Source organism: Mesorhizobium sp. M0571 (genome assembly GCF_040320985.1).
In the GTDB taxonomy this organism is placed as follows: Bacteria; Pseudomonadota; Alphaproteobacteria; order Rhizobiales; family Rhizobiaceae; genus Mesorhizobium.
Genome location: NZ_JAMYQT010000045.1, coordinates 1 through 40,829, shown reverse-complemented (window position 1 = coordinate 40,829; position 40,829 = coordinate 1). Strand labels below are relative to the sequence as shown.

General features: G+C 64.0%; 41 protein-coding genes and 1 pseudogene. 10 read left to right on the top strand and 32 right to left on the bottom strand.

What is annotated here, in order from left to right:
* Nucleotides 1-122 precede the first annotated feature (122 nt).
* From NKI85_RS30700 to NKI85_RS30680, 5 genes are all read right to left on the bottom strand, one after another.
* The gene (locus NKI85_RS30700; protein ID WP_352530016.1) at nucleotides 123-1,061 is read right to left on the bottom strand and encodes an ABC transporter substrate-binding protein; all 939 of its coding nucleotides are present in this window, start codon (nucleotides 1,059-1,061) and stop codon (nucleotides 123-125) included.
* An 81-nt stretch (nucleotides 1,062-1,142) separates the two neighbouring features.
* Nucleotides 1,143-2,144, bottom strand: coding sequence for an ABC transporter permease subunit (locus NKI85_RS30695; RefSeq protein ID WP_352779856.1), 1,002 nt, complete (start codon nucleotides 2,142-2,144; stop codon nucleotides 1,143-1,145).
* On the bottom strand, nucleotides 2,141-3,685 hold the full coding sequence (locus NKI85_RS30690) for a sugar ABC transporter ATP-binding protein (RefSeq protein ID WP_352779854.1): 1,545 nt from the start codon (nucleotides 3,683-3,685) through the stop codon (nucleotides 2,141-2,143). The genes NKI85_RS30695 and NKI85_RS30690 overlap by 4 nt, the downstream gene beginning before the upstream one ends.
* The gene (locus NKI85_RS30685; protein WP_352779853.1) at nucleotides 3,682-5,061 is read right to left on the bottom strand and encodes an FGGY-family carbohydrate kinase; all 1,380 of its coding nucleotides are present in this window, start codon (nucleotides 5,059-5,061) and stop codon (nucleotides 3,682-3,684) included. Before NKI85_RS30685 ends, NKI85_RS30690 begins: the two co-directional genes overlap by 4 nt.
* On the bottom strand, nucleotides 5,058-5,840 hold the full coding sequence (locus tag NKI85_RS30680) for a DeoR/GlpR family DNA-binding transcription regulator (RefSeq protein ID WP_352779852.1): 783 nt from the start codon (nucleotides 5,838-5,840) through the stop codon (nucleotides 5,058-5,060). The genes NKI85_RS30685 and NKI85_RS30680 overlap by 4 nt, the downstream gene beginning before the upstream one ends.
* Nucleotides 5,841-6,069: 229 nt before the next feature.
* Between NKI85_RS30680 and NKI85_RS30675 the strand changes: the two genes are divergently transcribed.
* Genes NKI85_RS30675 through NKI85_RS30665 form a run of 3 tightly spaced genes read left to right on the top strand, consistent with a single transcriptional unit; the run spans nucleotide 6,070 to nucleotide 9,252 of the window.
* Complete coding sequence (locus NKI85_RS30675; protein WP_352779850.1) at nucleotides 6,070-7,113, top strand: class II aldolase/adducin family protein; 1,044 nt, start codon at nucleotides 6,070-6,072, stop codon at nucleotides 7,111-7,113.
* Between the two features lies 1 nt (nucleotide 7,114).
* Nucleotides 7,115-8,410 (top strand): FGGY-family carbohydrate kinase, encoded by a 1,296-nt coding sequence (locus NKI85_RS30670; RefSeq protein WP_352779849.1) that lies wholly within the window; start codon nucleotides 7,115-7,117, stop codon nucleotides 8,408-8,410.
* The gene (locus NKI85_RS30665) at nucleotides 8,407-9,252 is read left to right on the top strand and encodes a TIGR01459 family HAD-type hydrolase (protein ID WP_352779848.1); all 846 of its coding nucleotides are present in this window, start codon (nucleotides 8,407-8,409) and stop codon (nucleotides 9,250-9,252) included. The genes NKI85_RS30670 and NKI85_RS30665 overlap by 4 nt, the downstream gene beginning before the upstream one ends.
* Before the next feature lie 20 nt (nucleotides 9,253-9,272).
* On the opposite strand, the gene NKI85_RS30660 is transcribed toward NKI85_RS30665, so the two are convergent.
* From NKI85_RS30660 to tesB, 7 genes are all read right to left on the bottom strand, one after another.
* Complete coding sequence (locus NKI85_RS30660; RefSeq protein ID WP_352779847.1) at nucleotides 9,273-10,079, bottom strand: exodeoxyribonuclease III; 807 nt, start codon at nucleotides 10,077-10,079, stop codon at nucleotides 9,273-9,275.
* Nucleotides 10,080-10,451: 372 nt separating this feature from the next.
* Nucleotides 10,452-11,135, bottom strand: a complete 684-nt coding sequence (locus NKI85_RS30655; RefSeq protein ID WP_352779846.1) for an outer membrane lipoprotein carrier protein LolA — start codon at nucleotides 11,133-11,135, stop codon at nucleotides 10,452-10,454.
* Nucleotides 11,136-11,338: 203 nt separating this feature from the next.
* Nucleotides 11,339-13,999 (bottom strand): FtsK/SpoIIIE family DNA translocase, encoded by a 2,661-nt coding sequence (locus NKI85_RS30650; protein ID WP_352779845.1) that lies wholly within the window; start codon nucleotides 13,997-13,999, stop codon nucleotides 11,339-11,341.
* A 273-nt stretch (nucleotides 14,000-14,272) separates the two neighbouring features.
* Nucleotides 14,273-14,548 carry a hypothetical protein gene (locus tag NKI85_RS30645; protein ID WP_352779843.1) on the bottom strand — a complete coding sequence of 92 codons (276 nt, stop codon included), beginning with the start codon at nucleotides 14,546-14,548 and terminating at the stop codon, nucleotides 14,273-14,275.
* 252 nt (nucleotides 14,549-14,800) lie between these two features.
* Nucleotides 14,801-16,123 (bottom strand): ammonium transporter, encoded by a 1,323-nt coding sequence (locus NKI85_RS30640; protein WP_352530094.1) that lies wholly within the window; start codon nucleotides 16,121-16,123, stop codon nucleotides 14,801-14,803.
* A 49-nt stretch (nucleotides 16,124-16,172) separates the two neighbouring features.
* Nucleotides 16,173-16,511 carry a P-II family nitrogen regulator gene (locus NKI85_RS30635; protein ID WP_023679755.1) on the bottom strand — a complete coding sequence of 113 codons (339 nt, stop codon included), beginning with the start codon at nucleotides 16,509-16,511 and terminating at the stop codon, nucleotides 16,173-16,175.
* Between the two features lie 219 nt (nucleotides 16,512-16,730).
* On the bottom strand, nucleotides 16,731-17,606 hold the full coding sequence (gene tesB / locus NKI85_RS30630) for an acyl-CoA thioesterase II (protein ID WP_352530042.1): 876 nt from the start codon (nucleotides 17,604-17,606) through the stop codon (nucleotides 16,731-16,733).
* A gap of 108 nt (nucleotides 17,607-17,714) precedes the next feature.
* Between tesB and NKI85_RS30625 the strand changes: the two genes are divergently transcribed.
* On the top strand, nucleotides 17,715-18,965 hold the full coding sequence (locus NKI85_RS30625) for a ubiquinone biosynthesis hydroxylase (protein WP_502896174.1): 1,251 nt from the start codon (nucleotides 17,715-17,717) through the stop codon (nucleotides 18,963-18,965).
* A 7-nt stretch (nucleotides 18,966-18,972) separates the two neighbouring features.
* Here NKI85_RS30625 and NKI85_RS30620 read toward each other — a convergent pair whose 3' ends face one another.
* The 3 genes from NKI85_RS30620 to NKI85_RS30610 all read right to left on the bottom strand — a co-directional run bounded on the left by NKI85_RS30620 (nucleotide 18,973) and on the right by NKI85_RS30610 (nucleotide 20,239).
* A complete protein-coding gene (locus tag NKI85_RS30620) occupies nucleotides 18,973-19,500 on the bottom strand; it encodes a hypothetical protein (protein ID WP_352779841.1) in 528 nt (175 codons plus the stop codon).
* A 140-nt stretch (nucleotides 19,501-19,640) separates the two neighbouring features.
* Nucleotides 19,641-19,997: a YciI family protein gene (locus NKI85_RS30615; RefSeq protein WP_352530048.1), complete on the bottom strand. Its 357-nt coding sequence runs from the start codon at nucleotides 19,995-19,997 to the stop codon at nucleotides 19,641-19,643.
* Between the two features lie 2 nt (nucleotides 19,998-19,999).
* On the bottom strand, nucleotides 20,000-20,239 hold the full coding sequence (locus tag NKI85_RS30610; RefSeq protein WP_352779840.1) for a hypothetical protein: 240 nt from the start codon (nucleotides 20,237-20,239) through the stop codon (nucleotides 20,000-20,002).
* A 222-nt stretch (nucleotides 20,240-20,461) separates the two neighbouring features.
* On the opposite strand from NKI85_RS30610, the gene NKI85_RS30605 reads away from it, so the two are divergent.
* Nucleotides 20,462-20,887, top strand: a complete 426-nt coding sequence (locus NKI85_RS30605) for an OsmC family protein (RefSeq protein WP_352779839.1) — start codon at nucleotides 20,462-20,464, stop codon at nucleotides 20,885-20,887.
* Between the two features lie 312 nt (nucleotides 20,888-21,199).
* On the opposite strand, the gene NKI85_RS30600 is transcribed toward NKI85_RS30605, so the two are convergent.
* From NKI85_RS30600 to NKI85_RS30570, 7 genes are all read right to left on the bottom strand, one after another.
* A complete protein-coding gene (locus tag NKI85_RS30600) occupies nucleotides 21,200-21,835 on the bottom strand; it encodes a YceH family protein (protein WP_352779838.1) in 636 nt (211 codons plus the stop codon).
* A gap of 233 nt (nucleotides 21,836-22,068) precedes the next feature.
* Entirely contained in the window at nucleotides 22,069-22,848 is a 780-nt protein-coding gene (locus tag NKI85_RS30595) for a succinate dehydrogenase iron-sulfur subunit (RefSeq protein ID WP_023722699.1), read from the bottom strand.
* Entirely contained in the window at nucleotides 22,848-23,285 is a 438-nt protein-coding gene (locus tag NKI85_RS30590; protein ID WP_352530056.1) for a DUF3052 family protein, read from the bottom strand. Before NKI85_RS30590 ends, NKI85_RS30595 begins: the two co-directional genes overlap by 1 nt.
* Nucleotides 23,286-23,287: 2 nt before the next feature.
* Nucleotides 23,288-25,126 carry a succinate dehydrogenase flavoprotein subunit gene (gene sdhA, locus NKI85_RS30585; RefSeq protein ID WP_352779837.1) on the bottom strand — a complete coding sequence of 613 codons (1,839 nt, stop codon included), beginning with the start codon at nucleotides 25,124-25,126 and terminating at the stop codon, nucleotides 23,288-23,290.
* 3 nt (nucleotides 25,127-25,129) lie between these two features.
* The gene (sdhD, locus tag NKI85_RS30580) at nucleotides 25,130-25,525 is read right to left on the bottom strand and encodes a succinate dehydrogenase, hydrophobic membrane anchor protein (protein ID WP_352530060.1); all 396 of its coding nucleotides are present in this window, start codon (nucleotides 25,523-25,525) and stop codon (nucleotides 25,130-25,132) included.
* Between the two features lies 1 nt (nucleotide 25,526).
* The gene (gene sdhC, locus NKI85_RS30575) at nucleotides 25,527-25,946 is read right to left on the bottom strand and encodes a succinate dehydrogenase, cytochrome b556 subunit (RefSeq protein WP_352530062.1); all 420 of its coding nucleotides are present in this window, start codon (nucleotides 25,944-25,946) and stop codon (nucleotides 25,527-25,529) included.
* A gap of 241 nt (nucleotides 25,947-26,187) precedes the next feature.
* Nucleotides 26,188-26,406 carry a hypothetical protein gene (locus tag NKI85_RS30570; protein WP_352530064.1) on the bottom strand — a complete coding sequence of 73 codons (219 nt, stop codon included), beginning with the start codon at nucleotides 26,404-26,406 and terminating at the stop codon, nucleotides 26,188-26,190.
* A gap of 408 nt (nucleotides 26,407-26,814) precedes the next feature.
* Between NKI85_RS30570 and NKI85_RS30565 the strand changes: the two genes are divergently transcribed.
* A complete protein-coding gene (locus NKI85_RS30565; RefSeq protein ID WP_352530066.1) occupies nucleotides 26,815-27,174 on the top strand; it encodes a hypothetical protein in 360 nt (119 codons plus the stop codon).
* Here NKI85_RS30565 and NKI85_RS30560 read toward each other — a convergent pair.
* Complete coding sequence (locus NKI85_RS30560) at nucleotides 27,158-28,378, bottom strand: GGDEF domain-containing protein (protein WP_352530068.1); 1,221 nt, start codon at nucleotides 28,376-28,378, stop codon at nucleotides 27,158-27,160. The two genes, NKI85_RS30565 and NKI85_RS30560, sit on opposite strands and share 17 nt — an antisense overlap.
* A 78-nt stretch (nucleotides 28,379-28,456) precedes the next feature.
* A complete protein-coding gene (locus tag NKI85_RS30555; protein WP_352779836.1) occupies nucleotides 28,457-29,653 on the bottom strand; it encodes a GGDEF domain-containing protein in 1,197 nt (398 codons plus the stop codon).
* Nucleotides 29,654-29,814: 161 nt separating this feature from the next.
* Between NKI85_RS30555 and NKI85_RS30550 the strand changes: the two genes are divergently transcribed.
* Nucleotides 29,815-30,126 carry a hypothetical protein gene (locus NKI85_RS30550; RefSeq protein ID WP_352779835.1) on the top strand — a complete coding sequence of 104 codons (312 nt, stop codon included), beginning with the start codon at nucleotides 29,815-29,817 and terminating at the stop codon, nucleotides 30,124-30,126.
* Between the two features lie 226 nt (nucleotides 30,127-30,352).
* Here NKI85_RS30550 and leuC read toward each other — a convergent pair whose 3' ends face one another.
* From leuC to rplS, 5 genes are all read right to left on the bottom strand, one after another.
* Nucleotides 30,353-31,762, bottom strand: a complete 1,410-nt coding sequence (leuC, locus tag NKI85_RS30545; protein WP_352530074.1) for a 3-isopropylmalate dehydratase large subunit — start codon at nucleotides 31,760-31,762, stop codon at nucleotides 30,353-30,355.
* A gap of 303 nt (nucleotides 31,763-32,065) precedes the next feature.
* The gene (locus tag NKI85_RS30540; protein WP_352779834.1) at nucleotides 32,066-32,701 is read right to left on the bottom strand and encodes a class I SAM-dependent DNA methyltransferase; all 636 of its coding nucleotides are present in this window, start codon (nucleotides 32,699-32,701) and stop codon (nucleotides 32,066-32,068) included.
* 56 nt (nucleotides 32,702-32,757) lie between these two features.
* The gene (locus NKI85_RS30535) at nucleotides 32,758-33,576 is read right to left on the bottom strand and encodes an amino acid ABC transporter permease (RefSeq protein ID WP_352779833.1); all 819 of its coding nucleotides are present in this window, start codon (nucleotides 33,574-33,576) and stop codon (nucleotides 32,758-32,760) included.
* A 155-nt stretch (nucleotides 33,577-33,731) separates the two neighbouring features.
* Nucleotides 33,732-34,529, bottom strand: coding sequence for a transporter substrate-binding domain-containing protein (locus NKI85_RS30530; RefSeq protein ID WP_352530080.1), 798 nt, complete (start codon nucleotides 34,527-34,529; stop codon nucleotides 33,732-33,734).
* Nucleotides 34,530-34,791: 262 nt separating this feature from the next.
* Nucleotides 34,792-35,331 (bottom strand): 50S ribosomal protein L19, encoded by a 540-nt coding sequence (gene rplS, locus NKI85_RS30525; RefSeq protein WP_352468080.1) that lies wholly within the window; start codon nucleotides 35,329-35,331, stop codon nucleotides 34,792-34,794.
* A gap of 358 nt (nucleotides 35,332-35,689) precedes the next feature.
* On the opposite strand from rplS, the gene NKI85_RS30520 reads away from it, so the two are divergent.
* A complete protein-coding gene (locus NKI85_RS30520) occupies nucleotides 35,690-36,442 on the top strand; it encodes a sulfite exporter TauE/SafE family protein (protein WP_352530082.1) in 753 nt (250 codons plus the stop codon).
* Here NKI85_RS30520 and trmD read toward each other — a convergent pair.
* Both trmD and rimM read right to left on the bottom strand, forming a co-directional pair.
* Nucleotides 36,424-37,122: a tRNA (guanosine(37)-N1)-methyltransferase TrmD gene (trmD, locus tag NKI85_RS30515; RefSeq protein ID WP_352779831.1), complete on the bottom strand. Its 699-nt coding sequence runs from the start codon at nucleotides 37,120-37,122 to the stop codon at nucleotides 36,424-36,426. The genes NKI85_RS30520 and trmD overlap by 19 nt on opposite strands.
* Nucleotides 37,119-37,718 carry a ribosome maturation factor RimM gene (rimM, locus tag NKI85_RS30510; RefSeq protein ID WP_352530086.1) on the bottom strand — a complete coding sequence of 200 codons (600 nt, stop codon included), beginning with the start codon at nucleotides 37,716-37,718 and terminating at the stop codon, nucleotides 37,119-37,121. Before rimM ends, trmD begins: the two co-directional genes overlap by 4 nt.
* 132 nt (nucleotides 37,719-37,850) lie before the next feature.
* Between rimM and NKI85_RS30505 the strand changes: the two genes are divergently transcribed.
* Nucleotides 37,851-38,789, top strand: coding sequence for a tyrosine recombinase XerC (locus NKI85_RS30505; RefSeq protein WP_352779829.1), 939 nt, complete (start codon nucleotides 37,851-37,853; stop codon nucleotides 38,787-38,789).
* A gap of 85 nt (nucleotides 38,790-38,874) precedes the next feature.
* Entirely contained in the window at nucleotides 38,875-39,942 is a 1,068-nt protein-coding gene (locus tag NKI85_RS30500; protein WP_352779827.1) for a TraB/GumN family protein, read from the top strand.
* Between the two features lie 785 nt (nucleotides 39,943-40,727).
* Here the strand turns inward: NKI85_RS30500 and NKI85_RS30495 are convergent.
* Nucleotides 40,728-40,829, bottom strand: a pseudogene (locus tag NKI85_RS30495) (IS481 family transposase); the annotation flags it as partial.

Genomic DNA, 40,829 nt, shown 5'->3' with positions numbered 1-40,829 from the left:
TTTTTTTTTCCACCCCAACCCCCCAAACCCCCTTTTCGCCCGGTCTGGGGGGCGGGCAGATGTGTATACGCCACCGGCCGGGGGGCGGCCGGCCACCCCGGCCGCACCCAGGCTTGGGAGGCTTAGCGAGCCGCGGTCCAGCCCTTGTAGTCCTTCAGGTTCCCGGCCGTGATCAGCTTCGGGTCGAGCAGCACGGTGGGCTCGGCCGGCTTCTTGCCGGCAAGCAAGTCAGCCGCCATCGTCAGCGACTGGCCGGCCATCACATAGGGATCCTGCGAGGCCGAGGCCTTGATCATCGACGTGCCGGAAGCGAGTTCCTTCTCGATATCGGGCGCGCCGTCGACCGCGGTGAAGATGAACTCCGAGCGGTTGAGCTGCTTGGCCGCAAGCTGGGCGCCGATCGCCGTCGGATCGTTGATGGCGAATACCGCGTCGATCTTGTCGAAACGGGTCAGCAGCGACTGGAACACTTTCAGGCCGCCGTCACGTGAGCCTTCGGCGTTCTGGTCGTCGGAAAGGATCTTGATGTCGGGGTGTTTTGCCAGGACGTCCTTGCAGCCCTTGACCCGCTCCAGGATCGACGATGACGACGGGCCGTTGAGGATGACGTAGTCGCCCTTGCCGCCGGTATGGTCGACCAGATACTGGCACGCCTCTTCGCCGGCCTTGACGTTGTTGGTCATCACAGTGACGTCGGCGCCCGGCGCCGAAACGTCGAAAGCGGCAACGACGATGCCGGCCGCCTGCGCCTTCTTCACCGCCGGCGCGATCGCCTTGGCGTCGACGGCGTTGAGCATGATGACGTCGACGCCGGCGGCGATAAAGGAATCGACCTGCGAAACCTGCTTGTTGAGGTCGTAGTCGGCCGATACCGACGTCACCTGCACGTTCGGGTTGATCTTCTTGGCCGCGTCCTCGATGCCCTTGATGGTGGCGACGAAGAACGGGTTGCCGAGCAGGCCGACCGAGATGCCGACCTTGTTCAAATCCTTGGCCGATGCCGGCGCGATGACGGCGGCCGCAAGGGCGACGCCGCAGAGCAGTTTAGCGATGGTCTTCATTACTTTCCTCCGATTGCCCCGCGCCTCTCACGGTGCGTTACACATGAAACCGGCTCGTTGGATGCCGGCGACTAAGGGCCATCACGTTCTTGCTCCTGCCTGGAGCCTGTAACGGTCGAGGGCGACCGCCACGATGATGACCAATCCCTTGATGATGTACTGCCAGATGTCCGAAACACCGGCGAGGATGAGCCCATTGGAGAGCACCGCGATGATCAGGCCACCGATCAGCGTGCCCCAGATCGAGCCGACGCCGCCGACGAAGCTGGTGCCGCCGAGAATGACCGCGGCGATCGCATCCAACTCGTAGGATTGCCCGAGCTGCAGCCCGTTGGCGGCATAGAGCCGGGCCGCCGACATGGCGCCGCCAAGGCCGGCCAGAAGGCCGGAAACGCCGTAGACAAAGAGCAGCACCAGCGGCACCTTGATGCCGGTCAGCCTAGCGGCCTCGGCGTTGCCGCCGACGGCGTAGATCCAGGTGCCGAGCACGGTGCGCTTGAGCACCAGCCAGGACAGCACCACGACCGCCAGCGCGATGATCACCAGCCAGGGAATACCGAACAGCGAACCGTTGCCGATGAAGTCGAACGGCAGGTCCGAGTTGAATACCGTGGTGTCCTGGCCGAGCAGGCGGGCGACGCCGCGCACGGCGGTCAGCGACCCCAGCGTGACGATGAAGGGCGGCAGCTTGATATAGGCGATCAGCAGCCCGTTGATGATGCCGAAGCCGAGGCCGACGAGAATGGCCGCCGGCACGCCCAGCAGTCCCCAATCGGGCACCAGCGACACCATCACCGCCACCATCGCCGAGGCGGCAAGGATCGAGCCGACGGACAGGTCGATGCCGCCGGTCAGGATGACGAAGGTCATGCCGGCCGCCAACACGATGTTGATCGACGATTGCTGCATGACGATCAGCAGATTGGTCTGGGTGAAAAAGCGCGGGTTGATGAACTGGAAGCCGACGGCCAGCAGGATCAGGATCGGCAGCATGCCGAGCGCGGCGATGGCAGTGCGCCATCTTGTGCTCCTGCCGATCGCCCGGTCGTCCGCTTTAATCGTATCGGCCACCTTGTCGGTCATTGCTGAGCCGCTCCCGTTGCAAGTTCCATGATCGCTTCCTGCCGCAGTGGTTCGCCTCCCGACGCCGTCACCTCGCCGGCAATGGTGCCGTCGCGCATCACCAGCACGCGGTCGGCGATGCCGATCACCTCCGGCAATTCGCTGGAGATCATCAGGATGGCGATGCCTTTCTTGGCCAGATTGTCGATCAGCCGGTAGATCTCCGACTTCGCCCCGACATCGACGCCGCGGGTCGGCTCGTCGAGGATGACGACCTGCGGCTCTGTTTCCAGCAGGCGGGCGAGCAGCACCTTCTGCTGGTTGCCGCCCGACAGCGAGCCGGTATTGGCCTGCACAGAGCTGGTCCGGATGGAGAGGTCTGAAACCGCCTTGGCGGCGCGCTTTTCGGCAGCCGTGAAGTCGCGCAAACCGCCGGCCTTCGCGTCCTTTGCCAGCACGCCCATGCTGATGTTGTCGGAGATCGACATGTCGAGGAACAGGCCAAGTTGCTTGCGGTCCTCGGTCAGGTAGGCGATGCCGGCATCGAGCGCTTCGCGCGGCGAATTGATGAATATCGGTTTGCCGCCGAGCTCAAGCGTGCCGGCGGTGCGCCGGTCAGCCCCGAAGATTAGCCTTGCCAGCTCGGTGCGGCCCGAACCGACCAGGCCGGCCAGCGCCAGCACCTCGCCTTTGTGGAGGTCGAACGAACAATTCGTGAGGAGATTGCCGTCCGACATGCCGCGCACCGATAGCGCGACGGCGCGCTTGCTGTCCGGCGGGCGGTGATCCTTCTTGTAGAACGTCGACAGATCGCGCCCGACCATCATCGACACCAGCCGCGAGGCGTTCAGATCGGCGCGGTCGAGCGTGCCGACATAGCCGCTGTCGCGCAGCACGCTGACGCGGTCGGCGAGCTGGTAGACCTCTTCCATGCGGTGGCTGATGTAGATGATGGCGATACCTTGCGACTTCAGCGTCGCGATCACCTCGAACAGAAGGTCGGTCTCACGCGAGGTCAGAGACGTGGTCGGCTCGTCCATGACGATGATGCGCGCATTGGTCGACAGCGCGCGGGCGATTTCGACCAGTTGGCGCTCGCCAAGCGACAGGCTGGCGACGGGAGTGTGCGCCGAGAAAGTCACGCCGAGCCGCTCGATGATCTCGCTGGCGCGCCGGTTGCACTGTTCGCGGTCGACGATGCCGAACCGCCTCGGCTCGTTGCCGAGGAAGATGTTCTGCGCCACCGTCAGATTGGGCGCCAGCGACAGTTCCTGATAGATGACGGCAATGCCGGCGGCGCGTGCCTTGATCGGGTCGCCGGTGGCGGCCGGCACGCCGTCGATCAGGATCTCGCCGCCGGGATCCGGCCGGTAGGCGCCGGACAGCACTTTCATCAGCGTCGACTTGCCGGCACCGTTCTCGCCCATCAGCGCGTGCAGCTCGCCGGCATGGACGGTCAGCGACACATCGTGCAAGGCGCGGATCGGGCCGAATGTCTTGGAGATATGGCGCATTTCCAGCACCGGCTGGCGGGCCGTCTCGATCCGGGCGGCGGCGCTCATCGTGCACCTCCCGCAGCTGCGCTGGCTACACCCCGGTCGGCGGCAAGGCCGCGCCAGTCGTTGCGGTAGCCGGCAAGGCCGCTGAAGCTTGCCGCATGCACCGCCTCCGGCGCCTCAGTGGCAAATTCGCGTCCGGCACTTTCGAAGGCAAGTGCCGCAGCACCGGTGGCGCTGCCCTCCAGCGTTGCGCCTTGCAGGAAGGCCTGCCCGGGGCGCAATTGCGCCAAGAGCGCGGCAAGCATGCCGCCATTGTTCAGGCCGCCATCGACGATCACCGTATTGTCGGAATGGATCAGCTCAAGGCACAAATCGACCATCAGCGCGACATAGAGCAGCGCCATGGCCGCCCGTTCCTCGGCATTGGGCGTACGCCCGACCAGTTCACCACGGCGGTGTGGCATCGGGCCGCCGGGCGCGAAGCTCGGCAGCGCCATGATGCCGGCGTCGATCACCCGCTGGATCGAGGACGGCGCGATCGCACCCTGCCAGCCGGCGCTGATCGTCGCGAATTCGCGCCCGCCCATGAAGCGGATGGTCGGCACCGGGCCGCTATCGACATCGACATTGACCAGCATGTCGCGCTCACCGTCGAGCGCGTCGAGCGGACAGTCCGGATTGAGCACGACGACCCAGGTGCCGGTCGAGACCACGGTCACCGGCCCGAGCTGCTGCCGGCGATAGGCATAGAGCGCGGCATTGCTGTCGTGGACGCCATTGTGAATGGCGACCGGCTTCGCGGCTTGGCCGAAGCGTTGCTCGCCGATCACCGCGCCGGCACGCTCGAAGGCGGGCATCTGGCCGCGCCAGCCCTCTGCGTCGACCAGCGAACTGAAATCTTGGCTGCGCGGCGCCCATAGGTGCGAATGGCAGCCGAGATAGGACACTTCCGATACCGGCCGGCCACCAAAACGCCAGCTCCAATATTGGGGATAGCCGAGGATCGATTTCGCTGCGGTGAAGGCATCGGGTTCCACCTCTTTCAGCCACAACATATGGCGGCCATAGTTGAAGCCAAGCGGCAGGCGCGGCGAAAAGGTCTCGGCAAAATCCGGAATGCGGCGGTCGATTTGCGCGGCGAGTTCGGCCGGCGGTTCCTGCTCGTAATCGAGTATCGGATACGTCAGCGCGGCGTCGTCGACCAACGCGAAGGTGCAGCCATGGCCTGATACCATCAGCCCGTCCGCGCCATGCGTGTCGACCGCGTCATCGATGGCACGTGCCGCCCAGTCGTGAAGTGCTGCCTCGTCGAGCACGCTGAAGCCGCCTTTGCGGATCCAGCTCGGCTGGGTGCGGCGTTCGTCAAGGATGCGCCCGTCCTGGCCGAAGACGAACAGCTTCGAATTGGTCTTGCCGAAATCGAGGACGGCTATGTTCATTGGCTGCCTCCCGAGGACGCGGCGATCCGCACCGTGACGCCGGCGTCTTCGAGCACGCGCGCATCGGCGTCGGACAGGCCGTCATCGGTGACCAGCGTACCGATCCGCGACAGCGGCAGCGCCACGTTACGCGCATGGATCGACAGTTTGCGGCTGTCGGCCAGCACGACGATCTGGTCGGCGCACAGGCTGAGTTCGACGATCGAGCGGACCAGCAGCGGGTGCGATTCCAGCAGGCCTTCCTGGCCGATGCCTTGCGCGCCGAGAAAAAACTTCGAGGCGTAGAACGGCACCGCCTGGGTCAGCGAATGGATGATGCTCGGCTCACGGTGCAGCTCGCCGCCGGCGACGGTCAGGCTGCAATGGCCGTGGTCGCTGAGATAGGCCGCGAGCGGCATCGAGTTGGTGTAGAGCCGGATGTTGCGGTCGGCGAGCTTGACGCCGAGATGGAAGCAGGTCGAACCGCCATGCACGATGACCGCGTCGCCGTCGCGCACCATGGTCGCCGCCAGAGCGGCGATCTGCCGCTTGGCCTCGACGGCGAGGTCGCGGTTCTCGTCATAGGGCCTGGCGTAGGCGACGCCGGCTTGCGAAGCGCCATCGAGCGCCGAGATGCCGCCATAGACCTTACGCGCTTCGCCGGCCTCGTCGATCTTGTCGATGTCGCGCCGCACCGTCGCCGCCGACACGCCAAGCCGCTCCTGCAGTTCCCGCACCGATGCGAAAGGCCGGTCCCGCAAAAGCTCGACAATCTGACGCTGGCGGCCGGAGTCGCTCAACCCTTACCTCCCAATGCCCTTTGCCTCCCAAGCCATTTTGCACGGCATTGCCATTTGCACGGCAATTGGTGCAACTTACTCAACGCACCTCGGATTGCAAGCGTGATTTGACGCGATAACATCACTGTTGACGTAACTTACTCGCATCTGCGATACCAGCGTCAGCCTCGTCCCGGCAACGGGACGTCCAAAGCCGTGGCCACGCGGCCGGTTTGTGGAGGAATTTCCGATGACGATCAGTGCGGATGCGCAGGAATTGGCAGCGCTGCGGTCGCTTTCGGCCGAGATCGGCAACGACCCGCATCTGACACAGGCCGCCGGCGGCAACACCTCGCTGAAAGCCGGCGACACGCTCTGGATCAAGGCCTCGGGTACCTGGCTAAAGCACGCGCTGGCCGAGGACATCATGGTGCCGGTCAGCATCCCGCCGCTGCTCGAAGCGATCGAACGGCGCGACCCGGCCGCCGAACAGCCGCAGGCCTTCGCCATCGAAGCGCTGAACGCGCGTGGGCTGCGCCCGTCGATCGAAACCACCGTGCATGCGCTGATGCCGCAGCGCATCGTTCTGCATGTCCATTGCGTCGAGACCATTTCACTGGCCGTGCAGGCCGACTGCGAGGCCGAGGTCGCCAGGCGCCTCGATGGCCATGAATGGGCGTATGTGCCTTATCGCCGGCCGGGCCTGCCGCTTGCCCAGGGTATCGCCGAGCGTTTACGGCCGGGGGTGGACATCCTGATCCTCGGCAATCACGGTCTCGTCGTTGCAGCCGAGACCGTCGCCGAGGCCGACATGCTGCTGCGGCGCGTGACAAGGCTGCTGGCGCGGCAGCCGCGCAAGGTGGCGGAGCCCGACACCGCGGCATTGACGGCGCTCGCCGGCGACAGCGGCTACAGACTGCCGGCGGATATCGAGGCGCATGCAGTCGCGGTCGACCCCGAAAGCTGCCGTATGGCGTCAGTGGGCAGCCTCTATCCCGACCACGTCATCTTTCTCGGCGAGGGTTCGGTCGTGGCGAGGCCGGGGGAGAACGTGAAGCGCATCGTCGAGCGGTGCGGCACGGCACCGGCGGCGATCCTGTTTCCGGGGCTCGGCGTGCTGATGCGCGGCGACGCCAGCGCCGGTGCCGATGCCTTGCAACGCTGCCTCGCCGACGTGACGGCGCGGGTCGATGTTGCGGCGAAGCTGAATTATCTCACAGCGGCGGAGAATGACGAACTGATCAACTGGGACGCCGAGCAGTATCGCCAGAAACTCAATGCTGCCGGCAGCTGATATGTCGCTTTCAATCGGCCCACTTGCCATCGGCATCGACATCGGCACATCCGGCGCGCGCGCCGTCGCCATGCGCCCGGATTTTTCCGTCGCCGCGCATTCCGCCGTCCCACTCGACAGGTTTGGCCAGAACGCCCGCGACCCTGCTGCGTGGTGGGCGGCTGTCGTCGCGGCGCTGACCGAGCTGCTTTCCCAGATCGATCGCGCTGCGGTCCGCTCGATCGCTGTCGACGGCACTTCGGGCACGCTGCTGCCGGTCGAGGCTGCCGGACGGCCGCTGGCCGAGCCGCTAATGTACAACGACAAGGTCGCCGACGAACCTATCCTGGCCGCAATCGCGCGCCGGGCGCCGCCTGCGAGCGCCGCGCACGGGCCGACCTCGGGTCTTGCCAAGGCGCTCTGGTTCCAGCGCCTGCCCGGTGTTCCTGAGGTGGCCATGATACTGCATCAGGCCGACTGGATCGCGGGACAGTTTTCCGGCCGCTTCGACGTCAGCGACGAGAACAATGCCCTGAAAACCGGCTACGATGTCGAGGCCCGGCGCTGGCCCGACTGGATCGCGGCGACCGGCATGCGCATGGAACTCCTGCCTGGCATTGTACGGCCGGGCGACATCACAGGCACGCTCTCGCCGAGCACCGTGGATCTGTTTGGCCTGCCGCATGACGTGGTCGTGGTCGCCGGCACCACCGATGGCTGCGCCTCGTTCCTGGCGACCGGTGCAACGGCTGCGGGCGACGGCGTCACTGCGCTCGGCTCATCGCTGACCATCAAGATCCTCTCCGACCGGCCGATCTCGGCGCCGCAATTCGGCATCTACAGCCACAGGCTGGGAGACACCTATCTGGCGGGCGGCGCCTCGAATTCCGGCGGCAAGGTGCTGGCCCAGCATTTTCCCGTCGGCCGCATCATCGAACTCAGCAAAAAAATCGACCCCGCGACGCAGACCGGCCTCGACTATTACCCGCTGCCGGTGCCCGGCGAGCGCTTCCCCATAGCCGATCCGGCGCTGCCGCCGCGTCTCGAGCCGCGGCCTGCCGACGACGCCGATTATCTGAAAGCCATGTTCGAGGGTATTGCGGCGATCGAAGCGCTCGGCTATCGCCGGCTTGCTGAACTCGGCGCACCCCGGCTGACATCGGTCAGGAGCGTCGGTGGCGGCGCGGCAAATCCGGCCTGGACGGCGATCCGGCGGCGCAAGCTTGGCGTCGCCCTCTTGCCGGCTCTGTCGGATGAGGCCGCCGCCGGCACGGCGCGGCTGGCGCTGATGGGCGCAAGCGCAGCGGGGCTTTTATGACGGCAGTTCAACATCTCGACGGCATCGGCGCGCTGGCCGAGCGCTACCAGGTGTTCCTGGTCGACCAGTTCGGCGTGCTGCACGACGGCACCAACCCGTATTCCGGCGCTGTCGAAGCATTGTCGGCGCTCAAGCGCGCCGGCAAGACCACCGTGCTGATCTCGAATTCCGGCAAGCGGGCCGAACCCAATGAGCGCCGCCTGCTGAAGCTCGGCTTCGAACCGGGAAGCTGGGATCACTTTGTCTCCTCTGGCGAGGTGGCGTGGCGCTCGTTCCACGAAATGGCGGCATCCGGAGCCCTGCGCCCGGAGACAAAATGCCTGCTGATCAGCCGCGACAATGACCGGTCGGCGGTCGACGGCCTGCCCTTCGTCCTGGCAAAGGACGGTAGCGATGCCGAACTGGTGCTGATTTCCGCCAGCGAGGGCGACCGTTACGACCTCGACCACTATCGCCGGCTTCTTGGTCCGGCGGCAGCGCGGCAGGTGCCATGCTTCTGCACCAATCCCGACAAGATCATGCTGACTGCCGTCGGCCCTCGCTTCGGCGCCGGCCGGCTCGCCGATCTCTATGAGAGCCTCGGCGGCAGCGTCACGCGCATCGGCAAGCCCTATCCGCAGATATTCGAGGCAGCCCTGGCACTGGCGGACAATCCGGATCGCGACAGCGTGGTCTGCGTCGGCGACAGCGTCGAACACGACATCGCCGGCGGTATCGGCGTCAGCGTCGCGACCACGCTGGTCCTGTCAGGCATATTGGCGGACACGCCTAATCTGGAGGATGTTTTCGCCTCGCTGAACGCCCGCCCGGACTACATCGCCGAGTCCTTCAGGTTTCCCTGAGCTGCGTAAGGCGGACAAAACTAATCCAGGTCGAAGCGTCCGATCACCGGCACATGGTCCGAGGGCCGTTCCCAGCCGCGTGCCAGCCGCTGGATTTCATAGCCGGCAAAATGCGGCACCAGGTTTGGCGACGACCAGATATGATCGAGGCGCCGGCCGCGATTTGAGGCTTGCCAATCCTGGGCGCGATAGCTCCACCAGGTGTAGAGCTTCTGCTCGTAAGGGACATTGAGCCGCATCAGGTCGACCCAGTTGCCGGCGAGCCGCATCGCCTCGAAATTTTCCGTCTCGACCGGCGTATGGCTGACGACGTTGAGGAGCTGCTTGTGCGACCAGACATCGTGCTCGAGCGGCGCGATGTTGAGATCGCCGACCAGGATCGAGCCGGAGTGATCGTCATGCTCGGCGCGGACGGCATTCATTTCGGCAACGAAATCGAGCTTGTGCTTGAACTTGCGGTTGACGGTCGGGTCTGGCTCGTCGCCACCGGCCGGAACGTAGAAATTGTGCAGCAGGATCGTCTTGCCGCCGGCCTTGACGGTGACCGACAGATGCCGGCTGTCCTCGATCTCGCAGAAGCGGCGCTTTTCGACGATCTCGATCGGCCGGCGCGCTATGGTCGCAACGCCGTGATAGCCCTTCTGGCCATGGAAGGCGATGTGCTCGTAGCCGAGCTTGCGGAAGGCCTTCTCCGGAAACAATTCGTCTGGAACCTTGGTTTCCTGCAGGCAGAGCACGTCCGGCGCCTGCTCGACCAGCAGGCGCTCGACGATCGGCATGCGCAGCCGGACGGAGTTGATGTTCCAGGTAGCGACGGAAAAGGACATGCACAAAGGATCCGGAGCCGCGCATAAAATGCCAAAGGTGAACGCCTTTGGCCAGGGGTCATGCGCCCATGAAAGAGTCGGCCCGGAATCTGCCAGCCGCAAGCCTCAAAGACAAGCCGCCGCACTGAGCTGGGGGGTGTTGATGTTCAAGAAGGTCGGCGCCGCCCCTCATTGCCCTGCCGCCATCTTCTCCCCGTATAGTGACGGGGAGAAAGACGCTGGCCGTGGCCTCGGGGCCCTTTTTCTCACGCTGGGAATTGGCGAAATCTTCCGTGGCTGCGTCCTTCTCCCCGTCACTATACGGGGAGAAGATGGCGGCAGCCAGATGAGGGGCAGCACCAACGCCGGACCCCTTCCCACAGCGGTGGAAAGCTACCGCGACTTGGTGTTCAGTTCCCGGTTCGCCGTATAGTCGATGGCAAAAGTGTCGGGGGCGAAGCTGACGCCCTCCTTGGTGTTAAAGATCATCACCGTCGTGTCCTTGCCTTGCGCATCGGTGATGGTCCACTGCCGCAATTCATAGGATTTCGGATCGAACATCATGGTGATCTTCGAATTGCCGAACACCGACTTGTCGGCAAGCTGGATGGTGGTGAGATCGTCTTCTTCCTTGACGCTTCTGACGCGCCCGCCCGACAGATCGATCTTGTCGTCGAGCAGCAGCTTCAGCGGCGTCTTCGACAGCGGATAGAGGTCGGAGGTCCGCAGCTTCTTGTTGAGGATGACCACCGACTTGCCGTCGGAAATCACCCTGAAATTCGAGGCGCCGTCATAGTTGAAGCGGATCTTGCCCGGCCGTTCCAGAAAGAACTTGCCGCCGGTCTGCTCGCCCTTGGGCCCGAACTGCACGAACTCGCCGCTCATCGATTTGACCGAGGAGAAATGGTCGGCAATTTTCTGCGCCGTCGCCGGAACCGCTGCTTGCGCCGACGCCAGCAGCTGGAAGCCGGGCACGACGTTGAGGGCTGCAGCACCAACCAGGACCAGGCCGAGGCCGAGCACCTGCCGGCGGGTTGGGGCGAAATCCCTGCTTGGGGCGAAAGATGCGTTTTTCATGCCGGTCACCATCATCTGATTGCTTGCTCGTTGTATTGGTCTGGCCCCCCAGTTGGGCTTAAGTTTGGCGGGCAGCGCAGCGCTCATCCGTTGCAACGCGCCAAGAGGTTCACAGTTGCCGGCGCGGTCCGGCCGGTGGATCGGAGCATGATCCTGAAAAGTGGATAGAGTTCCATCCCGATTCTACCGGGATGGAACGGGCGCTAGAATTTGTCGTCCTCCGTCGGCACCAGGATTTCGCGTTTTCCGGCATGGTTGGCCGGGCCGACAATGCCTTCCTTCTCCATCTTCTCGATGATCGACGCGGCGCGGTTGTAGCCGATGCCGAGCCGGCGCTGGATGTAGCTGGTCGAGGCCTTGCCGTCGCGCAGCACCACCGCAACCGCCTGATCGTAGGGATCGTCGGAATCCTCGAAATTTCCGCCGTCGCCGCCGCCACCACTACCTTTGCCCGACGGCTCGTCGTCATCCTTGTCGTCGTCCTCGGTGATGGCGTCGAGATATTCCGGCACGCCCTGCAATTTCAGATGCGCGACGATCCTCTCCACCTCGTCGTCGGAAACGAAGGGGCCGTGCACGCGCTGGATGCGGCCGCCGCCGGCCATGTACAGCATGTCGCCCATGCCGAGCAGTTGCTCGGCACCCTGCTCGCCCAGGATGGTGCGGCTGTCGATCTTCGACGTCACCTGGAACGAGATGCGGGTCGGGAAATTGGCCTTGATGGTGCCGGTGATGACGTCGACCGACGGCCGCTGCGTCGCCATGATGACATGGATGCCGGCGGCGCGTGCCATCTGCGCCAGGCGCTGCACCGCGCCCTCGATATCCTTGCCGGCGACCATCATCAGGTCGGCCATTTCGTCGATGATGACGACGATGTAGGGCATCGGCTCGAGGTCGAGGTTCTCCGTCTCGTAGATCGCCTCGCCGGTCTGCCGGTCGAAGCCGGTCTGCACCGTACGGGAGATCCTTTCGCCTTTTTTCTCGGCCTGCTGCACGCGCGCATTGAAGCCGTCGATGTTGCGGACGCCGACCTTCGACATCTTGCGGTAGCGGTCCTCCATCTCGCGCACGGTCCATTTCAGTGCCACCACCGCCTTCTTCGGATCGGTGACGACCGGCGTCAGAAGATGCGGGATGCCGTCATAGACCGAGAGTTCCAGCATCTTTGGATCAATCATGATCAGCCGGCAGTCCTGCGGCGTCAGCCGGTAGAGCAGCGACAGGATCATGGTGTTGATGGCGACAGACTTGCCCGAACCGGTGGTGCCGGCGACCAGCACGTGCGGCATCTTGGCGATGTCGACGATGACCGCCTCGCCATTGATGGTCTTGCCCAGCGCCAGCGCCAGCTTGGCCTTGGTGGTCTCGAAATCGCGGCTGGCCATGATCTCCCTGAGATAGACGGTCTCGCGCTTGGCGTTCGGCAATTCGATGCCGATGGCATTGCGGCCGGGCACTACGGCGACGCGGCAGGCGATCGCGCTCATCGAGCGGGCGATGTCATCGGACAGGCCGATCACCCGCGACGATTTGATGCCTGGCGCGGGTTCCAGCTCATAAAGCGTGACGACCGGGCCGGGGCGGACATGGATGATCTCGCCCTTGACGCCGAAATCCTCCAGCACGCCCTCGAGCAGGCGGGCATTCTGCTCCAGCGCGTCCTTGGACAGGCTGGCGTCGCGCACCACGTTCTTTGGCTCTGACAGGAAATGCAGCGACGGCATCTCGAACTTCTCCGAGCCGATCAGCGAGGTCTGTGCCTCGCGCTGGACCCGGGCGCCGGGTGCCGGCCGTGGCGCCGGCGCCTCGACGCGTGTCGCCGCATCGGAGCGGAAGTTCTGCACCTTCGCCGTCGGCGCGGCGCGGCGTTGGCCGGCCGGCTTGGGCGCGAAATCCATGTCGTCGTCATTGTCGTCGTTATCAAAGACATCGGCATCGTCGGGGTCGATCGAGGCACTGCGGTCGTTGACCATGGCGGCGAAGAATTCCGGCTCGACGCGGGCGCGCCCGCCCGGGCTCATCCGCGCCTCGGCGAACTCGGCCGATTCGACCCGTTCGGCCGCCCGCCGCCAGGCGCTGGCGCGCGGCTCCATCTCGGGCTCGAAATCATCGCGCTCGCGCCGGCGCGCGGCGCGGCGGCGCAAATAGGCCCGCAACGACAGCCACCAATGGGTGATGGCGCCAAGTGCCAATATGCCTTCGTCGCCCTCGTCCTCTTCATTGTCGAAAAGCAGGTCGTCCTGCGGATCGGGCGCGGCAGGCTGATCAAGGACGGCAAAGCCGTTCTTGCGTGAAATCAGCGCCGAACCATACAGAAACAGCCCCAGCGCCGGTGCTGCAAGGAGCACGGCGAGCACGCTGGCGACGAGGCCGGTCGGGTAGCCGCCGATGACCAGGCCGGGAATGCTGAGCACCATATCGCCGAAGACGCCGCCGAGACCGGTCGGCAGCGGCCAGGTCTTGGGTGGCACCACGCAGCCGGCAATTGCCGCGCCAAGCAGCGAAAAGGCGAACCAGGCGAGCGCGCGCTTCGGCAGCCGGTCGACGCCACGTGCGGTAAACAGCAGAAATCCCCAGATCACCGCCGGCACCAGTGCCGCAACCGCGGCAAGTCCGAAGAACTGCATCGCAATGTCGGAAAAGACGGCACCCGCATAACCCATTGCATTGGTGACGACGTTGTCGGTGGCATGCGAAAAGCTCGGATCGGCGACGTTCCAGGTGGCAAGGGCGGCAACGCCGAAGCCAACCACCGCAAACAGCCCGGCACCGACCAGCCGGCCGACCTGGCGCCTCGCGAACGCCCGGATGCCGTGCCCCGTATCGGCCAGCGCAAGCGGTGCTGAAGCCCCTGAACGCATGCTCTTCCCCGTCTGTCGTTGCCCGGCCGGGCGCGGACGCGCAACACGGCAGATTCGGCTGTCAGACTAGCGGCGGGAAGGTTAAGGGCGCATTAACCATGGGCAGTCTGCGTCTCCGGAACTGGCGCAAGATGTCATGCCTGGCTTCCTGTTCGAACACGGCGCTGATCCTGCGACGGGCATTGGAAGCCACCCCGGCTCGGCAATAATGGCGGGCACGCTGGCCCGCCATCGTGGTGATGAAACGATCAGGCTGCAGCCTGATCGAGATTGTCAGTTGGCGCCGCCGAGTGCCTGCACATTGGCGCAGAATTCGGCATGCGGCTTGCTCATCGCCGCATCGTTGCATTCCTTCTTCATGGCTTCCTGCTTTTCCTTCGGCATCGCCATGAACGCGGTCTTGAATTCCGCCATCGGCTTCATGGTTTTCATGCCGGAATCGGTGAAGAACGGCGCCATGTTGTCCGGCTCGTCCAGCGCACCGGCCAGTGCCGTCCCGCTGACCAGGGCAAGAGCGATTGCTCCGAGGCAGATTTCCTTGATGTTCATGATGTTTCCGTCCCTATGTTTTGACGAGCGTCCAAATGACGACCGCCACCACAGTTCGGAGCCGCTGCGGCCGATGTTTCACGCCGCCGGCGGATCGAGCACCCGATCAAGCGATTGTGATCAAGCCGTCACGGCCATCTGCGCACAAAAAGAGGCCCGGAAGATTTCCGGGCCTCAAGGCGTGAGCCCTTTCGGGAGCATCACGACGGGATCTTTCCGGCACCGGCAAAACGCCGGTGCCGGCCAAATACATTACGGCACCACTTCGCCGTGCTGGCTGATGTCGAGGCCTTCGACCTCTTCCGGGGTGGAAGGACGCAGGCCGACCAGCGCCTTGACGATATAGAGGATCACGAAGCTCGCGATCGCCGTCCACAGGATGGTGAAGACGATACCGTAGAGCTGCTTGCCGACAGAGGCACCCGCCCCGAGGCTGTTGATCGCTGGATCGGCGAGTACGCCGGTCAGCAACGCGCCGATGATGCCGCCGATCCCGTGTACGCCGAACGCATCGAGCGAGTCGTCATAGCCGAACGCGTGCTTGAGCTTGACGGCCGAGACGTAGCACAACACACCGGCGACGATGCCGACGATGAAGGCGCCGGTCGGATTGACGAAGCCGGAAGCCGGCGTCACCGCGACCAGGCCGGCGACGGCGCCCGAGATGATGCCGAGAACGCTCGGCTTCTTGGCGACGATCCATTCGGCGAACATCCAGGCGAGCGCCGCAGCGGCAGCGGCAACCTGGGTGTTCAGCATCGCGGCACCGGCAAGGCCGTCGGCGGCCAGTTCCGAGCCGGCGTTGAAGCCGAACCAGCCGACCCACAGCAGCGAAGCGCCGATTACGGAGTAGACAAGGTTGTGCGGCGCCATATTGGTGGTGCCGTAGCCTTCACGCTTGCCGAGAACCAGCGCGCAAACCAGGCCGGCGACACCGGCATTGATGTGAACGACCGTGCCGCCGGCGAAATCGAGAACGCCGGCCGTGCCGAGGAAGCCGCCGCCCCACACCCAGTGCGCGATCGGGGCATAGACCACCAACAGCCACGCCCCCATGAAGATGAGCAGCGCCGAGAACTTCATGCGTTCGGCGAAGGCGCCGGCAATCAGCGCCGGCGTGATGATGGCGAAGGTCATCTGGAACATCGAGAAGACGAATTCAGGAATGTTCGCCACCCCCGGCAGCCACAGCGACGAGGTGGTGATGCCGTTGTGGAAGAACTTCGAGAAGCCGCCGAGATAGGCATTCATGCCGCCGCCATCCGAGAAAGCCAGCGAATAGCCGAACATGAACCACAGCACCGTCACCAGGCAGGTGATGGCAAAGCTCTGCATGATCGTGGCGAGCACGTTCTTCTTGCGTACCATGCCGCCGTAAAACAGCGCCAGGCCGGGGATGGTCATCATCAGCACCAGCGCCGTCGAGGTCAGCATCCAGGCGGTGTTGCCGGTGTCGAGCGCGGGCGCAGGGGCGGCCGGTGCTGCCGGAGCCGCTTCCTGCGCGAACGCAGCAACCGTGCCCAATGCAGCGAGAGCGAGCGAGCCCAAAACGGCCGCGCGCCCCGTTATCTTCAAGGTGGAAGGAATATTCATTGAACTCTCCATTGGAATACGTATCCGCAGCTCAAAGCGCGTCGGTGTCTGTTTCGCCGGTGCGAATGCGCACCGCCTGGTCGATGCCGAAAACGAAGATCTTGCCGTCGCCGATCTGGCCGGTCTTGGCCGCCGCGGTGATGGCTTCGACGGCCTTGTCGACCATGTCGACGGCGACCGCGACTTCGATCTTGATCTTCGGCAGGAAGCTGACCGCGTATTCCGCCCCGCGATAGATTTCCGTGTGCCCCTTCTGACGTCCGTAGCCTTTGACTTCGGTGACGGTCAGGCCCTGGATGCCGACTGCGGTGAGCGCCTCGCGCACCTCGTCGAGCTTGAACGGCTTGATGATTGCCATCACGATCTTCATAAGGTTTCACCCTTTGCTGTTGCGCGTTCCCGCGTTTGTACGACTTCGCCGATCCCCATGAGAGCCGGAGAGTGCCCGCTAGGATTCAAGCTCCGTGCCAATTGCCGAAGCAGGGTGTTAAGCTATTGTTAAACAAGGAAATCGGGAAGGTTTGCCGGCTGCCTGTTCACAGTCGCGGCAGTGCATCTGATTAAAAAATAGGCAAATTTCGAAAAATGCCTACTCCGCAGGCGGCCGCTTCAGCCGGATGAGCCCCTCCTGGGCAACCGAGGCGATCAACGTGCCGTCGCGGGCAAACAGCGAGCCGCGGGTAAAGCCACGCGATCCTTGCGTCGACGGGCTGTCTTGGGTGTAGAGCATCCAGTCGTCGAGCGGGTGGCTGCGGTGGAACCACATGGCGTGGTCGAGGCTCGCCGCCTGGATGTCGCGATCGAAAATGGCGCGGCCATGGGCAAAGGTCGAGGTGTCGAGCAGCGTCATATCGGAGAGATAGGCGAGCACGGCCGCCTGCGTGGCGCGGTCGGCCGGCACCGGGCCGGTGGTGCGGATCCAGATGTTCTGCTTCGGCTCGAGCTTTTCCCGGCTGGTATAATGCTTCAGCATCACCGGCTTCATCTCGATCGGCCGGTCGCGCTCCCAATAGCGCTTGATGCCGTCGGGCACGGCTTCGCCGAACTTGCCCAGCAATTCGCGCTGCGACAGCAATGTGTCGGGCGCCGGCACGTCCTGCGGCATCGGCACCTGATGTTCCAGGCCGACCTCATCTTGCTGGAACGAGGCTTCCAGCGAAAAGATCGCCTGGCCGTGCTGGATCGCCACGACGCGCCGGGTGGTGAAGGAGCCGCCGTCACGAATGCGGTCGACCTCGTAGATGATCGGCACCTTGGTGTCGCCCGGCCGCATGAAATAGCCATGCAGCGAATGCACGTGGCGCTCGGGCTGGACCGTTCGCTGCGCGGCGACCAGCGCTTGGGCGATGGTCTGGCCGCCGAAGATGCGCTGCCAGTCGAGCTTGGGGCTGCGACCACGATACAGGTTGTGTTCCAGCTGCTCGAGGTCGAGAATGCCGAGAAGCTCGTCCATGGCTGCCGTCATGTTTCGTGACCTCGCCGCAAAATTACCATGGCGGTTTCCGACAGGAATGGCGGGCAGTCAAGGGCGGAATGGCCCCGGCTAGGTCAAGAGGCTGGCGCCGTAAAAGGAATGGTCATGGTGGACAGCAAGAATTCGCTCGACGTTCTGGTCGCCGGCGCCGGCTATGTCGGCTTGGCCGCCGCCGTATCACTGAAGCAGGCGCGGCCGAGCCTCGCCGTCGCCGTCGTCGACGCCGCGCCCGCCGGCGTCTGGCGGAAGGACGGCCGCGCCTCGGCGATTGCCGCCGCCGCTTGCCGCATGCTCGACCAGCTCGGCGTCTGGAACGAGATCGCGCCGGAGGCGCAGGCGATCACCGAAATGATCGTCACCGATTCGCGCACTTCGGATCCGGTCCGCCCGGTGTTCCTCACCTTCGACGGCGAGGTTGCGCCAGGCGAACCGTTTGCGCACATGGTCGCCAACAAGGATTTGAACGGCGCCTTGCGCCGGCGCGCCGAACAACTCGGCATCGGCATCATCGAAGGCGTCGCCGTCAGCGCCTTCGACATCAACGGCGCCGGCATCACCGTGCATCTTGCCGACGGGGCGACGCTGAAGGCGCGGCTGCTCGTTGCCGCCGACGGCGTCAACTCGAAGCTGCGCGACATGGCCGGCATCAAGACCGTGAAATGGGAGTATGGCCAGTCTGGCATCGTTTGCACCGTGGCGCATGAGCGGCCGCACAACGGCCGCGCCGAAGAGCATTTCCTTCCCGCAGGCCCCTTTGCCACGCTGCCGCTCAAGCCGGGCAAGGACGGCACCAACCGTTCGTCGATCGTCTGGGTCGAACGGTCGCAGGATGCCGAAAAGCTGGTCAAGGGCGACACCCTGGTCCTGGAATATGAGCTCGAGCAGCGCTTTGGCCTCAAGCTCGGCGAAATCCATATCGCCGACAAGCCCCGCGCCTGGCCGCTCGGGCTGACCATTGCGCGCGCCTTCGTTGCGCCGCGCATCGCGCTTGCCGGCGACGCCGCCCACGGCATCCACCCGATCGCCGGCCAGGGGCTCAATCTCGGCTTCAAGGACGTGGCTGCGCTGGCCGAAGTGGTGGTCGAGGCCGACCGGCTCGGCCAGGACATCGGCGCGCTCGACGTGCTCGAGCGCTACCAGCAATGGCGGCGCTTCGATACGGTGCAGATGGGAATCACCACCGATGTGCTGAACCGGCTGTTTTCCAACGATTTCGGCCCGCTGCGCACTTTGCGCGACGTCGGCCTCGGCCTCGTCGAGCGCATGCCGCGGCTGAAGGAGTTCTTCATCCGCCAGGCGTCGGGTCTGCCCGGCGACACGCCGAAACTGTTCAAGGGCGAGGCGATCTGAGCGTTGCTCAGTTGACCTCGAAGCCCAGCTTCTGGCGCAGCCGGAGCATTCGCTGATCGGAAATCTGCAAGCTTTGCTCGCCGGCTTTCGCCACACGGCCGACCATCTGCAGCAGATCGTTCCTTTCAGCCGCGTCGAGGTGCTCGCGCAGGAACGGCGCCAGCTTGTCGATGACGATCGTGGCGTCATCGATTTGCGAAGCCGCCCATTTTGCATAGATCACCGCCTCATCGGTCTGCTTTTTGTCGGCAATCTCCGAAATCACCGATCGAATGGCGGCTTCGCGTTGCGGCAGCATGGGACCATTCTCGGAGACGATGGCGGTGATCAGCGTCGCGGCCGCAACGACCGGATCGTCGATCGCCGTCAGCGGCGAGAGCGCCGCCTGCTTGCGCAGTTTCTTGCGGCGCACATTGCCCTGGACCCGGCCGACGACGTCGGCAACCTCACGCGCCGCGTCGTTCATGATCTTCAGCCGGTACCACCAGAAGGTCGCTGCTCCCAACAGGCCGATTGCCGCAATCAGTATATGCATGCCCCGAGATCCCCCAATCTCGGCGACGATAGGAGAAGTATTGCTTCGCTTCAACACGCAAAAGTTGCGTCCGACGAAGAAAGCGAAAGCCCGCGCCAGTTGTTGGTCGGCACCGCTCCGCGAAGCAGCTATCGAGATCTCTATGATCCCGGCACGTTGTAGATCGCCCGCACCTCGATCGTGCCGATTTCGGCCAGCGGAATCTCGCCCGCGATCTCCAGCGCCCCGTCGAGACTCTCGGCCTCGATCATGACGAAGCCGAGCAACTGCTCCTTGGTTTCGGCGAAGGGGCCGTCGGTGACCAGCCGCTTGCCCTGGCGCCTGCGAACGGTTTTCGACGTTTTCACCGATTGCAGCGCCTGCGCGATGATCAGCATCCCGCGTTGGTCCAATGACCGGTCATGGGCCATCGAATCGGCGTCGAGCTTGGCCAGCCTCTCGGGCGTCATTGCGTAGAGATCTTTTTCTTCACCATAGACCAGACAAACATACTTCATTTTTATCTCCATTCCTGGCTTGAAGTGGAAGACGAGGCTACGGAAATCTCCGCGGAGCCCTTGCCTGCCGTAGAATCGAGACCGGCCGCAGCATAGTCGAGAAGAGACACCGCAATCCCGATAATGGCAATCGCCGCAAGCAGTCGGCCGAAGCCGGAGGGCGGCAGGCGCGACCAGTCGGCTTGTTGTTCACCGGCCCTGTGGCCGGTGCTTGTCCAGTGAGCAGAAAACAGATTGTTCATGTGGTCCTCCATCCGGCCACCAAGTCCATGGCCGCCCGCAGGACGGCCGGGACAGATGGAAGTCGACATTTTTGCACGCGTATTTTTTTCGAATTTTTTTCGCTCGACATGATGCGTCACGCTGCCGCCGATACGAAAGCGTGGGTGGCCTTCGCTCCAGCGCGCGCTATAGTCGACCGGACGCCGACTACGGGCTCAATCACGACAATCAAGGAGGAATTGATGGACCGCACCGCCAACGCCGTTTGGAAAGGCAGTTTCAAGGAAGGCAAAGGCACGCTCGAAACCCAGAGCGGGACGCTGAAGGGCACGCCGTATTCCGCCAAGATGCGTTTCGAGGACGAGAGCGGCAAATCCGGCACCAATCCGGAAGAGCTGATCGCCGCCGCCCATGCCGGTTGCTATGCCATGCAGCTTTCGCATTTTCTCGCCGAAAATGGCACTCCGGCTTCCGAGCTCGACGCCAAGGCCGTGGTGACGCTGGTCCCCGGCACCGGCATCACCGGCAGCGCGATCACGCTGGTCGGCAAGGTACCGGGCATCGATGCCGCCAAGTTCAAGGAATTGGCCGAGAAGGCCAAAGCCGAATGCCCGGTGTCAAAGGCGCTCGGCGCCATCAAGGTATCGCTCGACGCCAAGCTCGGCTAAGGGGCGCTTTCTACATCTGATCGATTCCAGCTTGCGTTGGAGGCCATCGATTGTCCAAGTCGGCTCCGCCCCTCATTGCCCTGCCGGGCATTTCTCCCCGTATAGTGACGGGGAGAAAGAAGCTGGCCGCAGCCGCGGCATCCTTCTTACAACGCTGATTATTGGCGAAACGGTCGATGAGAGCGTGCCTCTCCCCGTCACTATACGGGGAGAGGTCGCCGGGCAGGCGGGTGAGGGGCAGCGCCAACCGATCGAGACTGGGCACGAACAAAGTTACTAGAGGGGCGCTGTCCCGCCGGCGTGTCTTTGTCGCTAGTGCCCATCGCCGGTCAGCGCGTCGAGGCGAGCGCGCAATGCCGCGACCTCCTCCTCGAGGGCCTGCACGCGCATTTCCAGATCCGAGGCTGGCGAGGACGGCAGGGGCGCGGCGGCAGCCGACAGTTGCGGCGGCCCACTGAGGAGATGGACATAACGGTCTTCGCGCTGGCCGGGGCCGCGATCGATCTGCTGCACGAGCGGCGGCCTGCGGCCGATCAGCAGATCGAGATTGCCGCGAAGCTCGTCGATCGACGGCAACCGTGCCATGCGCTCGCTTCGTGCCAGCAATTCATAGGCCGTCTGCGGGCCGCGCAACAACAACAGGCCAAGCAGTGCGATCTGCGCCGAGGTCAGGGAAAAGCGCTGCGCCACGACATGCTCGTAGCGTTCGACGCGCGACGCGAACACCTGCCTGACGAGGCCCTTCTGCTCCAGCTGGCCAAGCGCCCGTCTAACCTCGGCAGGCTCGACCGCCATCACCGGCTCGCGCGCCGTCTTCTGGTTGGCGGCGGCAAGTGCCGCATTGAGCGTCAGCGGATAGATATCGGGCGTCAGTTCCTTCTTCTCGATCAGGCAACCGAGCACGCGCGCTTCGATGGGGGAGAGGATGGGCAATTCGATATCGGTCATAGGATCGGCTACCCTTCTGAGGCTGGAGGGACGGCGCCCCTCTGTCCTGCCGGACATCTCCCCCACGTGGGGGAGATTGGATGTCACGTCGGCTTTCGCCAACCTCCAACATTGCAGACGGGCGATGTCAGCTGCCGATCTCCCTCCTTGTGGGGGAGATGTCCGGCAGGACAGAGGGGGGCGCGAAGGATCACTACCGACGAGATGATCCCTGCAGCACAACCCGTCCGCCGCTATACCCGTCGCTCCACCATCATCTTCTTGATCTCGGCGATCGCCTTGGCCGGGTTGAGCCCCTTCGGGCAGGTCTGGGCGCAGTTCATGATGGTGTGGCAGCGATAGAGCCGGAACGGGTCTTCGAGATTGTCGAGCCGCTCGCCCGTTGCCTCGTCCCTGGAATCGATCAGCCAGCGATAGGCCTGCAGCAGCGTCGCCGGGCCGAGATAGCGCTCGCCGTTCCACCAGTAGCTCGGGCAGGAGGTCGAGCAGCAAGCGCACAATATGCATTCGTAGAGCCCGTCGAGCTTCTCGCGGTCCTCGTGGCTTTGCAGCCATTCCTTGGCCGGCTCGGGCGACACCGTCTTCAGCCACGGCTCGATCGAGGCATGCTGGGCGTAGAAATTGGTGAGGTCGGGCACCAGGTCCTTGACCACTTGCATGTGCGGCAGCGGATAGACCTTGATCGCGCCGGAAATGTCGTCGCAGCCCTTGGTGCAGGCCAGCGTGTTCGACCCGTCGATGTTCATGGCGCAGGAGCCGCAAATGCCCTCGCGGCAGGAGCGGCGCAGCGTCAGCGTCGGGTCGATCTTGTTCTTGATCCAGAGCAGCGCGTCGAGCACCATCGGCCCGCAATCGTCCATGTCGACGAAATAGGTGTCCATGCGCGGGTTCTCGTCATCATCCGGCGACCAGCGGTAGATGCGGTATTCGCGCAGATTGGTGGCACCCTCCGGCTTCGGCCAGGTTTTTCCGGCCATGATCTTCGAGTTTTTCGGAAGCGTCAGTTCGACCATTACCTCAGGTCCTTTCGGATGACGAGCTTCAGCCCGGACCAGATCCCGTTGACGGCGGCGACCTTGACGTCGACGAGGTCGAGCTTCAGCGCCTCGGCGCGGATAACGTCCTCGGTGACGTCGGTCGGCACTTTCGACGCCTTTTTCGGCCAGGACACCCAGACCATGCCGTCGCGCTTGATCGCCGCTTCGACGTCGGCGAGACGGTCCTCGATCTCTGCACGCTGTCTGGTGAAAGCGTGAACGGCATCGTATTTCAAGGCAGCATTTGAAATCTTCGACCAGTCGGCCAGCCTGTCGACATGGGCAAAGTCGACGGCTTCGGCCAGATCGTCGAGTTCCGCCGGCAGTGCGATAAACGCGGCGGTCATCCCGTCCTTCAGGCCGAGCTTGGCCGGAAGGGGCGTGCCGGAATATCCAGCTGCCGCCAGCGCCATCGTCAATACACCCTGGCCTTTGGCGCGATCTTGGCCGGGTTGATGCCGCCGTCTGCTTCCCTAAGCAGCGTTTCGGTGTGCACCGGCCGGTAGCTGAGCGCCACCTCGCCGGCCTCGTTGAGCCGGGCCAGCGTGTGCTTGCGCCAGACCGCGTCGTCGCGGGCCGAAAAATCTTCGCGCGCATGGGCGCCGCGGCTTTCCTTGCGCGCCTCGGCGCCATAGACGGTGGTGATGGCGTTGGCCATCAGGTTTTCCAGCTCCAGCGTGTCGACCAGATCGGAGTTCCAGATCATCGAGCGGTCGAACACCTTGACGTCGCTGAGTTCGCCCCAGATCTGCGAAATGCGCCTGCAGCCGCTTTCCAGCGATTCCTGGGTGCGGAATACCGCAGCGTCCTCCTGCATCGCCTTCTGCATCTTTTCGCGCAAAACCGCTGTCGACGTCGAGCCGTTGGCATGGCGCAGCCGGTCGAAGCGGTCCATGATCTTTTCGACCGAGGCCTCGTTGGGCGAAGGGATCGCCGATGTGCGGTCGATCACCTGCCCGGCCCGGATCGCCGCCGCGCGGCCGAACACCACCAGGTCGATCAGCGAGTTCGAGCCCAGCCGGTTGGCGCCGTGCACCGAGGCGCAGCCGGCCTCACCGACCGCCATCAGCCCGGGCGACACCTGGTCCGGATTCAACGCCGTCGGGTTCAGCACCTCGCCCCAGTAATTGGTCGGCACGCCGCCCATATTGTAGTGGACGGTTGGCAGCACCGGGATCGGTTCCTTGGTCAGGTCGACGCCCGCAAAGATCTTTGCTGACTCCGAAATACCCGGGAGCCTTTCGTGCAAAACGGCCGGATCAAGGTGGTCGAGGTGGAGAAAAATATGGTCCTTCTTGGGACCGACGCCACGGCCTTCGCGGATCTCCAGCGTCATGCAGCGTGAGACCACGTCTCGGGAAGCAAGGTCCTTGGCCGACGGTGCATAGCGCTCCATGAAGCGCTCGCCCTCGGAATTGACGAGATAGCCGCCCTCGCCGCGCGCACCCTCGGTGATCAGGCAGCCGGCGCCGTAGATGCCGGTCGGATGGAACTGCACGAACTCCATGTCCTGCAGCGCCAGGCCTGCCCGTGCTGCCATGCCGCCGCCATCGCCGGTGCAGGTATGCGCCGAGGTGGCCGAGAAATAGGCACGGCCGTAGCCGCCGGTCGCCAGCACCACCATTTTGGCCGAAAAACGGTGGATGGTGCCGTCGTCGAGGTTCCAGGCGACGACGCCGGTGCAGGTGCCGTCCGGCTCCATGATCAGGTCGAGCGCGAAATACTCGATGAAGAACTGCGCATTGTGCTTCAGCGACTGGCCATAGAGCGTGTGCAGCATGGCATGGCCGGTGCGGTCGGCGGCAGCACAGGTGCGCTGCACCGGCGGCCCCTCGCCGAAATTCATCATCATGCCGCCGAACGGCCGCTGGTAGATTTTCCCGTCCTCCGTGCGGCTGAAGGGAACGCCGTAATGTTCGAGTTCGTAGACCGCCGCCGGCGCCTCGCGCACCATGTATTCCTGCGCGTCGGTATCGCCCAGCCAATCCGAGCCCTTGACGGTGTCGAAGAGATGCCACTGCCAGTTGTCGGGGCCCATATTGGCGAGCGAGGCGGCGATGCCGCCCTGCGCCGCGACGGTATGCGAACGCGTCGGGAACACTTTGGTAATGCAGGCGGTGCGCAGGCCCTGTTCGGCCATGCCGAGCGCCGCGCGCAGGCCGGCACCGCCGGCGCCGACGACCACGACATCGAATTTGTGGTCGACATAGGTATAGGCGGAAGCCGTGTTGGCGTTCTTCGCGTCCTTGGCCAAAAATCAGCCTCCAAAAGCCAGTTTAAGCAGGGCGAAGACCGAGGCGACGCCGACCACTAGGGGGAAAAATGTGTTGAGGGCGAGCAGCGCCAGCCTGGTGCCCTCGCCATGCACATAGTCTTCGATGATCGCCTGCATGCCGAGCCGCATATGGTAGAGCACCGACAGCAGCACCAACGCCAGGACCAGCGCCACGAACGGATTGGCAAGTGCGGCGCGCACCTCACCATAGCTGGCGCCATTGAGCGCAATCAGGAAGCCGACGAAGAACAATATCAGTGGGATGTTGGAAATCGCCGTCAGCCGCTGACGCCAGAAATGGCCGGTGCCTTCGCGGGCGGAACCGAGGCCGCGGACCTTGGCCAGCGGCGTGCGCATGTCGGTGTTTTTGCTGCTCATGTCAGGCTCCCCGCGCCATATAGCCGGCGATCCAGATCAGCAGCGTCAGTACAACGGAGCCGGCGAGCGTCGCCCAGGCGATCCTCGACGCCGTATGCTTTTCAAGGCCCGTGCCGGTGTCCCAGATCAGATGACGCACACCGCCCAGCATGTGGTGCATCAGCGCCCAGGTGTAGCCGAACAGCACCAGCCGTCCGAGCCACGAGCCGAAGGCCCAGTTGATGGCATTGAAGGTCGCCTCCGAACTCGCCGCCGCCATCAGCCACAGCGCGACCAGCAGCGTGCCGAAATAGAGCGCCCCGCCGGTGATGCGATGGACGATCGACATCGTCATCGTGATCGGCGGCCGATAGACGGTCAGATGCGGCGAAAGCGGCCGTTCACGTCTGGCAAATTCGCGGGTGGCTGGTGATTTGCTCATGGCTCCCCCAGTTCGGCGTCTCTGGAGCCTCAGGTGGAAATGCGGCATTGCCGCTTCCGGTTGCGACTTCGGACAGCCGGTTTCTAATGCTCTTTTTGCACCGCGTCAAAGCCGGAAAATCGTTTTGAAAACGTAATTTAGTCTGATGAAAGCCAGGCTTTTGGCTTCAATCGATTAGGCTGTGGGCTTGAGCCGGCACAACGTCGCTGCACTGCGGAACATGGCTGCCGCGCCGGGTCGATCAGCGTGTACAGACCACCGGTGAGGCACCGCCCTTCATCACCAGCGCATCGCGCCCGTCGATCACGATTGCGTCATGCGCCTCGCCGTAACGGCTTGTCTGATTGGCGGGTGAGGCCGGCAACTCGGCGCTGGTGCCGTCCGGGCCGAGCACGCGCACCGACGTCCCGAGATTCTCGATGGTCATTATGCCGCCGTCGGCGCACTTGTACGTTGCCATGCGCGGCTGCGGTGCCGTCGATTGGGTGGGAGTGATCGCGGCAGACGCGGCCACTGTATTCCCGAGCTTGGGCGCACTGCTCTGCGGCGCGCAGGCGGCGGCAACCAGCAGAGGCGGAATGCCCAGCGCCATCCGAAACGTTCGGCGTAACATCATATGCTGCTTTCCCCGCCCATCGAACCGGCCGCGATGTTCCGGCAAGCCACCGGATTTTCATGCATTTTGAGTCGCGCTCGATGCCGGCGATGGTGGGAACAAGCATGGCCGAATGATGGCCGGTGGGCCGCCGGATATTAACCATGTTTTCCGAGACCTCGCAGCGGCGGCGGTTGCCCTCTTAACAAAGGTTAATAAAAGGTTAATTTCTGATTCGAGGAGGCTTGCCTCTCAGCAATGGAGCAGCACGCCGTGCATTCGAATTCAGCAAGATCGCGCCTTCCCGGGCTCGTATTGGCGGCGCTCGCCGTCGGCATTGCCGCACCGGCACTTGCCGGGGCGCGCCACCACGACCGCGTCTACGCCGATTCCTTCGGCAATCTCGTCATCGAAAGCGCCGCCGGCTACAAGCGTATTCTCGTCGGTGAGGGCAAGCTCGCCAAGGAATTGTCCGACTACACCAGCGCCGGCCAGCCCGACGTGATCTATGAAAACGAATCGGACGATGTCCGCGGCGGCGACTGCTACAGGCCGCCGGTTTTCGTGAAGGGCCGCAGCTATATGTACGGCCTCGCCGACGGCGAGATGCCGGAGCTCAGCCCCTGCCGCTGACGGCCGCGCTGCCGTTTGTCGCCGGCGCCGGCTGGGCAGCGGCCGGCCCGGCCGAGACACGCACGCAATCGCGGCCGCTGCCCTTCGCCTGATAGAGCGCTTTGTCGGCGCGCCGCAGCAGGTCGGAAAAGCTTTCGCCCGAACCAAGCTCGGCAACGCCGAAACTGGCGCTGCAGCGATGATCCGCCGGCAGGCAGTCGATGGGCGTGGCACCGAAGGCGGTACGCGTGCCCTCGGCGAAGAGCCGGGCGGCGGCGAGGTTGGTCCCCGGCAGGAAAATAGCGAATTCCTCGCCGCCGATGCGGCCGGCGACATGATGGTCGGCCGCGGCATCGCGGAGAAAACCGGCAAAGGTCTCGATGACCCGATCGCCGGACGCGTGGCCGTACGTATCGTTGATGCGCTTGAAATGATCGAGATCGGCAATGACCAGTGCCGCCGGGACAGCCCGCCGCATGGCGTCGCGCAGTGCGATCTCGGCATGGCGCTCGAAGCCGCCACGGTTGAGCAGCCGTGAAAGCGTATCGGTTTCCGATTTCGACGTCGCCTCGGCGAGCACGTCGCGGACCAGGATAGCCAACGTCACCAGCGCAAGCGCCAGGCCGAACACGGTGCCGATAGACTGCGACACCAACGCGTAGCTGGTCTGCGCATAAGATTGCGGGTTGGCGCCCCAGCCGCCAAGCGCATGGGCGATGAAGGGTTTGCTGGCGAACTGCAAGGTGCTGGCCGCCAGGACAGCCATCAGCATATAGTCGAGCCGCTCGCGTCTTTGCCTGGACGACAAGACGATCGTCAGCCCGGTGAATTGCATAGCCGCATAGGGAAGCTGGTAGGCCGCCATTCGCACAAAGGATTGACGTGGCAGGTCCTGTACGAAGTAGACCGCCACGGTGGCGAAGACCAGGAAGAAGAGCATCGGCGGCCAAGGGCGCGAAACGCCGTATTTATGGGCAAGCCCGCCATTGAAGGCGACGGTAGCGCCAAGGAAAGCGGCAAAGGCTGCAACAACCACCGGTCGTGCATTGTCGAAGGCAGGGATGCTGAATTCGATGGCGAAATAGGCCATGCCCAGTACATAGCCGAACGCAAGCCGGCGAGCCGACACCCGCCCTGCGTCATAGACGGCGATCGTCATGAAGGCCGCCGCCAGCAGCCCGGCAACGAACAGGTTGATCACCAGGATGAAATTGGCGCTGCCCATTGCGTTTTTGGCACTCCCCGCCGAACAGCAAACCACCGAGGCGCGAAAAAGACGTTAATTCGAGGCCGCCGCTGACGCTCAGCCGGCACTGGTCCGATCGGGAAAGAACACCGTTTCAGGCCGCTGATAGGACAGGCACACGCTGTCGCGGCCATTCCTCTTGGCTTTGTAGAGCGCTTCGTCGGCACGGCGCATCAGCGGGTCCAGCCCTTCGTCGCCGGTACGGGCGGCCACGCCGAAGCTCGCGGTCACTCTTGTGTCAGGCGGAAGCCCGTCGATTCTGCCCGCCGAATAGAGCATGCGAATGGCTTCGGCAAACAATCTTGCCGCGCCAAGGTCGCTGAGCGGCAAAAGCACGGCGAACTCTTCGCCGCCGATGCGGCCAGCAACGCCGCGCGTGCCTGCAGCCGACAGAAGCTTGGCGGCGAAGTCGGCGATGACGCGATCCCCGGCCGCGTGGCCATGCTGATCGTTGAGCGCCTTGAAATGATCGAGATCGGCCAGCACCAGCGCAACCGGCAACCGCGCCGTGGCACAGTACTGCAGGACAAGCGTGGCGCGCTCCTCGAAGCCGCGGCGGTTGAGCAGGCCCGATAGCGGGTCCGTCAGGGTTTCGGTCTTCAGGGCCTTCATCACATCGAGCGCGGCGGCGCCGAACAGACAAAGCGCGATAAGCAGCGACAGCAGTGCATGCGACAGCAGCGCCGTCGTCCAATAGGACGAGGAGTAAAGCCCTTCATAGCTCGTGAACGGCCCATGCGCGATGACAACGGCAAGGGTCCGCACCAGGAAGTTCAGACCGGAAAGCAGCGACAGCACGAACAGGATCATTTCCGTCGGACCGTTGTTGCGCACCGCGCGCAACTCGGCCGCGACAACCAGGCTGATGCCGCCGAAGCTGAAATTGATGGCAAGGATCCGCCAGGTGATATCCGGCCGGGCAAAGAGAAACCACGAGACCGCGGCCAGGCCGCCGCCCGCCAGAATGCCGATCGCTGGATAAGGCACGCGCCGCCCATAGCGTGCAATGACCGCGCCGGCGAGACAGCAGGTCGCAAAGGTGAAGCATAGGATGGACATGAGCTTGGTCGGCGCCATACCGACCGGCAGCGTGAAATACTGGAGCAGGAAGCCTGCGGCCGAGGCCGAGTAGCCCGCCGCCAGCACGATCAGATAGGGACGGTGGCGTTGATAGAACCACAGCACGAGAAATGCCGCGCCGAGTGTGAGGGCGATGCCTGGATTGAGCAGCGCTATGAGCAGGCCGGTGTCCAAGCGCTGTAACTTCCCCTCGCTTCCCCTCAGGAGACCTTAGAGCGGAAGCCCAAACAAGCGGTTAAGCGAAGGCGAATATACGACGGATGCGTCGGTGAAGCTGCTAGACGGAACCGGGAACGGCGGGCGGCGTTTCACGACGGCAACCAGGAGACGCTCTGATGGCCGACACGATCATGCTGACCGATCACGATGCAATTCGCTCATGGGTCGCGGCGCGCGCCGGCTTTCCGGCGATCGTCGACGTGTCGCCCGAAACCGGAACGCAGGCCATGCTGAGGCTGGTCTTCGGCCAGCACGCCTACCAGGACCAGGACGAGGCCGAACGCCCGGTCCATGCCGGCGGCTACGAACTGGTTGAATGGGACGAATGGTTCAAGCTTTTCGACGAGCGCCAACTGGCGCTGGTCGTGGCGAAGGATCAACCCGGCCGCCGTGAGGAATTCCACGAATTCATCAGGCGCCCCGGCTGAGAGAAGAGCTCAATTTTGTTGTCTCGGCGCCGCCCCTCATCTGCCTGCCGGCATCTTCTCCCCGTGAAGAACGGGGAGAAGGGGGTTGGCCGCAACGATGGCGACCCCTCTCCCCGTCTTTCACGGGGAAAGGGTAAGGGTGAGGGGCAGCGCAAGCGCCTGGGGATGGCAAAGCCAGTCCTCGACGGATGCGCCTGATCTGAATTTCGACAGTCTCGAGTTAGCCCTATTTCCACTCGCGGATGTCGACGAAATGGCCGGCGATCGCCGCCGCCGCCGCCATTGCCGGCGACACCAGATGGGTGCGGCCCTTGAAGCCTTGGCGCCCTTCGAAATTGCGGTTCGAGGTCGAGGCGCAGCGCTCATGCGGCTTCAGCCGGTCGTCGTTCATGGCAAGGCACATCGAGCAGCCCGGCTCGCGCCAGTCGAAACCGGCGGCGAGAAAGATCTTGTCGAGACCTTCGGCTTCTGCCTGTTCCTTGACCAGGCCGGAGCCCGGCACAATCATCGCATTGACCCGCGGATTGACCTTCTTGCCCTCGATCACCTTGGCGGCGGCGCGCAGATCCTCGATGCGGCCATTGGTGCAGGAGCCGATGAAGACGCGGTCAACTTCGATATCGGTGATCTTGGTGCCCGGCGTCAGGCCCATATAGTCGAGCGCGCGTTGCTTGGAGCTGCGCTTGTTCTCATCAGTGATGTCATCCGGGTTCGGCACGATGCCTTGCACCGAGACGACGTCCTCGGGCGAGGAACCCCAGGAGACGATCGGCGGCAGTTTTGCCGCGTCGAGCACGACCACCTTGTCGAAATGCGCGCCTTCGTCGGACTGGAGCGTCTTCCAATAGGCAAGCGCGGCATCCCAGGCTTCGCCTTTGGGAGCGCGCGGCTTGTCCTTGACATAGGCGAAGGTCGTCTCGTCGGCCGCGATCAGGCCGGCGCGCGCGCCGGCTTCGATCGACATGTTGCAGATCGTCATGCGGCCTTCCATCGACAGCGCGCGGATCGCCTCGCCGGCATATTCGATGACATAGCCGGTACCGCCGGCAGTGCCGATCTCGCCGATGATGGCGAGGATGATGTCCTTGGCGGTGACGCCTTCCGGCAGCGCGCCGTCGACGCGCACCAGCATGTTCTTGGCCTTGCGCTGGATCAGCGTCTGCGTCGCCAGCACGTGCTCGACTTCCGAGGTGCCGATGCCATGCGCCAAGGCGCCGAAAGCGCCGTGCGTCGAGGTGTGGCTGTCGCCGCAGACGATGGTCATGCCGGGCAGCGTAAAGCCTTGCTCCGGGCCGATGATATGGACGATGCCCTGGCGGATATCCTTCTCGGAATAATACTCGACGCCAAAATCCTTAGCGTTCTTGGCCAGCGCCTCGACCTGGATGCGGCTTTCTTCATTTTTGATGCCGAATTTGCGCTCCGGCGAGGTCGACACATTGTGATCGACCACGGCCAGCGTCTTTTCCGGATGCCGAACCTTGCGGCCGGTCATGCGCAGGCCTTCGAAAGCCTGCGGGCTGGTCACTTCGTGGACCAGGTGGCGGTCGATATAGAGCAGGCAGGTGCCGTCGTCCTGGCGGTCGACGACATGGTCGTCGAAAATCTTGTCGTAGAGGGTGCGCGGTGCGCTCATGTGCGTAAATCCGTCGATTTAAAAAGGGAAAAGGACGCCGGTCGGCCCGGCGAAACAGCCTGGCGGATCGCCCTAGCTAAGTCGGCTGGTCAGTGCCCCGCAGACGCGCGCGGAAAATCGCGACGGCAGGCGTTTTCTGTCCTGCAGCACGAAACCCTTATAGGCCGGATCGCCAAAAAGCTCTTCCATGGCGCTGCTCTTATCAATGTTTTGGCTTTTCAGCAATCGCGGCTGCCTTCGCAGAACCTGGGTTCCTCCCCCGCTACGCGAGGGCGAGGAACCCAAGTCCTGCAAACAGGCGCTTCAAAGCACCTCGAACACGAAGGTCTTCACCAGCGCCTCGGGCTCGGCGATCGCGTAGCAGCGGAACCACGGGCTCTCTTCGACCGGCCGCCATTTTGTCGCCTGCTCCAGTTCGTCAAAGACGTCGCGAAACCCGCCGCTTGCAAAAACCTGGTCGCGAACCGTGAAGATGGCGTGGCCGCCCTTCTTGGTGATGCGCACCAGCTCCTGCAGGCCGGACGCCGGCGCATGGCTGATGGTGAACACGCCGGTCGAGAAGAAAGCTCGGAAATACCCGTCCGGCCAAGGCAATGGCCCGCCGAGCATCGTCTGTTTCAGCTCGCTGTAGGCCTGCCGGCTGCCGGCAATTTTCAGCATGTCTTGCGACAGGTCGAGCCCGGCAATGTCGTGGTAGCCGAGCGCCTTGAGCGACGGTCCCGACAGGCCGGTGCCGCAGCCGGCGTCGAGCAGCGGCCCTTCGCCTGATGGCACATGGCGCGCCACCCAGGCGGTGATCAGGAACGGCAGGAGATAGCCGAGCGCCGCGGTTTCGCCGTCATAGGTCGCGGCCCATTCCGCATAGGCCTTGGCCAGCGCCTCAGGCGTGTCGGCCGAGTAGACCGATTCCAGCGCCGCATTGGCTTTGTCGACGATCATGGGTCCTCCTGGGGCGGTCGCATTCACTCGATAGTAGCGCCTCCTTCGCCCGCCTTCTATTCCCCATTCTGGTGGCGCAGCCGCTTCTCCAGCGACCGCAAGGCCAGTGACAGACCGACAGTCAGGATGAGATAGATATAGGCGACGATCGAATAGGTCTCGAAGAAGCGGAACGAGCCCGCGGCGTAGATCTTGCCCATCTGGGTGATGTCGGCGACGCCGAGCACCGAGACCAGCGAGGAATCCTTGACCATGGCGACGAAATCATTGCCGAGCGGCGGCAGAATGGTGCGGATCGCCTGCGGAAAGACGATCAGCCGGAAGCGCTGCGTGCGCGTCAGCCCGAGCGCCTTGGCCGCCTCGATCTGGCCTTTCTCGACCGCCTGGATGCCGGCGCGGAAAACCTCCGAGATGAAGGCCGAATAGCCGATGGTCAGCGCCATGATGGCGCGCCATAGCAACGACACGTCGCGTACCAGCAGTTCGCCGAACAGCCCGGCGCTTTGCAGCGGCGCCGTCAGCGCGTTCCACGCCGCGACGAAGGCCGGCGCGCCGGCAAAAGCGATCCAGAACAACAGCACCAGGATCGGCACGCCGCGGATGATCTCGACGTAGAAGCGGGCGATCTGGCTGAGCCAGCGCGAGCCCGAAAGCCCCATCAGCGCGACGCCAAGCCCGATGGCGCAAGCCAGCGCGAAGGCAATCACGGTGACGAAGATGGTGACGCCGATGCCCTTGGCGACGGTCGCGAAAACCTGGGCATAGAGGTCGCTGGCGGCGATGAACACGGCGGCGGTCAGCGCGATCGCCACGGCCACGGCAAGCCACCACGGGAAGTCGGATTTTGGCGTGCATGATGGAGGTGCAGGGGGCATCAAGCGACGCTGGCAAAGCAGATACCGGAGATCTCTCCCGCAAGGGAGGTCGGCAGTGCCTTCTTTGCAAGGTTAGCGATTGGCGAAAGCGCTGGTGACGGCCAATCCTGTTCATCAACGTTAGCGACTAGCGAAAGCCGAAGCGCCAAGACGAACTACTGCCCCATCTTGTAGTCGAGGAACCACTTCTTGTTGAGCGCGTCGAGCGTGCCGTCGGCCTTCAGCGCGGCGATCGCCGCGTTGACCGGCCCCACCAGATCCGAGCCCTTGGGAAAGATGAAGCCGAAATCCTCGGTGCCGAGCGGACCGCCGATCAGCTTCAGCCCGCCATTGGACGCATCGACATAGCCCTTGCCGGCGGTGCCGTCGGTGAGCACGACGTCGACGTCGCCGGCCTTCAGCGCCTGCACCGTCGCGCCGAACGTCTCGAACAGCTTTATGCGCGGGTTCTGCTCATTGCCGTCGAGCACGCTGTAGACGGCGGTGTAGAACGGCGTGGTGCCGGCCTGCGCGCCGATCAGCCCGTCCTTGAAGGCGGCAAACGTCTTGGCGTCGGTGAAGCGCTTCTCGTCGCCGCGCACCAGCATGAACTGTTCCGAGCGCATGTAGGGATCGGAGAAATCGACCTTCTGCTTGCGGTCGTCCTTGATGGTGATGCCGGTCATGCCGATGTTGTACTGGTTGTCGGAAACCGCCTGGATCATCGCGTCCCAGGAGGTGTTCTGGTACTCGACCTTGAAATTCAGCCGTTTGGCGATCTCGTTCATCGCGTCATATTCCCAGCCGATCTGCTTGCCGGTCTTTGCATCGATAAACTGCAGCGGCGGATAGGCGTTTTCGGTCACCACCACCACTTTCTTGCCGCCGAGGTCGGGCAGCGCCTGCGCCAGAGCCGCGACAGGCACGAGAAGGCAGGCCACCAGGCCGGCCAGCAGCAGTTTCGATTTGGTCATGACGCGCTCCCCAGGAACTGAACCGCCTCGATCGGCCGAGGCATGCAGGAAATCCGGCGCCGACTTTAGCTTTCCGCAGGCGCCTTGCAAGCCGGTCCGATGCGCCGCTCGGCATGAAAATGAATTCCAATGCTTTCAACGAGGGATTACGGAACGATCCGTATCGATTGTGGACCGATGCGGCCCGGCAAAATCGAATCCACCTCGCGAACCAAAAAGGCGGCCGAAGCCGCCTTTCCGAAAACATGGGTTTGAAGACGCCTTATTCGGCGGCAGCTGCTTCCGCGGCCTTGGCGGCCTCGTCGGCGGCCTTCTTCTCGGCGGCGTCCTGCGCTGCTTTCTCGGCGGCCAGCGCCTGGGCGGCGGCCACTTTCTCGGCCTCGATGCGCGCCTTCTCGGCGTTCAGCGCATCACGCTCCTCATCGTTGAGCTTGCGGGCGCGCACGCCGGTGTTTTCCGAAATACGGGCCGACTTGCCGCGACGGTCACGCAAATAATACAGCTTGGCGCGACGCACCTTGCCGCGGCGCACGATCTCGACGCCCTCGACCATCGGCGAATAGACCGGGAACACACGCTCTACACCTTCGCCGTAGGAGATCTTGCGGACGGTGAAACTTTCCTGGAAGCCGGCGCCGGCGCGGGCGATGACCACGCCCTCATAGGCCTGGACGCGGGTGCGGGTGCCTTCGGTCACGCGGACCTGGACGCGCACGGTATCGCCGGGCTGGAATTCGGGGAGCTTGCGCTTGGCTTCGATCTTGGCGGCCTGCTCGGCCTCGAGCTGACGGAGGATGTCCATCTCAAAAATCCACTTCTTGTTCTTCCGACAGTCAGAGCGTCCGACACTCGCCTTGCAGTCCCATCGACCGCTCGGCTATGCCCTTCGTTCGAGAACATCTGTTCGAGAACATCGGGCAGGGGCGACTACACCGTCATTGTTGGCGGGTCCGGCAAATTTTTCTTCCGGTTCGGCGCGCACATACAGCTATTTCGGCGCGTTGTCACGTCTTCGCTGTTTCTTTTTTGGTGCCGCGTTCCTTTTTGACTAGCGCCCGCTGTGGCACTCCTGCGATCGCTTGTGGTCCAGGGGGTTGCGCCCGCGCGTCAAGCTTTCTAAGCCGGATGATAGGCATTTTCCTCCAGCGACGACGGCCCTCATGCCAATTTTGGACGCGGTCCTGCTCTTCCTCGCCGGCTTTCTATCAGGCGCGGTCAACGCCGTTGCCGGCGGCGGCACGTTCATAACCTTTGGCGCCATGACGCTGGCCGGCCTGCCGCCGATCGTCGCCAATGCGACATCGTCGGTGACGCAGTTCCCCGGCTACATCACCTCGACGCTCGCCTATTGGGACGACATCAAGCATTTCTGGCGCGGCGCACTGCTGCTCAGCCTCATTTCGGCTCTCGGGGCGCTGGCTGGCGCGCTAATCCTGTTGGCGCTCGACAACCCGTCGTTCCGCGCCTTGGTGCCGTGGCTGCTGCTGGCGGCAACCGCATTGTTCGCTGCCGGGCCATGGCTGAAGCCGGCGCCCAAGCCCGGGCATGAGGCCGCGGTGGGTTCGCTGGTCGGTTCCCTGGCGCAGTTCGCCACCGCCGTCTATGGCGGCTTCTTCGGCGCCGGCATGGGCGTCATGATGCTGGCAACTCTCGGCCTCACCCAGTCCGGCGACTATCACCGGCTGAATGCACTGAAGAACATGCTGGCCGTGGTTATCGCGGCAATAGCCATCCTGGTTTTCGTCTCCGGCGGCGTCATCGCCTGGCTGCAGGCGATCATCATGATCCCGGGTGGCGCGCTCGGCGGCTATGCCGGCGTCTGGATCGCCAGGCGCGTCCCACAGAACGCGGTGCGCGGCTTCGTCATCGCGGTCGGCCTGTTCCTGGCGTTTTACTATTTCGACAAGGGCTGAGCGGCTAAAAGATCCGGCCTTCGCTCTTTCGTCAGCCTCTCCGCTTCGGCCCGCCGCCATGCGGCGATCTTCTTGTGATTGCCCGAAATCAGCACCTCGGGGATCGGCCGGCCCTCGAACTCCTGCGGCCGCGTATAATGCGGATGTTCGAGCAGGCCGTTTTCAAAGCTCTCTTCCTCGCCCGATACCGCATTGCCCATGACGCCGGGCAGCAGCCGCACCACCGCGTCGAGCAGCACGAGCGCCGCCGGCTCGCCACCGGACAGGATGAAATCGCCGATCGAAACCTCCTCCAGCCCCCGCGCCTCGATGACCCGCTGGTCGACGCCTTCGAAGCGGCCGCAGACGATCACCGCACCCGGCCCGCCGGCGAGCTCGCGCACCCGCGCCTGTGTCAGCGGTTTTCCACGCGGACTCATTAGCAGTTTTGGACGCCGATCGCCCGGCGACGAGGCATGGTCGACGGCGCTGGCCAGCACGTCTGCCCGCATCACCATGCCGGCGCCGCCGCCGGCCGGCGTGTCGTCGACGGTACGGTGACGATCACTGGCGAAGTCGCGGATCTGGATTGTTTCGAGCGACCAAGTGCCGGTCTCCAGCGCGCGTCCGGCCAGCGACAGGCCGAGCGCGCCGGGAAACATTTCGGGATAGAGCGTCAGCACCGAAGCAAAAAAACTCACCGGTTGCCTCCGGCGTCCCTCGGCCCGCGCGGCCTGCCCTTCGGGTCGAAACCGTCGTCACCGGGAGGCTCGCCGTCCTCGTCCTCGACCAGCCCTGCTGCGGCTGGATCGATGCGGACAAAGCCGCCGGCGATCGAGACTTCCGGAACGGCGGCCTGCGTGAACGGGATGAGCACGCCTTTGCGTTCCGCCAGCGTCACGTCGAGAATGTCGCCGCCGCCGAAATTGTGCACGGCGACGACCTTGCCGATGATCGCACCAGTGTCGTCCTTGACCTCCAGCCCGACGAGGTCGGCATGGTAGAATTCGTCCTCTTCGCCCTCGTCCGGCAACACCGAACGGTCGACGAACAATTCGGTGCCAGCGAGCGCCTCGGCGGCATTGCGATCGCTGATGCCCTTAAAGCGCACCACCACCACGGTGTTGGCAGGCCTGATGTCGACGATCTGGAAGGCGCGGCCATCCCTGGCATAGAGCGGACCGTAATCGGCCAGCGCCAGCGGATCGCCGGTAAAGCTCTTGACGCGCAATTCGCCCTTGATGCCATGCGCGGCACCGATCACGGCCATCTGGACGGGGTTTTGCGGCTTGGTCATCTGCGGAAAATCCTTTGCCTTGCTCTAACCCCAGCCAGTCGTCATTTCAATGACGACGCTCTTCACCGCTTCCTAACCCGACTGTCGGAAGATGGCCCAGAATTGGATGGGCGGAATACTGGAAGAGCGCAAATGCAGGAATTCCTCATACCGGCGAAACCCGACCTTCAGGCGGCGCGCGAGAACTGGCTGAAGATGCTGGCGCGAGAACGCCGGCTGTCGCCCGAAACCGTCGAGGCCTATGAGCGCGACACGCGCCAGTTCCTGCATTTCCTCACCGGCCATTGCGGCGGCTCGCCCGGCATTTCCGACATCGCCGATCTGCGCCCCGCCGATTTGCGCGGCTTTCTCGCCGCCCGCCGTGCCGAGGGCGCCGGTGCCCGCACGCTCGGGCGCGGGCTGGCCGGCATCCGCTCGCTGCTGCGTTTCCTCGAACGGCGCGGCCTCGCCAATGCCGCGGGTGCCGCAGCCTTGCGCGCGCCGCGCCAGCCGAAATCACTGCCCAAGCCGCTGACGGCAAGCGATGCAAAACACGTCGTGTCGGTGGAAGGCCAACTGGCGGAGGAGCCGTGGATCGCCGCCCGCAACGCTGCCGTGCTGACGTTGCTTTACGGTTCGGGCTTGCGCATTTCCGAGGCGCTCGGCCTGTTGGGCGCCGATCTGTCCTCGCCTGGTGATACCGTGCTGCGCGTCACCGGCAAGGGTGGCAAGACCCGGCTGGTACCGGTGCTGCCGGTGGCGCTGCGGGCGATTGCCGAATACCGCCGCCTCTGCCCCTGGCATCTCGATCCCAAGGGCCTGCTGTTTCGCGGTGCCCGCGGCGGCCCGCTGAACCCGGCAATCGTCCAGCGCGATATGGCCAAGCTGCGCTCGGCGCTCAACCTGCCCGACACGGCGACGCCGCATGCGCTGCGCCATTCCTTCGCCACGCATCTGCTTGGGCGTGGCGGCGACCTGCGCACCATTCAGGAATTGCTGGGCCATGCCAGCCTGTCGCCCCCCCAGATATACACCGGCGTCGACACGGCAAGGCTGCTCGAGATTTATGAAGCAGCACATCCTCGTGCGTGATGGATGCATGAATCCGTGGCCATCTCGCAACAATTTTGATGCGCCGGTTAACCGTTTTGCCGCTTTTTGCGCCTAGAACCGCAGCATGAAACGCCTCATCGTCATCGCCGACCGCGCGACTCATGTGTCGCTGAAGCTGCTTGTCGCGCTCAACGCCCTGTTTTTCCTCTCCTTCCTCATCATCGCGCTGCTCGCCGCCGGCAAGGCACGCGCCGAGACCCCGGTCTGCGCCGGTACCGATATGCTGAGCGCGCTGCAAAAGGGCGACCCGGCCACCTACGGCAAGATCGAGGCGGACGCGGCAGCGACGCCGAACGGCAAGGGCTTGCTGTGGAAGCTCGAAAAATCAGGCGAAAAACCGTCCTTCCTGTTCGGCACCATGCACGTGACCGACCCGCGCGTCACCACGCTGCCGCCCGCCGCGCAGAAGGCATTCGATGCCGCCGGCACCGTCATCATCGAGACCACCGAAGTGCTCGACAAGCAGAAGATGATGGCAGCACTGCTGAAAGAGCCGGATCTGATGATGTTCACCGACAAGACGACGCTTTCGTCGCTGCTGTCGCCGGACGATGCGGCGGTGGTCAACAAGGCGCTCGATGCGCGTGGCATCCCGCCAGCGACCGTCGCCAAGATGAAGCCCTGGTTGCTGTCAGCGATGGTGGCGCTGCCTGCATGCGAAGTCGCCCGCCAGGCTGGCGGCGCGCCGGTGCTCGACGTCAAGCTTGCCAAGGACGCCAAGGCTTCGGGCAAATCGGTCGAGGGGCTGGAGACAGTCGCCGACCAGCTGCGCGCCATGGCCTCGCTGCCGATCGCCTTTCACTTGAAGGGGCTGGTCGATACGCTGAAGCTTGGTGACAAGGTGAACGACGTCAACGAAACCATGATCGTGCTTTACCGGCGTGGCGACACCGGCATGTACGTACCGCTGTTTCGGACCGTCATTCCCGAACAGGTCGACGACCAATCGGGTTACGCCGAATTCGAGCAGACCATGATCACCAGCCGCAACAAGGTGATGGTCGATCGTGCCGCGCCGATCCTCGCCCGCGGCAACGTCTTCATGGCGGTCGGCGCCATGCACCTTCCTGGAGCGCAAGGCTTGGTCGAGGGTTTCCGCAAGGCCGGCTACACCGTCACCGCCGTCAACTGAACAGCACGGCGGAGTTGCACACCGAATCATTGCCAAGCTGGGTCAACCCTGATTCGTGGCGCGACGGCGGACCAGCCGCGCTTCGTGCCAAGAAACTGAAAAAGGTTCGGTTTGGCTCGATCGAAACCCATTTCGCGGTGGAAATGCATGCCTGCAAGCGATTCCGGATCAGAATTGCCCTGTTTTCGGCGTTTTCGACGCCTAATGTGAAACCCATTCAACGATTGTACGTTGATGGCTATTACTTGATGTTTTTCATCCACGGAGGACACTTTTATGGCGAACACACCCAATCCGAACGACCCATTCACCTCGCCCGGCACCGCAAGGCCAAGTCGCGGCGGTGGCAGCGGCTGGCTGATTGCCCTGGTTGTCGTTATCCTGGCAATTGTCGCCTATTATGTTTTTGGAAGACGTAGCGAGGCACCTGCGCCTGCCGAACCGCCCGCAGCCAGCACCCCGGCTCCGGCTCCTGCACCCGCCGAGCCGATGAAGCCAGCCGAACCGGCTCCTGCGCCAGCAGCTCCGGCAACGCCCGCTCCCGCTCCAGCTCCGGCAGAACCAGCACCCGCTCCGGCCCCTGCGCCGGCACCCGCTCCGGCACCGGCACCGGCGCCTGCCCCAGCACCGGCTCAGTGATCAGACTGCTGATTTCATGACGAACGGCCCGCTGAAAGGCGGGCCGTTTGGTTCAAGCTCCAGTCGTCGATCATTCTGCTAATAGCCAAAGGACGCCATGCCTTCGTCATCCTGGGGCGGAGCGAACGCGAAGCGGAGCGCAGATCCTAGGTGTTTAGTCCCGGCGTTTGATGGGTGGGATCGAGTCGGAACCGTTCGGGCTCTTTTGCCCAAATTTTGCAGATGAACTCATAGGGTGTGAGACCCTT

Excerpts from the sequence above, each read along its gene's own strand:
- sdhC (WP_352530062.1), bottom strand. The coding sequence starts at position 25,946 with ATGAGCAAATCACCAGCCACCCGCGAATTTGCCAGACGTGAACGGCCG.
- NKI85_RS30620 (WP_352779841.1), bottom strand. The coding sequence starts at position 19,500 with ATGCATATACTGATTGCGGCAATCGGCCTGTTGGGAGCAGCGACCTTC.
- NKI85_RS30670 (WP_352779849.1), top strand. The coding sequence starts at position 7,115 with ATGTCGCTTTCAATCGGCCCACTTGCCATCGGCATCGACATCGGCACA.
- NKI85_RS30535 (WP_352779833.1), bottom strand. The coding sequence starts at position 33,576 with ATGCCCCCTGCACCTCCATCATGCACGCCAAAATCCGACTTCCCGTGG.
- leuC (WP_352530074.1), bottom strand. The coding sequence starts at position 31,762 with ATGAGCGCACCGCGCACCCTCTACGACAAGATTTTCGACGACCATGTC.
- NKI85_RS30615 (WP_352530048.1), bottom strand. The coding sequence starts at position 19,997 with ATGAAGTATGTTTGTCTGGTCTATGGTGAAGAAAAAGATCTCTACGCA.
- NKI85_RS30500 (WP_352779827.1), top strand. The coding sequence starts at position 38,875 with ATGAAACGCCTCATCGTCATCGCCGACCGCGCGACTCATGTGTCGCTG.
- NKI85_RS30505 (WP_352779829.1), top strand. The coding sequence starts at position 37,851 with ATGCAGGAATTCCTCATACCGGCGAAACCCGACCTTCAGGCGGCGCGC.
- NKI85_RS30590 (WP_352530056.1), bottom strand. The coding sequence starts at position 23,285 with ATGGCGCTGGCGGCAGCTGGATATTCCGGCACGCCCCTTCCGGCCAAG.
- NKI85_RS30540 (WP_352779834.1), bottom strand. The coding sequence starts at position 32,701 with ATGATCGTCGACAAAGCCAATGCGGCGCTGGAATCGGTCTACTCGGCC.
- NKI85_RS30560 (WP_352530068.1), bottom strand. The coding sequence starts at position 28,378 with ATGGGCAGCGCCAATTTCATCCTGGTGATCAACCTGTTCGTTGCCGGG.
- NKI85_RS30595 (WP_023722699.1), bottom strand. The coding sequence starts at position 22,848 with ATGGTCGAACTGACGCTTCCGAAAAACTCGAAGATCATGGCCGGAAAA.
- NKI85_RS30600 (WP_352779838.1), bottom strand. The coding sequence starts at position 21,835 with ATGACCGATATCGAATTGCCCATCCTCTCCCCCATCGAAGCGCGCGTG.
- NKI85_RS30675 (WP_352779850.1), top strand. The coding sequence starts at position 6,070 with ATGACGATCAGTGCGGATGCGCAGGAATTGGCAGCGCTGCGGTCGCTT.
- NKI85_RS30610 (WP_352779840.1), bottom strand. The coding sequence starts at position 20,239 with ATGAACAATCTGTTTTCTGCTCACTGGACAAGCACCGGCCACAGGGCC.
- NKI85_RS30655 (WP_352779846.1), bottom strand. The coding sequence starts at position 11,135 with ATGAAAAACGCATCTTTCGCCCCAAGCAGGGATTTCGCCCCAACCCGC.
- NKI85_RS30665 (WP_352779848.1), top strand. The coding sequence starts at position 8,407 with ATGACGGCAGTTCAACATCTCGACGGCATCGGCGCGCTGGCCGAGCGC.
- tesB (WP_352530042.1), bottom strand. The coding sequence starts at position 17,606 with ATGACGGCAGCCATGGACGAGCTTCTCGGCATTCTCGACCTCGAGCAG.
- NKI85_RS30695 (WP_352779856.1), bottom strand. The coding sequence starts at position 2,144 with ATGACCGACAAGGTGGCCGATACGATTAAAGCGGACGACCGGGCGATC.
- rplS (WP_352468080.1), bottom strand. The coding sequence starts at position 35,331 with ATGGACATCCTCCGTCAGCTCGAGGCCGAGCAGGCCGCCAAGATCGAA.
- NKI85_RS30625 (WP_502896174.1), top strand. The coding sequence starts at position 17,715 with ATGGTCATGGTGGACAGCAAGAATTCGCTCGACGTTCTGGTCGCCGGC.
- NKI85_RS30660 (WP_352779847.1), bottom strand. The coding sequence starts at position 10,079 with ATGTCCTTTTCCGTCGCTACCTGGAACATCAACTCCGTCCGGCTGCGC.
- NKI85_RS30635 (WP_023679755.1), bottom strand. The coding sequence starts at position 16,511 with ATGAAGATCGTGATGGCAATCATCAAGCCGTTCAAGCTCGACGAGGTG.
- rimM (WP_352530086.1), bottom strand. The coding sequence starts at position 37,718 with ATGACCAAGCCGCAAAACCCCGTCCAGATGGCCGTGATCGGTGCCGCG.
- NKI85_RS30530 (WP_352530080.1), bottom strand. The coding sequence starts at position 34,529 with ATGACCAAATCGAAACTGCTGCTGGCCGGCCTGGTGGCCTGCCTTCTC.
- NKI85_RS30570 (WP_352530064.1), bottom strand. The coding sequence starts at position 26,406 with ATGGCAACGTACAAGTGCGCCGACGGCGGCATAATGACCATCGAGAAT.
- NKI85_RS30605 (WP_352779839.1), top strand. The coding sequence starts at position 20,462 with ATGGACCGCACCGCCAACGCCGTTTGGAAAGGCAGTTTCAAGGAAGGC.
- NKI85_RS30645 (WP_352779843.1), bottom strand. The coding sequence starts at position 14,548 with ATGAACATCAAGGAAATCTGCCTCGGAGCAATCGCTCTTGCCCTGGTC.
- NKI85_RS30520 (WP_352530082.1), top strand. The coding sequence starts at position 35,690 with ATGCCAATTTTGGACGCGGTCCTGCTCTTCCTCGCCGGCTTTCTATCA.
- NKI85_RS30690 (WP_352779854.1), bottom strand. The coding sequence starts at position 3,685 with ATGAGCGCCGCCGCCCGGATCGAGACGGCCCGCCAGCCGGTGCTGGAA.
- NKI85_RS30650 (WP_352779845.1), bottom strand. The coding sequence starts at position 13,999 with ATGCGTTCAGGGGCTTCAGCACCGCTTGCGCTGGCCGATACGGGGCAC.
- sdhD (WP_352530060.1), bottom strand. The coding sequence starts at position 25,525 with ATGAGCAGCAAAAACACCGACATGCGCACGCCGCTGGCCAAGGTCCGC.
- NKI85_RS30700 (WP_352530016.1), bottom strand. The coding sequence starts at position 1,061 with ATGAAGACCATCGCTAAACTGCTCTGCGGCGTCGCCCTTGCGGCCGCC.
- NKI85_RS30685 (WP_352779853.1), bottom strand. The coding sequence starts at position 5,061 with ATGAACATAGCCGTCCTCGATTTCGGCAAGACCAATTCGAAGCTGTTC.
- NKI85_RS30550 (WP_352779835.1), top strand. The coding sequence starts at position 29,815 with ATGGCCGACACGATCATGCTGACCGATCACGATGCAATTCGCTCATGG.